Consider the following 55,878-nt stretch of genomic DNA (forward strand, 5'->3'; position numbering starts at 1 on the left):
CGACAAAGCGGACATCGTCAACCGCGAGGTGGATCTGAAGGCGAAGGGATCGGGGCGCAAGCGCCCGGTCGTGCTGACGCGCAAGCCGATTCACAGCGCGGACGGCGAATGGATGGGTTCGCTGCTGACCGTGAAGGAGATGCAGAACGTCCGGCAGCTGATCCACGACATGACGGGGAGCTCGGCGAAATTCGCGTTCCCCGACATTATCGGGGTCAGTCCGGCCATCCAAGCCTGCATCCGCGAGGCGCGTCTCGCCGCTTCGTCGCACGCGACGGTGCTGCTCATGGGCGAAAGCGGGACGGGCAAAGATTTGTTCGCGCAGGCGATCCATAACGAAAGCAGCCGCCGGAAGAAGCCGTTCATCGCCATCAACTGCGGCGCGATTTCGCGCGATCTGCTCGGCAGCGAGCTGTTCGGGTACGTCGAGGGCGCCTTCACGGGAGCGCGCAAAGGCGGGAGCGCCGGCAAGTTCGAAATCGCCGACGGCGGCACGCTGTTCCTCGACGAGATCGGCGAGATGTCGCTCGAGATGCAGGTGCTGCTCCTGCGGGTGCTGCAGGAGAAGGAGATCGTCCGCATCGGCGGACACAAGGTGATCCCCGTGGACGTGCGTATCGTCGCCGCGACGAACAAAGTGCTCGAGGACGAAGTGCGCAAGGGCACCTTCCGGGAAGACTTATATTACCGGTTGAACGTAATGCCGATCCGCATTCCGAGCCTTCGCAATCGGAAGGAAGATATCGAGCGCTTGACCGAAAGCTTCGTGCGTAAGCTGAGCGTCCGGCTTCAAAAACCGATCGCCTCCGTGTCGCCCGAGCTGCTGGATGCGCTGATAGCGTACGATTGGCCCGGCAACGTCCGGCAGCTGCAGAACGTGCTGGAGCGAACGATCATCCGCGCGGCGGGCGCCACGCTGCGACCGGAGGATTTGCCGGAGGAGCTGCAGGCCTACGGCGCGCGCGAGACGGCTCCTGCGAGACGGGAAGTCGGCCGCACCCCGCTGAAGGACGAAATCAAGAAGGAAGCGCTGCTGCATTCGATCCGGCAAAGCAACGGGAACCACAAGCAGGCGGCCAAACTGCTCGGGGTGTCCCGAAGCACGCTGTACCGGCAGTTGGAAAAATACAATATTCGTTAGAAGTACTCATCCCCTAGCGCCGATCGGCGGAGGGGATGTTTTTTTTTCGCTCATCGAAGAAGATGTCCCGTTTTGTTTCAAACGTCCCGCGTCCCGTTCGTCTTCAATGATACACAATGGGACACCTTCCGCCGGAACGCGCGCCCGAAGCGCCCACGAAGAGCGCCGGCGCTATTGGCACGCTTCTTGCTTTTGCTATTTACGAAGAGGGCGCAGACGGTCGGCGCAGGCTGTCTTGGCGACGCTGTCGGGCTCGGTAACCATCCATATAAACTTTTAAAGGAGGAAACGGTATGACGGTTCCCGCGGAGAAGCTGATCTGGATGTACCAGACGATGTACAAGATTCGTTATTACGAGGAAACGATGGTAAGCGCTTACGGGGAAGGGAAGCATCCGGTGTTCAACATCGGCGCCGGACCGGTGCCGGGGGAGATGCATTTGGCGGCGGGCCAGGAGCCGGCGGCCGTAGGCATCTGCGCGCATCTGCACAAGGACGATACGGTCACCGCGCCGCATCGCCCGCACCATAACGCGATCGCCAAAGGCGTAGATCTGAACAAGATGACGGCGGAAATGTTCGGGAAAGCGACGGGGCTCGGCAAAGGGAAAGGCGGCCATATGCACCTGTTCGACCCTGCGGTGAAGTTTTCCTGCGGCGGCATCGTGGCGGCCGGGCTGCCCCATGCGGTCGGCGCGGCGCTGGCGGCGAAGATGAACAAGAAGGATTGGGTCGCGGTCGGCTTCATCGGCGAAGGGGCCGCGAACGCCGGGGCGTTCCACGAATCCGTCAATATGGCCGCGCTGTGGCGGCTGCCCGTCATTTTCGTCATCGAGGATAATTCGTACGGCATTTCGGTGCCGAAGCGCTCGTCCACCAGCGTCCGGTCGAACGACATGCGGGGCGTCGCTTACAACATTCCCGGCGTGCTCGTGAAAGACAACGATCCGCTCGAGATGTACCGCGTGTCGGAAGCGGCGGTGCGGCGGGCGCGGGCGGGCGAGGGGCCGACGATCATCGAAATCGAGACGTATCGGTATTTGGGACACTTCCAAGGCGACCCGGAAGCGTACCGCGACAAGGACGAGGTGCCGGAGCTGCGCGGGAGGGATCCGCTCGTGCGGCTGAAGGGCGTGCTGCTGCAGGACGGCGTCGCCACCGAGGAGCAGGTCGCGGCGCTGGAGGCGGTCGCGAAGCGGGACGTGGATGAAGCCTACGCGTTCGCGCGTTCCAGCGCATATCCGGAACCGGCGGCGGCGCTCGAAGATTTGTACGCGGAATAATCGGAAACAAGAATCGGGAGGAGCATGCGACAATGACGACGCAAAAGAAACGGATGTTGACCGGGAACAAGGCGATGGCGGAGGCGATCGCGCAGGAAATGGAGCGGGATCCGCGGGTCTTCGTCATGGGCGAGGACGTGGGCGTCTACGGAGGCATTTTCGGTTCGACGGAAGGCTTGTTCAAAAAATTCGGGCCGGAACGCGTCATCGATACGCCGATATCCGAGACGGCTTTCATCGGCGCGGCGATCGGCGCCGCGGCGGAGGGCATGCGGCCGATCGCGGAGCTCATGTTCGTCGATTTCTTCGGGGTTTGCTTGGACCAAATTTACAACCACATGGCGAAAATCCCGTACATGTCCGGCGGCAGCGTCCGGCTTCCGATGGTGCTGATGACGGCGGTCGGCGGAGGCTACAACGACGCCGCGCAGCATTCGCAGACGCTGTACGCCTCGTTCGGGCATCTTCCGGGAATGAAGGTGGTCGCGCCGTCGACGCCATACGACCTGAAGGGGATGATGACGTCCGCGATCCGCGACGACAATCCCGTCGTGTTCATGTTCCATAAATCGCTGCAAGGTCTCGGGTGGATGGATCAAATCGACGCGTCGATCGGCCACGTGCCCGAGGAGCCGTACACCGTCCCGCTCGGGAAAGCGAACGTCGTCCGGGAAGGGGAAGATGTAACGATCGTAGCCATTCAAATGATGACGCACCATGCGCTCGAAGCCGCGAAACGGTTGGAGGACGCAGGCATCAGCGCCGAGGTGATCGATCTCCGGTCGATCGTGCCGATCGACAAGGAGACGATTCTCCGATCCGTGCGCAAGACGCACCGGCTGGTCGTCGTCGACGAAGATTATTTGTCGTACGGCATGACGGCGGAAATCGCGGCGATCGCGGCGGAGGAGGCGTTGTACGATTTGGAGGCCCCGGTCGTGCGGCTCGCGGTGCCGGACGTGCCGATTCCGTACAGCCGCCCGCTGGAGCAGTTCGTGCTGCCGGGTCCGGCGAACATTTACGATGCCGTCGTCGACCTCATGAAGAAATAGAGAAATGAAGGAATGAAGGGTAGGGAGGAGAAGGACGGATGAGCGGCAAATGCGAAGTGAGGCTGCCGGAAACATCGCCCGGCATCGAGGAGAGCTTGGTCGTGTTCTGGCACGCGAGCGTCGGGGACCGGGTGGAGCGGGGGCAGGCGCTCCTCGAGGTGCAGACGGAGAAAGCGGTGTTCGAAATCGAAGCCCCGGCGGCGGGAGTCGTCAGCGACATCGTCGTGCCTCGCGGAGGGGTGGCGAAGGTCGGCGACGTCGTGGCGGTTTTGGCGACGGAGACGACCGAAGGGCTCGCCGGCGCGGCGCTTGAGGAGGCGCAGGAGGCCGCGGGAGCTCCGCCGGCCGCGGAGGAACGCGCGGGAAGCGGGGGCGTCCAGGTCGCTCCGAGACTGCGGCGGCTCGCCAAGGAGCTGGGCGTCGACCTCGCCCGCGTCGAAGGGACGGGGGCAGGCGGGAAAATCACGGAGGACGACGTGCGGCGGGCGGCGGACCGCGCCGCCGTGCCGGCCGCAGACCCGCAGTCCGCCGGCAGCGTCGTGCCGCACACGCCGATCCGGCGGACGATCGCGCGGCGCATGATGCAAAGTCTGCAGCAGTCGGCGCAGCTGACGCTGACGGCTTGGGCGGACGTGACCGAGCTCTCGGAACAGCGGAAGCGGCTGGCGCCCGGGGTCACTTGGAACGCCTGGGCGCTGCGCGCGGCCGTCCTGGCGCTGCGGGAGCACCCCGAGATCAATGCAGCTTGGGAAGAAGACGGGATCCGCCGGTTCGAAGACGTCCATTTGGGCGTCGCGGTCGACACCGAGGACGGCTTGCTGGTGCCGGTCGTCCGGGAGGCGCATCGACTGCCGCTGACGGAGCTGAACGCGGTCGTCGGACAGCTCGCCAAGAAAGCGAGGGAAGGGAGGCTGTCCGGCGCGGAGCTGTCGGGCGGTACGTTCACAGTGACCAATTTGGGCTCGCTCGGCGTCGAGTTTTTCACGCCGGTGCTGAACCCGCCGGAGAGCGCGATTTTGGGCGTAGGGAAGCTGGACAAAAGGCTGACGCTGCAGGACGGCCAAGCCGCGGAGCAAAGCCGCCTCCCGCTGAGCCTCACGTTCGATCACCGGGTCGTCGACGGGGCGCCGGCGGCGAAATTTTTGCAGTCTGTCGCGCATTTTTTAGGGCAGCCGGAGCGTTTGCTGTAAATAGCGGGCGGCAGCGTACGCAAGCGAAAACCTCGGATTCAGGCAGAGAGAGCATCGCCTCTCCCCGGACCCGAGGTTTTTTATTGCTGACTCGGAACGAGTAAATTGTATAGAAAACTTCCGCTTCACCGCGGTCGCTCATCCTTGGATGTACTTCGTTAGAAGTTTTTCTTATATAGGACGGTCTATTTTTGTAATTTTACATAAAGTTGCGTCATAAATAATAATTAAAATGAACTATTGATTTAAATGTGACTCATTATTATAATTATGACATACTAAATGTTCGATACTGATGTGCGTCGATGTAGTCGATAAGTCGGAGAGTCGGTAAGTCGGTTTGGCGCCCGCGGCGCCGGATTGGGACGGTCCGCGGGAACGATACGCATGGGAGGAGAACGGAACCATGGGGATTCACGGGGAGACGACGACGGTTGCGGAGAAACGGGGACAGCTCGGTACGGTCATCTGCGCGCGGTGCGGCGAGGTGATCGACACGCTGCCGACGAACGGGGTCAAAACGATGTACGGATTTTGCGGTCAGCCGGAGTGCCGGGCACGGAAAGACGCCGACGAGGGGGACGCGCGGTGACGGTGAAGTTGGTGTACGCCTTCGCGGAAGGCAGCGCGCAGATGAGCGCGCTGCTCGGCGGCAAAGGGGCGAATTTGGCGGAAATGGCTCGTGCGGGATTGCCGGTCCCGCCCGGATTTACGATTACGACGGACGCTTGCAAAGCGTTCTTCCGCGCGGGCAACCGGCTGTCTGACGATCTGCGGAAGCAGATCGTTGAGGCGCTGAAGCGGCTAGAGCAGGAGAGGGGGCAGCGGTTCGGCGATCCGGATGCGCCGCTGCTCGTCTCCGTCCGATCGGGCTCCGTTACGTCCATGCCGGGCATGATGGATACGATTTTGAATTTAGGCCTGAACGACGAGACGGTCCGGGGGCTGGCCGCTTCGACGAACGACGAGCGATTCGCGTACGATTGTTACCGGCGGCTCATCCAGATGTTCGGCAACGTCGTGATCGGCATCGAGGCGCACCGATTCGAGCGGCTTCTGCTCGCGGTGAAGCGCAGCTTCGGCGTCGCGCAGGATCAGGACATGCCCGCCGAAGGCTGGAAGCGTCTCGCGGCCGAATACAAGGAATGCATTCGCGAGGCCGCCGGGACCGAGTTTCCGCAGCAGGTGTATGATCAGCTGTCCATGGCGGTGGAAGCCGTCTTTCGCTCGTGGAACAATCAACGGGCGAAGGTGTATCGGCAAATTCACCGCATTCCGGACGATCAAGGGACCGCCGTGAACGTACAGTGCATGGTGTTCGGCAACAAGGGCGAAGACAGCGGCACCGGCGTCGTGTTTACCCGCAATCCGTCCACCGGGGACAACGTCCTCTACGGCGAATATTTGATCAACGCGCAGGGCGAGGACGTCGTAGCGGGCGTCCGCACGCCGATGAAAATCGATGCGCTTCGCGCCGATCTGCCGGCGGCGTACGAGGAGCTCGTGCAGGCGTGCCGCCGCCTGGAGCGCCATTACAAGGACATGCAGGACATCGAATTCACGGTGGAAAACGGGAAGCTGTACTTGCTGCAGACGCGAAACGGAAAGCGCAACGCGCAGGCCGCGCTCAAAATCGCGGTCGACTTGGTGAACGAAGGCGTTCTCAGCCGGGAGGAAGCGCTGCTGCGCATCGAGGCGTCCCATCTGGATCATCTGCTCCACCGCGGCATCGACGAAGACGCCGTGACGGAGGTGATCGCCGTCGGCTTGCCGGCGTCGCCGGGCGCGGCGGTCGGAAGGGCGGCGTTCGACGCGGATACGGCCGCCGCTTGGAAGAAGGCCGGCAAGCAAGTCGTGCTCGTCCGGTCCGAGACGACGCCGGAGGACATTCACGGCGTCCTGGCCGCGGAAGGCGTGCTGACGAGCCGGGGCGGCATGACGAGCCACGCGGCCGTCGTCGCGCGAGGCATGGGCAAGCCGTGCGTCTGCGGGTGCGAGGACGTGCGCATCGACATGGACGCGCGGCGGATGAGCGCGGGCGGCCGCATCGTGGAAGAGGGCGATTGGATTACGCTCGACGGCGCCACCGGCAGGGTCATCGCCGGAGCGGTGCCGCTCAAGGAAGCGACGGGGACGGAGGAGCTTCGCGTCGTGCTCGGCTGGGCGGACGACATACGCCGGCTCCGCGTGTACGCCAACGCCGACAATCCGGCGGACGCCGCCGCCGCGCGCGCCTTCGGCGCCGAAGGCATCGGCTTGTGCCGGACGGAGCATATGTTTTTCGATCCGTCGCGCCTTGCGGTCATGCAGCGGATGATCATGGCCGATTCGCCGGAGGAGCGGCAGGACGCGTTGAACCGGCTGCTTCCGGCGCAGCAGTCCGACTTCGAAGGCATGTTCCGAGCGATGGACGGACTTCCGGTGACGATTCGGCTGCTCGATCCGCCGCTGCACGAATTTTTGCCGCAGTCGGAGGAGTTGCAGCACAAGCTGAACAGCGCCGCCACTCCTGAAGAACGAGACAACTGCCGGCGGCTGCTCCGGAAGGCGGAGGAGCTGCGCGAAGCGAACCCGATGCTCGGGCAGCGGGGCTGCCGCCTCGGCATCGTCTATCCGGAAATTTACGATATGCAGATCGAAGCCATATTCAAAGCGGCGGCGGCCTGCATGGACCAAGGGATCGACGTGCGTCCGCAGATCATGATCCCGCTCGTCGGGGACGCGAGCGAGCTGAAGCTGCTGCGCGAGCTGGTCGATCGGGTGGCGGAGCAGGTGCTCGGCGCAGACAAGCGGAGGGACTGCCGCTACAAGGTGGGCACGATGATCGAGGTGCCCCGAGCGGCGTTGACGGCCGACCGGATCGCCGCCCACGCGGACTTCTTCTCGTTCGGCACGAACGATTTGACGCAGATGACGTTCGGGTACAGCCGGGACGACGCGGAGGGCAAATTCCTGACGCATTACTTGAACCGGAAGCTGCTGCCGCATAACCCGTTCCAGGTGCTGGACACCGAAGGCGTCGGCCAATTGATCGAGCTGGCGGTCGCGCGGGGCCGGGCGCGGAAGTCGTCGCTCAAGACGGGCATTTGCGGCGAGCACGGCGGGGACAAGGCGTCGATCCGGTTCTGTCACGAGATCGGCCTCGATTCCGTCAGCTGTTCGCCGTATCGGATTCCGATGGCGCGCATCGCGGCCGCGCAAGCGGCGATCGAGCTGCGCGAGTCGGAAGAGGAGGCGGAGGCGGAGGTCCGTTCGGCGGAAGCTTGCGCGGGATGAAGGAACGTTCGTCGGCGCCAGGACGGACGCAAAAACGCTGCCCGGATGCGAATCCGGGCAGCGTTTTTGTCATTCAGGCCGCGGGCGGCTGCGGCGTCGGCGTCGCCGGACCGACGTCCTTGTATTTCGCGTCGATCGCCTCCCGGATATCCTGCAGCGAAGCGCCGTCCTTCTTCATCGCCGCCGCTTCGACGGCGATCTGGAGGCATACGCCGCAGCGCGTGCCATGATCGTCCCACTCGACGGAGCCGTCGTCCCGAATTTCGGAGATAAAGCAGTTTTTGTTGCTCAAATGGCCGGCGCTCTCGCCGCAGCCGCAGTAGCAAGGGATAAAATCAAGCGTATCCGCGCTCATGGCGGCTATAAGATACGCATTGCGCACCGCCTCGGGCTGCTCGTCGAGGAACGACGGCAGAGCGGTCAGCGACGCGGTCGTCTCGCGCAAATCGCCGTTCGCCGTATGGTGAGCGTCGGCATGTTCGCCGGCATGACCGGCGCCGCCGTCTCCGGCCGCGCCGCATCCGGCAACCGCCAGCAGCGACGCGAACAAAATCGCGTGTCGGCCGAACGTTTTCATTATAGAAACCCTCCCAACCCTTCGAAAACTTTGTCCCTCATTGTATCACACGCGCCTCGAAGAACCTATGAACGGAAAACGACAGTTCTCGCCCGTTGGAGCTGCTCGGCAACATTTCCGCGCGAACGACCCGAGCGGCGCAAATTTTCCTCGGCGCGCTGCCGATTTTGATCGTGTACCCGTTCTTGCAGTGGTTCTTCATGAAAGGGATCGTGCTTGGAAGCGTGAAGGAGTAATCAACAGGAGACCGGCAAAGCGGCATTCGCTTACGCCGGTTTTTCCTTTTCGGGAAAATTTCGCTTGCATAAACTAATGCTATTAGTTATTATGTGAATAACAATAGTGAATACGGGAGGGCCGGCGATGAAGATCGAACGGTATGGAAACGTGTATCAAGTGACGTTTATGCCGAGGATGTTTCCGGTTAACTGCTATCTGGTTGAAGAAGAGGACTCGCTCACGCTGATCGACGCGGCGCTGCCGTATTCGGCGGGCGCGATCCTGGACGCGGCGGCGGCGATCGGCAAATCCATCGCGAACATCGCGCTGACGCACGCGCACGAGGACCATATCGGCGCGCTGGCGGAGCTGAAACGGCGGCTGCCGGAGGCGATCGTCGCCGTCTCGGAGCGGGACGCGCGGCTGCTCGCCGGCGACCGGTCGCTGCTGCCGGGCGAGCCGCAGACGCCGATCCGCGGCGGCGTGCCGAAGAAGCGGCAGCCGGCGCCGGACCGGCTGCTGCGCGAGGGCGACCGGATCGGGTCGCTCGAGGCGGTCGCCGCGCCGGGGCATACGCCGGGTTCGATGGCGTTCTTGGACGCGCGCAGCGGCGCGCTGATCGCCGGCGACGCGTTCCAGACGCGCGGGGGAACGGCGGTGTCGGGGACGCCGGTGCCGTGGTTCCCGTTCCCGGCGTGGGCGACGTGGCACGCCGATACGGCGCTGGAGAGCGCCAGGAAGCTGGCGGCGCTCGAGCCGAGCTTGCTGGCGGTCGGCCACGGGCCGGCGCTGCGGGAGCCGCTCGGCGCCATGAACGACGCGATCGCCGAAGCCGAAGCGCGGCTTCGCGACAAGCGATAGGAGGGGCTTCGAAATGTCGCCAAGAGCGGGATTGGATATGCAAACGATCGTGAAGACGGCGGCCGATGTGGCCGACGAGCAAGGCTGGGAACAAGTCTCCCTCGGGGAGCTGGCCAAACGGCTGAACGTGCGCACCCCGTCGCTGTATAACCATATCGAAGGGCTGCCCGCGCTGCGGCAGCGGCTGGCGATTCACGGACTCGGCCGGCTGCTCGAACGGATGACCGCGGCCGCGGTCGGGCGCTCCGGCGACGAGGCGGTCATGGCGATGAGCGAGGCGTACCTCGCCTTCGCGCGGGCGCATCCAGGACTGTACGAAGCGACGTTCCGGGCGCCGAAGCCGGACGATCCGGAGTTCGGCCGGGCGCAGAGCGCCGTCGTCGAGCTGGTGCTGCAGGTGCTGCGGCCGTACGGCTTAAGCGATGCGGCGACGCTGCATACGATCCGAGGGCTGCGGAGCATCCTGCACGGCTTCGCGTCGATCGAGCGCTCGGGCGGCTTCGGGATGCCGCTCGATACGGACGAGAGCTTCCGGCTGCTGCTCGGCACGTTCCTCGCCGGCGTGCACGCCGCGGCGAAGAAGGAGCAGCCATGACGGCGGCGTGGCTGGAAGGCGCGAAGGCGCTCAATCTCGCCGCGCGCTTCGGCCTCGAGCTGTGCGCGCTGGCGGCGGTCGGCTACTGGGGCTTCCGGGCCGGGGGCGGCGGGCTGCGAGGCGCTGCGTTCGCCGTCGCCGCCGTCGCCGCGCTCGCCGCGTTCTGGGGGCTGCTCGGCTCGCCGAACGCGCCGGTCGCGCTGCCGCCGGCCGCGCATGCGCTCGTCGAGCTGACCGCGTTCGGTCTCCCGGCGGCGCTGCTGTTCGCCGCCGGGAAGCCCGGTCTCGCCGCTGCGTACGCGGCGGCCGCGATCGTCAACCGGCTGCTGATGGCGGTCTGGAACCAGTAAAGCCGCCTGGACGGCGGCTCGGCTTCTTTTTCCCCGGCGGGGCTCATATATTGACAAGGACAGAACCGTTTCGTCGACGCGAAAGGGGGAACGGCCTTGCCAAGACGCCGATTTCGGAGCCATGCACGAAAGCCGTTCAGCAAAAAATCGATCTTCGCCTTGACGATGCTCATCAGCTTCGTGCTAACGCTTCAATCGTTCCTATTTCTCGAGCACAACCTGAAGGAGCCGCTCATGAGCGTCGCCCGCATCCGCGTCAAGCAGGTCGCCGCGGACGCGATCAACCAGGCGATCGCGAAGGAAGTGGCGAACAACACCGACGTAGGGCGGCTCGTCGAGCGGTGGACCGATTTGAGAGGCGATTTGACCGGGCTGCAGCTTAACTATTCGGAGCATATCCGCATCTCGTCGAAGGTCGTCAACGTCGTCAATCAAGCGCTCGCGGAGAAGGTGCACCTCGAGGAGCGCATCCCGATCGGGCAGGCGTTCGACAGCGCCATCCTGTCGTCGTTCGGGCCGTCGATTCCGCTGCGATTCGAATCGGCGGGCGCGCCGCAGGTCGAGATCGGGACGCGGCGGGAGGACGCCGGCATCAACATGCTGCTGATTACCGTCTTCGTCCGCATTACGGCCGAGGTCATGATCTATATTCCGTTCGATACGGAGCCGGAAATCGTGACGACCGAAATGCCGATTTCGTACATTTTGGTCAAAGGCGACGTGCCGATGTATTATTTCGACGCGAACGGCAATCCGCTGAACGGCTCGTCCGGCGCGGGGGCGCTGCCGCCGGCCGTCGCGCTGCCGTCGCTGCTGCCTTCCGCCGAAGAGCCTGCCGAGGAGGGCGCTCAAGCGGCCGCGACGGAGGCGCCGTAGCGCGCGGCTTATTTCTTCGCGCGCCGCTTGCGCTCCTCGCGCTCCCATTTCCGCAAGTGCGGATACGGATCGAACGACCACTCCGTCAGACCGTTGTCCCGATACAGCCCGTAATGCAGGTGCGGCGGAAACTTGCCCTGCGTTCCGGGCTTGCCGTATCCGGAGCTGCCGACCCAGCCGATGACGTCGCCGGGCTTTACGATGTCGCCTTCCTTGAATTTCTTATTGAATCCCGACAAATGCGCGTAGTAATGGTAGACGTTGTTCAAATCGCGAATGCCGACCCGCCAGCCGCCATACCGGTTCCAGCCCATCACTTCGACGATGCCGTAGGCCGCGCTTCGGACCGGCACGCCGTGGTGGGCGAACAAATCCGTCCCCTCGTGGATGCGGTAGCCGCCGTAGCTGCGCGCAGCTCCCCACGTGCTGCGATACGAATAATCGGAGCCGAGCGGCAGGATGAACGAATGGCGATGCAAATCGAGGGTGCCGAAGGCGGCGTAAATTTTCGCGAACTGTCTGATCCGCTTGACGCTGCGGTCGTTCTGGTAGTACGCCCACACGGCGATGTCGAAGTCGGCCGCGGACGTGCCGTGCTGGAGCAGGAACTCCGCCATGCTGTAGAGCACGTCCGCATCGCTGCGGCGATCGGCGCGTCCGTCGCCGTCCCCGTCGCGTCCGATGCCGTTGAACAGCCGAATCGATGCGAGATTCGTGTCCTCCGGATTCGGATTGAGAAATCCCACCCACTGATATTCCGTGAAATGGATCGCGATCAATCCGTCCCGAAGCGGTCTCGTTTTCGGGTGGGCGATGCTTAACGTGCGCTCGTACTGGTCGACGGCCGCCAAATGATGCCAAGGGATGCCGGTGACGGCGCTGATGCTGTCGTACAGCGCTTTGCGCTCCGTGAACGTGTCGAGCATCGATTGACGCGCTTCTCTGGCCTTTTCGGCGGGCGTGATGATCGCCGCGGTCTTCGCCGGCGCGGCGGCCGCCGGCTGCGCCGATGCGAGGACGACGGCCGCGGCCACCGCCCAGGAGATGGATTTGATGAGCATGGACCTCGCGAACCTCCAATGTACGTTGCCATTTTCCGCGTTTGCGGTATCATTTTTAATGTGTGCAAGTTTTGAAAAAATTTTCGGTTTTTGCTGAAAAAAGGGGCGGACGGCATTGTTCGAAGAGGCGCATGCCCACGAGCACGTGGACGAAGATATGGTGTTGCTGCAAGCGAATTTGGACGACATGAATCCGGAGTGGACGACCTATGTGGCCGAGCTGCTGTTCGAGGCCGGGGCGAACGACGTGTATTGGATCCCGATCGTGATGAAGCGGGGGAGGCCGGGCGTCATGCTGAACGTGCTGACGGCGAAAGAGGCGGTGCCGGCGATGGAGCGCATCGTCTTCCGAGAGACGACGACGCTCGGCGTCCGCCGCATCGCCGCCGCCGTGCACCGGCTCGGCCGGCGCATCGTGCGCGTCGACACGCGGTGGGGGCCGGTCGCGGTGAAGATCGGTTACGCGGACGGCGAGGAAGTGCAGTACGCGCCGGAATATCGGGAATGCGCCGACATCGCGGCGCGGGAGAACGTGCCGCTGAAGGCGGTATACGACGAAGTGCGACGCGCATATGCGGACAGGAAAACAACCGACCGGGCTTGACGGTCGGTTGTTTTCCGTTAAGGCGGTTGGCGGCGAAGAGCCTAAAGTCAGCGCATCAGCGCCAAGGTGTCTTTCACCATCGTCACGAATTGGAGCTCCCGCTCGTCTCGAGCGGACGCTTCCGCGAGCTCGAGGACGTCGTCCATCGAGCCGTCCTTCGCCCAGTAGCTGCCGCGCAGCAGCTCGGCGTATTCGGCGACGGCGGCGAGGAACCGGAGCTCGTCGCTCAGCTCTCCGCTCGTGCGCAGCGGTGCGGACCATTCCTCCACTCGGTTCGTATCCGCATCGACGTACCGGAGCCGCGCGGTGCCGAGGCGGTCGCGGGCGTCATCCCCGGTCAGCTTCACCTCGTACAGCGCCGTCACCGCATGGCCCGCGCCGACTTCGCCGGCGTCCGCGCCGTCGTCGCGGAACTGCTCGTCGCGCAAATCCCGGTTTTCGTAGCCGAGCAGCCGGTACCGCTCGACCGCTTCGGGATCGAACTCCACTTGGATTTTCGCCTCCGTCGCGATCGTCTGCAGCGTGCCTGCGAGGTTTTCGACGAACAGGCGGCGCGCCTCCGTGAACGAGTCGACGTACGCATAGACGCCGTCCCCTTGGTTCGCGAGCTGCTCCATCAGCGTGTCGTTGTAGTTGCCCATGCCGAAGCCGACCGTCGTGAGCGTAATGTTCTGGTCGCCGGCGTACTCCCGAATCGTGTCCAGGATGCCTTCCGCGCTCGTTTCGCCGACGTTGGCGACGCCGTCGGAGCAGAGGATGACGCGGTTGATCGCATCCCGGCTCCACTGGCGCTCGGCGACTTGGTAGCCGAGACTCAGTCCCTCTTCGGCGTTCGTCGAACCGCTCGGAGCGAGGGCGTCGATCGCGGCTTCGATCGCCGATTTGTCCTCGAGCGAGGTCGGCTCGAGCGCGACGCGCGCGTCGCTGCCATAGGTGACGATGGCGACTTGGTCGCTGGGCTCAAGACTGTCGACGAGCAGGTGCAAGCTTTGCTTTACGAGGCCGAGCCGGTTGTCGCGGTCCATCGAGCCGGAGACGTCGATGACGAACGTGAGGTTGGCGGGGGGCCGGTCGGCTGCTTCGATTTCTTTGCCTTTGATGCCGATGCGGAGCAGCTCGTAGCCTTCCCCGAACGGCGAAGAGCCGCCGTCGGCGTGGATCGCGAACGTCTGGTCTTTCGGCGCCGGGTAACCGGGCTCGAAATAATTGACGAATTCTTCGACGCGCACGGCGTCCTCGGGCGGAAGGGCGCCGCCTTCGATGTAATTGCGGACGATCGCGTACGAGCCCGTGTCGACGTCGACGGCGAACGTGGACAGCGGGTCTTCCTCCGTCGCAATGAACGGATTCGTTCCGGCATGGTCGAAGTACATGTCGTCGTACGCCTCTCCGTTCGGGGGCGCCGGCATCGATTTGCCGTACGCGGGCGGAGCCGGCTCGGACGAGGCGACGTCGGCCGCGGCGGTGCTTCCGGCAGCCTCCGACTTTTTGGCCGGCCGCTCCGCGGCTTCGTTCCGGGCGGCAGGGGCGCTGTCTACTCCGGTCGACTCCTGCGCGTTCGTGCCGCTCGATCCGCTGCACCCGGCGAGCGCGGAGCAAGCGATGGCGGCGGCGAGTCCGGCGGCGGCTAACGGTTTCCCTTTCATTGGCATACATCCCCCTAAGCGTCTATTTTTTGACAGTCGATTGCATCATCATAGACGTCGACCGCGGAAGCAAGGTTGCCGGGGGGCATAAAAAAAACGGCGCGAATCGTTCGCGCCGCAGACAGCTTCTGTTCGTTACAAAGACCAGTCTTCGATAAAAGCGGCGAACGCTCGCTCGAGGAACGCGCGGGCCGCTTCGGAGGCGTCGCCCGCCTTGGCGCCCGCCAAATGCTTCTCGGCGTCCTGCAGATGCTTCGCCGCCTGCTCCATGCGCCCGTCATCCCGATGATGCAGCGCTTGCGACACCGCGTTGCGCAGCTGCATCGCCGTCTCATGGGCGAGCTCCCCGGCCGCCGCGTATTCGTCGATGCGTTCGAGCAGCCCGCTCGGGGTCACTTTGACCGTATAGCTGAGCGACACGTCGTCGTAATACGCCGTCGTCATCCAGGATCTAGAGCAGAAGAGGATGACGGCTGCCGATGCGGCGCCGGGCGGGGCGACCTTCTTCATCTCGAGCGTTTGCCAAGCGCCGTGTCCCGTTTGGATTTGCAGCGACGTTTCGTCGATTTGCTTGCCGGCCGCGTCGTAAAACCGGAGGACCGCCAGCGTCCTCCCGCTTTCCAAATACAACTTCAGATTCGCCGCGTATTCGACGCCGCCGACGACCGGAACGGACTGCGACATCATAGCGACCGTCTCGTTTATCGACGCGTCGGTCAGCTTGAGGCTGGCGGGGGCGGACGCGTACCGTTCGGTGCTGACGCCGTAGGATACATTAGGCGTTATTGTGAATATCGACCGCCAGCCGGGAATGGAGCCGTCCGCGGTCAACGGTTCGTCGAAGTTTCCATTCGGGACAGGGAGGTCGACCAGCACGGGAAGCTCGCCGGTGCCCGGACCGACTTCGATTTTCTTCAGCTGCGTGCCTTCGGCGTAGTAAATATGTCCGTCGTCGCCGAGCGTCATGAGCGGCGTCGTGCCGAGCGTGACGGCGTCAAGATCGCGCGGGTCGATGACGGTGAGCTTGCCGGCCAGCGTCGTGTACATGAGCCCGTCTTGACCCCAGCGAATGTAAGCGGGGCGCCAGCGTCCGTAGTTCGCGACCGTCGGATAAATGTTTCTGCTCTTCACGACCTCGAGCGTGTCGGGGTGGACGGCGAAAATCGTGCCGTCCGTTGCGCCCCACAGCAGGCCGTCCGGGCCGAAGCTCAAGGCTCCGATCATTCGCGGCTGCACGGTGACGCCCGGGATGTTCGGGACGAATTCCGCGATTTTCTCGCCCGCCGCGATGTCCCATACGAACAGCTTGGCGGCGGGCTCCGTCGGATCGATGCCGAGGCCGCCGTGCACCGTGGTGGAGCCGTACAGCTTGCCGCCGCGCACCGCCAACCCGACGATGGACTGGTTCGGAACGACGTTCTTATACACGGTCGGTTCGGCGCCCGAACGAGGATCGTACACCGTCAGCGCGCCGCCGAGCACGCCGTAGTCCGGAATCGTGCCGACGAACAGCTTTTCTTCTCCCGACACCATCGCGAACGGGCGGTCTTCCTCCGGAATGTCGTAGAGCAGCTTCGGATTGACGTGTTCGACGAGCGGCTGCGTCACGTCCAGCTCGTAAAGCACAGCGCCCGAGTACACGCCTAGGTACAGCTTATTGCCGAGCGAACCCATCCCTTCGGCTTGCCCAAGCGGGAACATCGTCATCGCATTCGCGGCAGGGTCATACACGGCGCCGCGGCCGCCCGGGTAGCCGCTCATATAGAGCTTGCCGTCCGGACCTTTTTCCAGCGTTTGGATCGGAATCGGGTTGCCCGACACGGGATATGTGAATGATTTCGCCGTTTTCGTCTCCAGGTTGAGATACGCGACCGCGCCGCCGAACGTCACCGTCGCGAGCGAGAGGCCCGGCAGATCGGGATCGTTCGGCACGGCGATCCACGCCGTGTTGCGGAGGAACGTGCCGTACGTCACGCCGGTGTCCGTCGCTTCCAGCGTCGAGAGATCGATTTCCATAAGGCGGTTGTTTTGCACGAAATAGGCGGTGTTCGTCCCCGGCAAACCTTGCGACAGCTGAATCCCTTTGTTATCGAGGAAATAGCGGTCCGCCCACGTCTGCGTTTCCGTATCGTAAAACAGCAGCGCCCGGTTGCCGCCGCCGAGACCGGCGACTACATATTTGCCGGCCGCGTCGAGCTGGTACACGTCCGCCGTTTGGACGGCGCCGTCGTACGTCGGCAGAGAGATCGTTTCTTTAACGCCGGTTTCGACGTCGATTTTGACAAGGCTGCCTTGGATGCCGATGCCGGCGTACAAATAGCCGTTCAGATACGCTGTATCCCGGACGTAGCTTTGACCCGGCGCCGCGGTTCCGAGGTCTTCGAGAACGCCCGTCGCAGGATCGTACCGGCCGACCTTCGCGTTCGGGTACGTGCCGAAGTAGACGCGCCCTCGCTCGTCGTGGGACAGCCCGTACGCGACGGATTCCCCGATGCTGCCGATCGTCGTCACCTGCTTCGCCGCGGGGGAGTAAGCGTACAAGCTGCCTCCGCCTCCGCTGCCGCCGATGTACACGGTGCCGTCGGGCATCGTCAGGTGCGTCCATACGGCGTCGGAGCCGGGCAGCGGGTATTTGCCCAGCACTTCTTTGCTGATCAGGTCGACGACGTGGAACATCGCGGGCTTCCCCGACGTCGTCGTGTACATGACGTCCCGGCCGTTCTCTTTCCCGAAGGAGGCGTTGTAAATCGCGACGCTTTCGATCGGGGCGCCGAGATCGATCGGGGCGCCGAACGATTTGTCGACCCGCGCGGCTGCGGGTTCGGGCGCGGACGCCCAAGAGGCGGCGGTTAGCGCGGCGGCGAGGCAGAGCGACGACAGCTTCTTGACCAAGGAGGAGCGAGTGGACCAGTTCATGATATACCCTCTTTCGTCGGTTGATTTTGGCGCCCTAACTATACGGAAAGCAGGAGCGCAGGGGCAACCGCGTTTTTTCGCCGGTTTTGCCTGGAGGAGGCGGCGGCTTCGGCGGAGGGGGACGAGGCGCGGCGGGGCGCGGCCGGGGCGATGCGGAAAACGGCAGGGTGGTAGAAAAATCGAAGAGAGGGGTTCGGCGCAGCAAAAAAGCCATCCTCGATGATGAGGATGGCTTGGGGCCGCGCATCGGCCGAACCGGCCGCGTGCCGGGTTATTGTCCGCTGTGATGACGCTCGTGGTCGTGGTGGCGATGGCCGCCGACCGCGTCCGCCGATTGGGGCAGCGGCCACACGTGCAGCCGCTTCTCCGCGAAGCCGAGCACCGTGCGAAGCACGTTCGGCTGGTTCGGCAGGTCGCGCGTGCCGGCGCCGTAGCCGACCGCCTCGACGATCATCGGCGGCAGCCCCGGGCTGAACTCATCCACGAGCGCGGCGACGATGCCGGCTCCGGTCGGCGTCGTCAGTTCGACGCGGTGGGGCGACGGCACGATCGGCAGGCCGCGCATCATTTCGAGCGTCGCCGGCGCCGGCACCGGATACAGCCCGTGATCGATGCGAATCGTGCCCGCGCCGAGCGGCACCGGCGCCGACATGATGCGGTCCGGATTCAAGCTGTCGATCGCGAGCGCGACGCCGACGATGTCGACGATCGAGTCGACCGCGCCGACTTCGTGGAAGTGGACCGTATCCATCGGAATGCCGTGAATTTTCGCTTCGGCCGCGCCGATTTTCGCGAATATGGCTTTGCTGAGCGATGTCGCCCGCTCGCTGAGCCCCGCGTCCTCGATGATCTTCACGATGTCGGCATAGCCGCGGTGGTGATGGCCGTGACCGTGATGATGATCGTGCCCGTGCGCATGGTCGTGATGATGATGTCCGTGATCATGGTCATGATGGTGATGCCCGTGCCCGTGATCATGATCGTGGCCATGATCGTGATCATGGTGATCGTGATCATGGTGGTGGTGATGGTGCGTATGGCCGTGATCGTGGTCATGGGCATGGGAATGCCCGTGATCATGATCGTGCGTGTGGCCGCCGGAAGGCTGCACGACGCGCAGCTCCCGCTGCACCTTCGGCGCGGCCGGCTCCGGCGGCGCGAGCAGCACGTCCGCTTTCAGCGCGGAGATGCCGCTCTTCACGACCCGGCGCCACGACAGCGTGTAGCCGTCCACGTTCAGCTTCTTCAGCTCCCGCTCGATGTAATCGCGGTCCGCGCCCGCGTCGACCAAGGCGGCGAGCGTCATGTCGCCGGACATGCCGGAGAAGCAATCGAAATATAAGATTCGCATATGCGTTCCCTACCTCTTCGCGATGTGTGAGTGAATGATGCCGGCGTTGTAGCCAGCGCCGAAGCCGTTGTCGATGTTGACGACGGAGACGCCGGGCGCGCACGAGTTCAGCATCGTGAGCAGCGCCGACAAGCCGCCGAAATTGGCCCCGTAGCCGACGCTCGTCGGCACGGCGATGATGGGCTTGTCGACGAGGCCGCCGACGACGCTCGCGAGCGCGCCTTCCATGCCCGCGACGACGACGATGACCGAGGCGCCCCGAATCGTATCGAGCCGCGCGAACAACCGGTGAATGCCCGCGACGCCGACGTCGTACACGCGCTCGACGTGCGAGCCCATGCATTCGAGCGTCACCGCCGCCTCTTCGGCGACGGGCAAATCGGACGTGCCGGCGCAGACGACGGCGACGTAGCCGTCCCGCACCTTCAGGATCGGTTTGCGGAACCACGTCAGCGCCCGGGCCGTCTCGTGGTACGTGACGCCTGGCAGCGCCGCCGAAGCGGCGGCCGCCTTCTCGGGCGCCACGCGCGTCGCGAGCACCCGGTCCGACGTTTCGGCGAGCTTCTTCATGATGGCGGCGATTTGCTCGGCCGTCTTGCCTTCGCCGAAGACGACTTCGGGAAAGCCGGTGCGCTTCTCGCGCTGGGTGTCGAGCGTGGCGAAACCGAGCTCGGCGACGGACGCGCCGAGGGCGGCGCCGGCGATCGCTTTCTCGGCGTCGGCCGGCGCGAGCGAGCCGTTCGCCACCCGTTCTAGGATGTTCTGCAAGCGTTCGTTCATCGCGCGGTTGCCTTCTTCCGGACGTCGTCGCTGAGCGTTTCGTTCATGCTGCCCGTGCGGTAGCCGGCCAAGTCCATCGTAACGTACTTAAAGCCGATCGACGTCATTTTTTCGTGAATCGCCGCGCTGTGTTCCACGACTTTCGCCATCTCGTGCGGCATCACCTCGATGCGGGCGATCTGGTCGTGATGGCGGACGCGCACCTGCCACAGGCCGAGCTGCATCAGGAAGTTTTCCGCTTCGTCGAGCTGATCGATTTTGTGCTTCTCGATGCGAGTGCCGTACGGGATGCGGGACGACAGGCAGGCGAAGGACGGCTTGTTCCAGGTCGGCAGGCCGAGCCGCTTCGACAGCTCCCGAATATCGTCTTTGGTGAGACCTGCCTCTTGCAGCGGACTGCGGACGCCTTGCTCCTTTTTCGCTTGCAGCCCCGGGCGGTAGTCGCCCAGGTCGTCCATATTGGAACCGTCTACAATATAGTCGTAGCCCTGTTCGGCGGTAATGCGCCGCAGATGCGAGTACAGACCCGTTTTGCAATGATAGCAGCGGTCCGGATTGTTCGCGACGAAATCGGCGTTATCGAGCTCCGATACCTCGGTTTTGATCAACTGGACGCCGATTTGTTCCGCGAGCGCCACGGCGGCGTCGAACTCCCTCGACGGGAACGTTTCCGACGCGGCGGTCACGGCCACGCAGCGATCGCCGAGCTCCTGGTGCGCGCGCTTGAGCACGAACGTGCTGTCCACGCCGCCGGAGAACGCTACCAAAATGCGGCCCATGCCGCGCAAGATGTCCCCTAACAAACGATCCTTCTGTTCCAAAGTCATGCTGTTGTCCATCGGTATTCCCCCCGTTTTCCGAAGCTGCAACTGTAACCCATCATATCACAAAATGAACGCGGAAGTGGAATGCCGATCAGTTCATGGTATAATGAAAAGAAGCTTGCGGCGAAATGATCCCGCGCACGCGCGCAGCGCCCGCAAGGCCGCGCGGCGCCGAAAGGATGAGACAGCATGGCCAGAACGATCGAACGAAAGCCCGAATGGCTGAAAATAGACCTCGTTTCCGGGGAAAAATTTGCGAATTTCAAAGAAATCAAAAGCATGATGCGCTCCAAAACGCTGCACACCGTGTGCGAAGAGGCGAAATGCCCGAACATTCACGAATGTTGGGCGAATCGGACGGCGACGTTCATGATTCTGGGCGACATTTGCACGAGGGCGTGCCGGTTTTGCGCGGTGAAGACGGGGCTTCCGACGGAGCTCGATCTCGCCGAGCCGGAGCGGGTCGCCGAAGCGGCGGAGCAGATGGGGCTGCGCCACTGCGTCGTGACGAGCGTGGCGCGCGACGACCTCGCGGACGGCGGCGCGTCGATTTTCGCGGGCACGATCCGCGCGATTCGGGAGCGCCTTCCGATGTGCGGCGTCGAAGTGCTCATTCCGGACTTCTTGGGCCGGGCCGAGTCGCTGTACACGGTGCTCGACGCGAAGCCGGACATTCTGAACCACAACGTGGAGACGGTGGAGCGGCTCAGCGACCGGGTGCGATCCAAGGCGAAATACCGCCGCTCGCTCGAGCTGCTGCAGCGCTCCAAGGAATACGCGCCGAACATTCGGACGAAGTCGTCGATCATGATCGGCGTCGGGGAGACGGTAGAAGAAATTTTGGCGACGATGGACGATCTTCGGGCCGTCGGATGCGATATTTTGACGATCGGACAATATTTGCAGCCTACGAAACAGCATTTGTACGTCGAAAAATATTACACGCCCGAAGAGTTCGCGATGTTGAAGGAAGAAGGCAAATCACGCGGCTTTGCGCACGTCGAGTCGGGACCGCTCGTCCGAAGCTCGTACCATGCGCACGAGCAGGTGGAGTCGGCGAGGGGGACGTAAGGTGATTTGGGTCGGCGGCAGAGCGTTCGAGTTGATTCAAGAGCATAAAGACGCATGGAAGCCGGAGGCGTTCAAGGAACGCTACAGCGAGGTCCTCGACCGCTACGATTATATCGTCGGCGATTGGGGTTACAACCAGCTGCGCCTCAAGGGGTTCTTCAAAGAGGGCAACAGCAAGGCGACGAAAGACAGCGTCATCGCGTCGCTGCAGGATTACCTGCAGGAGTACTGCAATTTCGGCTGCGCGTACTTCGTGTTAGAACGCCAGCCGGCGAAGGGACTCCCGCCGGAAGGGGCGGGACCGGAGGAACCGGCCGCTCCGGCGGAAGCCGAAGCGGCGCCGCCGAGCGAGGAAGCGGACGAGGCGGGCGCGAAGCGCATCGCGGGCGTCGCCGGGGGCATGGCGTTCAGCGACCGGAGACCGTATTCGTGGCGCGAGCATCAGTCGCCCGCTCGCTCGAGCCGCGCCGCGGAACGAGCCGCGGCCGCGGCCGAGCGGGAAGCCGAGCAAGCCGCACGCGCGGAAGCGCCGGGCGGCGGCCAGCGGCGGGACGGCGGCCCGGACCGCCGGGACGGACGGCCGTACGGCGGGCGTCCGCATGAGGGCAAAGCCCGCATCCACGGGGAGCGGCACGAGGACGGCCGCGGCGGCCCGCGCGGCGACCGCAAGCCGTACGGCGGCGCGTCCGAACAGCAGCGGGACCGCGGCGGCCACCGGCCGCAGCAAGGCGGCGGACCGGGCGGCGGCCGCAAATTCCCGAAAGGGCCGCGCCCGGAAGGCCAGAGCGGCGGACCGCCGCAGCACAAGGGCGGCCACCGCGGCGGGAAGCCGGAAGGCGGCGCGCCGCGGGAACAGCACGCGGGCGGCGGGCGCGGCGGGCAAGGCGGCCACGGGGGACATGGCGGCCCGCGCGATCGTCAGCCGCAGCATCACCACAGTCAACAGCGGCATCAGCCGAAACCGGCGCAGCCGTAAGCCGCGTCGGTTCAGCCGAAGCCATACAGAAAGCCCGGACCCTATGCGCCAGTCGGCGCGGAAGGGGACGGGCTTTTCGCGTCGGTCCGATTTTCCAGTAACGGAGGAGCGAACTTTCTCGATGCGCGTTCGTCTAATCAGTAGCCGAATTTGCCGGGATGCCTTGAGGGCTGCCTTGGACAAGAGCCGGCCTCGCGCCGGATCGCTGCTATTCGGTCGACGATAGACGAGATAGGAAGGTGTGCGAACGATGAACAACTGGATGCGCGCGGCGCTGGCGCTGACGCTGCTCGCCGCGGCGGGATGCGGAGGCGCGTACGGCGACGGATGGGGCGAGCCCAACGCGGAGCCGATCGATCGGCAGGAGGTGCGGCTCGACTTCGCGCCGGCGCCTGCGGATCGCGAGCCGGTGCGCGCCGGCGAACGGCTGGACGAAGACGCCGACATCGTCAAGGAACAGCCGGCTGCGGGCGGAACAGTGCAGTTTTACGTCAAAGCGGACGAAGCCGAGCATGTCTACGCCGCCTTCCGAACGCCGCAAGGTTTCTTCGATTTGGGGGCGATCGGCGGCCGGCAGCCCCTCTGGGACGACGAAACGCTCTTCGCGGCGGAAGTCGAGGCGGGCGGAACGAAGCTGCTGCGGACGAAAGGCGTGTACGGCGCGAACGCGCCGGTGCAGCGCTATTTCGCCGTCGCGGACGGGACCGTCGTTTCGGCGCTCCGCATCGACGTCGGCCACGCCGACGAGGTGGATCTGGACGGCGACGGCGCGGCGGAAATCGTCGCCTCGCACGGCGCCCCGATATCTACGTATATTTACAAACGCGAGAACGGGAGCTTCCTCGTCGCAAACCTTAACGATGCGCTGCGGGCGGAATCCGTTCGATACGTCGGCGGCGGGACGTTCGAGGCGTCGGTCGCGGGCGATCCGAAGGCGGCGCGGTACGTATACGCTGGGGGCGCGCTGCGGCCGGCGGAATGACGCGGCGGTGCGCGCCGGCCCCGCCCCGCGAAACGAACCCCTTCCGTGACGGAAGGGGTTCGTTTCGTGCGTATACATTGCCGCGCCGGCTTGTCCGCTACGGCTGGCCGCCGTCCTGGATGAACGCCTCCCGCACGCGGTTCCAAAACGGGAACGGGCGGTAGCGGGCGAACGTCACCTTCTGTTCGGACACGGAGCCGCGCACCGAGACGACGGATTCGTACGGAATCGCCAGGTGGTCCACCGTAATGAGCAGCTTCTGCTTTTTGACCGGAAAAATGTCGCAGTGATGATGCTTCGGGAGTACGAGCGAAGAGCCGAGCGTCCGGTAAACGCGGTTGTTGATCGACGCGATTTCGGCGATTTGCAGCGCCTCCAGCGAAGGGTGCAGCAGCGCTCCGTTCAAGCTCTTGTTGTACGCGGTGCTCCCGGAAGGAGTAGAAATGCAGATGCCGTCGCCGCGGAACGTCTCGAACGGCATGTCGTTGATGTTCAGCTGGGCGACCAGCGTCGCGTCCGCCCCCTTCAACGTAAATTCGTTGAGAGCCAGATACGATTCGGAACCGGCGTCCGAGACGATTTCGATTTTCAGCAGCGGATATTTCACGACGCGGTCCTTCAGACCGCCGCCGTCCGCCATGAGCCGAACGAGCTCGGACACTTCGTTCGGTTTCCAATCCGCGTAAAATCCCAAATGGCCCGTATGGATGCCGACGAACGCGATCCGGTCGAGCCTCTCCCGGTACCGGTGAAACGCGTGAAGCATCGTGCCGTCGCCGCCGATCGACAGGACGACGTCCGGCCGTTCGTCGTCGCGGACGAGGCCCCGCTCCTTCGCGAGCTGCTCGAAAGTTTCGGCCAATTCGCGGGACACCTGGTCGCCGCGATCCAACAAGGAATAATTCAAGGCGCACCTCCAACGTGACGCGAGAAAGACGTGCCCGCGCGCGGCGGGCCGAGTTGTATCTCCATCATATCGGAAGCGGCGGCGGAACTCAACGGATGCGAAACTGAACGGATGCGAAACTCAACGGATGCGGAACGCGAAGCGGAGCGCGAGCCAGACGGCGTACGCGGCCGGCAGCAAGACGAGCACGGCGGCGAACAGCAGGGCGGCCGACGGCAGGTACGTCTGCGCCGCGGTCCAGCCGCCCGGCTCGGCTGCAGCGGCCCAAGCGGGCGCGGCGCCGCCGCGGGGACCGAGCGCGGGCCAGGCGAAGTACGCGATCGCGGCGGAGAGGACGCCCTGCGCCGCTTTCGCCGCGGCGTACGGCGCGTACCGGACGGGCATGTGCGAGACGAGGCTCATAATTTGCGCATGGACGGACAACCCGGCCCAAGACAAGCCGAACGCGGCGACGACGACTTGGGCGTGCAGCGGCACGCCGGACGACGGCTGACCGGCCGCCTTCGCGCCGAGCGTCACCTCGAACAGGCCGTTCACGACGGCGGCGGACAGCGGCGCGGGAATCGAGAACAAGCCGAGCAGCGCCGATGCGGCGTGCTGCAGCGCGGTGACGACGCGGGCTTCGGCGAGCACTTCGATGACGACCGAGAAAAAGACGACGAGGCCGCCGACGACGATGACGAGCCGCAGCGCGGAGCGGACGCCGTCCAGCAGCAAATGGCCGAACGCGCGTCCGTCGGCGAGCCTCGCGCGGTGCATCGCCGCGAACGCGCGGACGAGCAGCGGGCGAGCGTCCGCCGTCTTCGCCGGCCGTTCCGGGGCGTCGTCCCCGCCGCGCAGCCGCAGCCGCAGCAGCAGCCCGAGCAGCACCGCGCCGCCGTAATGCGACAGCGCCAAGATCGGGGCGAGGCGCACGTCGTGGAAAAAGCCGACGGCGACGGCGCCGATCAGAAAAATCGGGTCGGCCGTCGTCGTGAACGCCACGAGGCGCTCGCTTTCGCTGCGGTTCACGAGGCCGGAGTCCCACAGCTGGGCGGTCAGCCGCGCGCCGACGGGATAGCCCGAGGCGAAGCCCATCGCCATGACGAAGCCGCCCGGACCCGGCAGGCGGAACAGCGGCCGCATCATCGGGTCGAGCAGCGTGCCGAAGAAATGGACGATGCCGAAGCCGAGCATCAGCTCCGAGACGACGAGGAACGGAAACAGCGACGGGAACAGGACGTCCCACCAGATGGCGACGCCCTTCAGCCCCGCGCGGAAGCTCTCTTGCGGGAACGCGGCGATCAACGCCAGCACGACGGCGGCCGCCGCCGCCGGGAACAGCATCGAACGAAGCACCGCGGCGTCGGAACGCGACGACGATTCGGTGCGGGAGCGGATCGAATTCATGCGCAAACGGCTCACCTCCGTACCACCAATATATGCGGACAACCGTTCGCCGATGCCCTGCGCAAAATGCGGCCGCAGGCGAAATATGCCGTGATTTCCGGGGCGCTCCATGGTATAATGGACCTAGAAAATTCGCCATGATGGGGAGTGGTTCGCATGACCGCTGTCGTAGCCGGCATGATCGCTTGCCTTTTCATCTGGGTTATCAGGGAAGCGCTGAAGGAACCATCCGAAGACGAATACAAACATGAATGGCAGAGCAGAAGCTGACCGAACGGAGGTTGTCGATTGGACCCGCTGTACCAAACCGGAGTGGTCTGCGTGCACTGCAAGGCGGAGTTTCGCACCTCCCGCGTCAGACCGAGCTTTAAGAAGGCGATAAAGACCGACACGGATTTTTGCTTGTACTTCCGGGAGGACAGCGAGAACCCTGAGTTTTACGTCGTTCGCGTATGCCCGTATTGCGGCTTCGCTTCGACGGAAAACTTCGCGCAATCGCTGAACGACAAGCAGCGGCTGGCGTTCAAGGAGAAAGTGGCCTCTACGTGGACGATGAAGGATTTCGGCGGCAAGCGGACGCTCGCCGACGCGATGCACGTCTACAAGCTGGCGCTCCTCACGGCGCAAATTATCGGGGAGCGCCCGCGCGTCTTGTCGGGCATTCTCCATCACATCGCATGGCTGTACAGGTATCAAGGCGACGAAGAAGGGGAACGGCGGTTTCTGGAATACGCGCTTGCGGAATACGTCAGAGTGTACGAAACCGAAGGCGCGGAGGCGAACGGAGCGCGGCTCATGTTCTTGATCGGGGAGCTGCACCGGCGGTTGAAGCGGTATTCGGACGCGGTGAAGTGGTTTTCCCGCGTCATCAACGACAAGCGGATCATGGACGCGGGAATGATTCGGGCGTGCCGGGACGGTTGGGCGAGCGTCCGCGAGGAGATGGCGGCCGCCAAGCTGGACGTTCCGGAAGAATGGAGTCAGAGCGCAGGGAAGTAATTACTCTTCCTTGCGCTCTTCTTTCGTTTCTTCGGCGGTTCCGCCGGCTTCTTCCTTGGCGAGCTCGGCGAGCTTCGCGAGCAAAATATGCTGCGGCATATGCATCAGATGTTCCAAGGGCACTTTCAGCTTAGCCGCGAGCTTAACGGCCGTTTCGGGGGAAATTTGCAGCGGACGCAATCGTACCATTCCTTTCCCAGGCATGATATAGTTAGCATTAGCTTACTATTTGACCGCTGTATTTTCAATTCATCTTAAGGAGCAGGGTCTTTCATGACGACACCGAACCGACGTCCCGATACGTGGGACATGGATGCGATTTTTCGGGGAGGCAGCGAATCCGAAGCGTTCGCGGCGTTCCTCGCGGAGCTGGAGCGGGACATCGCCCGCTTCGGCGACGCGCTGGCGGAAGCGGCCGGCGCCGGAGCCGGCGCGGAGACGCTGGAGCGGAACGTCGAGGAACTGCAGTCGCTGCAGGCGCGGCTGATCGAGGCGGAGGCGTTCGCCAGCTGTCTCGCTTCGGCGGACCAGAAGGATAAGAAGGCGGTGTCGCTCGGCTCGAGCATCCGTTCGCTCGCCGCCGCGTTCGAATCGCACCTGACGCGGTTCGACCGCGCGCTCGCCGAGGTGCCGGACGCGCAGTGGGACGAGTGGCTCCGGCGCCCCGCGCTCGCGCCGGTCGCGTTCCCGCTCGACGAGCGGCGCCGGCTGGCAGCCGAGAAGCTGAGCCCGGAGATGGAGTCGCTGCTGAACGATCTCGCCGTCGACGGCTACCACGGCTGGTCGGAGCTGTACGATACGACGGTCGGGCTCGTCGAAGTGCCTTACGAGGAAGACGGCCGCACGACGATGCTGTCCGCGGGCCAAGCGTTCAACAAGCTGCATCACCCGAGCAAAGCGGTGCGCGACGCTACGTTCGGCGCTTGGGAGAACGCGTGGGAGAAGCATGCGGATTACTGCGCGCAAGCGCTGAACCATCTGGGCGGCTTCCGCCTCCAAACGTATAAGCACCGCGGCTGGGATTCCGTGCTCAAGGAGCCGCTCGACATGAACCGGATGTCCCCGGAGACGCTCGAGAGCATGTGGAGCGCGATCGAACGCAACCGGTCGTTCCTGCTCGATTATTTCAAGAAGAAGGCGGAGCTGCTCGGCGTCGAAAAGCTCGGCTGGACCGACCTCGACGCGCCGATCGGGAGCGCCGTCGCCAAGGTGAGCTACGATGACGGGGCCGACCTGATTATCGACCAGTTCCGCAAATTCGGCCCGAAGCTCGCGGCGTTTGCCGAGAAAGCGTTCGCGGACCGCTGGATCGAGGCGGAAGACCGCGGCAACAAGCGACCGGGCGGCTTCTGCACCTCGTTCCCGCTGACGAAGCAGTCGCGTATATTCATGACGTACGAAGGGACGATGGGCAACGTGTCGACGCTCGCGCACGAGCTCGGCCACGGCTTCCATACGCAGGTGATGTTCGATCAGCCGCAGCTGACGCAAAATTACGCGATGGGCGTCGCGGAGACGGCGTCGACGTTCGCGGAGATGATCGTGTCGGACGCGATCATCCGGGAAGCGAGCGACCGCGAAACGAAGCTCGCCCTGCTGGACGACAAAATCCAGCGGACGGTCGCCTTCCTCATGAACATTCACGCCCGGTTTTTGTTCGAGACCGCCTTTTACGAGGAACGGAAACGGGGACCCGTCGCCGCGGAGCGCCTCAACGCGCTCATGCTCGACGCGCAGCGCCGCGCGCATCACGACGCGCTCGCGTCCTACCATCCGCATTTCTGGGCGTCGAAGCTGCATTTTTACATTACCGAGGTTCCGTTCTACAATTTCCCGTACACGTTCGGGTATTTGTTCAGCGCGGGCATTTACGCGACGGCGGCGGCCGAGGGCGCCGGGTTCGAGGACCGGTACATTTCCTTGCTGCAGGATACGGGACGCATGAGCGTCGAGGCGCTTGCGTCGAAGCATCTCGGCGTCGATTTGACGAAGCCCGAGTTTTGGGAGCGGTCCGTCGCGCTGACGAAGAAGGACGTCGACGCGTTCTTAGCTTTGTAAGAAAAGCAGGCGTTTGCCGGAGGTGAACGGGATGGAGCTGCAAAATTGTTCTCGCTGCGGAACGTTGTTTTTACGGCGGAAATCGCCGTACTGCGCGGAGTGCATGAAATGGTTCGCCGAAACGTACGGGGCCATCCGAGACTATTTGCGAACTCATCCGAACCGTACGCTGTGGGATGTGCACGTCGATTTGGATTTGCCGCTGCCGACCGTGCAGCAGGTGATCAAACAGATGGAGGAACAAGAAAAAAAGTGACTATGGTTTCATAGTCACTTTCTTCCGTAAGTATTGAGCAGAGTGGTCGGTCGGGCAAGCGCCGATTAGCGGCGGAATTGGCCCGCGAGCGACTGTTCAGCGATTTGAACGAGTCGACGGGTGATGTGTCCCCCGATCGCACCGGTGTCACGAGTAGCCATGTAGCCGTAGTAGCCGTCTTCAGGAATCTTGATGCCGAGTTCCTGAGCGACTTCGTACTTCAGTTGCTCCAGGGCTTGGGAAGCTTGAGGCACGACCAAGTCGTTCGAGTTGTTGGAACCTGTACCCATGAGTGATCACCTCCTCTTGGTAGTGTAGTATGAACAAAAACAAGTAATATACGCATGAAAAAGATTGGTAATTTTTAGACGGAAGGGAGAAAGCGCATCGTGTTCGAGATTCGGTACGAAGGGCTGTCGCTGAACGCGGAGCTGCAGATCGTGCAGGCGGACGTGACGGTCGTCGCCGAAGGCGAATCGATCGTCGAGGAGCCGCTGTGCATCGACGTCGGGCTGCCCTCTCTTCTTAGGAGCGGCCTCGAGGACGTCGCGCCCGACCGGTTCGCCGACGCGGCGGTCGAATGGGCGCGCATGCCGTTCTTCGTGTGCGGCTGCGGCGATCCGGAATGCCGCGCCGTGTCGATCGCGGTGCGGCGCGAAGGGGACGACGTCGTTTGGACGGAGCTCGAGCAATCGTCGTCCGGCGAGCGGAAGGTGGGCGAATATCGCATTCCTTCGGAATCGTACCGGCGCGCGCTCCTTCGGCTCGGCGAGCAGTTTCTCGCGTTCGTCGAGCCGCTCGACTACCGGCCGCTCCAGCCGGAGACGGTGCCTCTCGTGCGGGAGTGGACGGCGAAGCTGCGCGGCTCGCTGGCGGAAAAGTAAAGCCGGGCGCCCCTTGTGCGGGCGGCGAGGTTTCTGTATAATATGGAAAAATTGTTGATCGATGACGGGAACAAGTACCATGGCGCCGCTCAGGCGCAGAGAGCCGGCGGGAAGCTGCGAAGCCGGACCTGGGACGCGATGGGAATGGATCCCCGAGAACGAAACCGAACGCCGCGCCTGACGCAGGACGCGAGCGCTAGGGGACGCGGCCGGCTCCCGATATCGAGCTTGGAAGGCTGAACGGCGCCCGTTCGTTACTTAAGGGGCAGTCCGCTTCGGCGAAAAAGGGTGGCACCACGGCTCTCGTCCCTTGCGGACGGGGGCCTTTTTGCGTGTCCGCCGACATCGCGCGAATTACCGACATTTCGAGGAGGACGAAAACAATGACGAAACAAAAACGCGTATTATCCGGAATTCAGCCGAGCGGCTTGATGACGATCGGCAATTACATCGGCGCGATCCGGCAGTTCGTCGCCATGCAGCACGATTACGACAGCTATTTCATGATCGTCGACATGCACGCGATCACGGTCCCGCAAGATCCCGAGAAGCTTCGCGAGCAGACGGAATCGCTCGCCGCGGTGTATCTCGCTTGCGGCATCGACCCGGAGAAGGCGACGCTGTTCCTGCAGTCGCAGGTGCGGGCGCACGCGATGCTCGGCTGGATGATGACGACGCTCACGTACATGGGCGAGCTGGAGCGCATGACCCAATTCAAAGACAAGTCGGCCGGCAAAGAATCGATCGGCACGGGCTTGTTCGTATACCCGTCCTTGATGGCCGCCGACATTTTGCTCTACGATTCGGATTTAGTTCCGGTAGGGGACGATCAGACGCAGCATCTCGAGCTGACGCGCGATCTCGCGCACCGGTTCAATCAGCGCTACGGCGACACGTTCGTCGTGCCGGAGGGGCATTTCACGGAAGTGGGCGCGCGCATCATGTCGCTCGTCGACGGCACGAAAAAGATGAGCAAAAGCGATCCGAACCCGAACGCGTTCATTTCGCTGCTCGACGAGCCGGACGTCATTCGGAAAAAGGTGAGCCGCGCGACGACGGATTCCGGGCGGGAAATCGTGTTCGACCGCGAGAACAAGCCGGAAGTGAGCAATTTGCTCGAAATTTTGTCGGCGTTCTCGGGCCAGTCGATCAAGGCGCTGGAGGCGCAATACGAGGGGCAAGGCTACGGGGCGTTCAAGAAGGACGTCGCGGAAGCGATCGTGGCGACGCTTGCGCCGATTCAAGAGCGGTACCGCGACATTCGCGCTTCCGGCGAGCTGCACGACGTCTTGAAGCGCGGGGCGGAGAAGGCGTCCGTCGTCGCCGAAGCGACGCTCCGGCGGGCGATGGAACGGATGGGCTTCGTGCAGCCGTAACGTCCTTGCGGCCTACTTGCGCGTAAGGCGCCGCTTGAGCGCCATGCCGCAGCCGGTGACGGCGAAGCTCGCCAGCACGAAAAACAGCGCCCAGCCGGGCCGGAAATAACTGAGCGACGCTCCGGCCGCGATCAGGCATAGAAGGCTCGCCAAAGCGAAGGCGAGCGAAAGCGGTTTGTTCACGGGACATCACCTGCCTGCTGCCGACGGCAGCGAATGTGGGGGAGCGCCCTGCAGCTTGCGTTCGAGCTTCTCTTCGCTGATCCAGCCGACGTAGCTGAACACGGGCTCCTTATTAGCATTGTACTTCACTACGGCTAGGAATGGGTACTGTTTTCGGTGCTGGTACCGCGCGTCGACCCAGCGGACGATCGTGTAGGAGCCGCGCTTTTCCTCTTGCGGACACGGGTGGGAGCTGAACGACAGGAACGCCGCGACGGCGGGATGCCGTCTGGACGCTTCGATCAAGGGGGACGTTTCGCAGACATACTTGTCCGTCCACTGCAGCGCGCCTCGCCGAAGCGTGCCGATCGCGTAATCGCCTTCGCGGTTTTTCCGCACGATGTTCCATACGCTCCAGTTCACCGTAGGAATGGCGGTGTACGCGTCGCCTTCCCGGTGAGACGGATCGAGCGCCGGCAGCGAACGCTCCGCCTTCCAATGGACGTACGAGCGCCAGCCGTAATAGACGGCGAGGAGCGCATACAAGCCGGGGAACAACGCGGCGGGCGGAACCGCGCCCAGCGCCCACAGCGCGAACGCGATCGCGTGCGAGCCGAGGATGAACGGATCGAAGATGTGGATGATGTGCCAGGCGATCCATTTCCGCGTCACCGGGCGGAACGCTTGCGTGCCGTACGTATTGAAGATGTCCGTTCCGACGTGCAGGACGACGGCGACGAACACCCACAGGACCAGCGTGCCGAGCGGAACGGCCGAGAAGGCGAGCTTGAGCGCGCCGGCGATGAGCGCCGTCCAGACGAACCATGCGGGAATTGAATGGGACATGCCGCGGTGATGGCGAACGTACAGTTCGTTGCCGCGAAAGCGAATCAGCGTGTCGGCGTCTGGCGCCTGCGATCCGGCGACCGTGCCGATCATGACGGCCAGGGCGGTCGTTGAGTCCGAGGCGACGGCGGGATCGACGAAGGACAGCCCCGCGAGGCCGAAGCCGAACGCGAAATGTGTAGCGGTGTCCATAAACGGCTACCTCCCTTGGATGTTCGACGGACCGGGTCCGTGCGCGGACTATAGTTTCAACCAAAAGGAGCCTCCCCATGCGGGAAGGCTCCTTCCATATCAGCGCCCCGTGCCGGCGGCCGCGCCGGGCGTGAATCCCGGATACTCGTAGTTGAGCTCTTCGTCGAACGTGACGTAATCGAGATTCACCATCAGCAGCAGGTAGCGCATGCCGGTCGCAAGGTCGCTGATAATGATATGATCCCGTCCGGCCGCTTCAAGCCGCCCGCGGAACACTTTGGCGTTCCATTCACGGTTGTTTTCGAACGTCATGTACACGGTGGCCGTCTTGCCGAGGTTCAGGCGCAAAATGTTCTCGATATACGACTCTTCGAAAACGGGCTGCGCGCCCCCCGCCGGCGTCGCGCCCGGAATCGGGCCGCCGATCGGCATTTGCGCGCTCGGGAACGCTGCTCCGGGAGCGCCTGCGCCGGGCTGCGCGGCCGGGAAAGCGGGCGCAGGCTGAGCGGGCGAGAAAGAAGGCGCAGGCTGCGCGGCCGGGAACGACGGAGCCTGCTGCGCGCCGGGAAACGACGGAGCGGCGCCTTGCATGCCGGGATAAAGCTGACGGTACATCATTAGATAATACACGTTCCTTTCGTAATAAAATTCGAATTAGTACGTTCCGTACACGCGCGGGCAGTTCGCGCCGGTCGGAGCGAAGAAGCAGTGGGCTTTGTAGCGCCCGGTGTTCGGTTGGTTGTACCATTGCCCGGGGCAGGCGCCTGCGGGCTTGAAAAACCAGAGGGAATTCGACGCGGGATGCTGCCGTTCCCCGTTGATGACTCTCCGGGCGAGGCGAATATCCTTTTCCCGGGCACGCTGATAAAAGTATCCTTTGATCGTCGCCTCGAAGCCGCCGGGCCGCTGGAACACCATGTCGCGGACGCTCCGGATTTGTTTGAAATCCAGGCAATCGCCCCGCACGCGGTTAACGCCGACGTTGCCGACCATGAGCATGCCGAGCTCGCCTTCGCCCTCGGCTTCCGCGCGCATCAGTCTAGCGAGCAGCTTGACGTCCTCGGTCGACGTTTTGATGACTGGCATCGTTCGATTCTCACATCCTTCGGGGGTCGGTTCGGTTGGCAGCGGAAACTACCGGTTTATACTATTAGGCCGGCGCCCTGCGCGTGCGTGTCTCTTCCGCCGCAAAAACCGACAAATTCATGAACGGGAGCGCGAATCGTTGCGAAAGCGAGGAGGCTCCGGTATGATAAAAAATGATTCGATTCAAGGAGGATGGCCTAGACGTGGATAAACCGCTACCATACGATGCTTCGGCCTCCCGCACGGAGGAGACCGCCGGATCGGCTTCCCGCGCCTCCTGGAGAGATTTTTTCGTTCTAGCCAAACCTCGGATGATCGCAACCAATCTGATCACCGCGTTCGGCGGCTTCTGGGTCGCTTCGAAGTGGAGCATCGATTGGTTTCTGCTGTTCATGATGCTGGTCGGCTCGGCGCTTATTATGGGCTCGGGCTGCGTGTTGAACAACGTGCTGGACCGCGAACGCGACCGGTTGATGGAGCGGACGCAGAAGCGCGCCATTCCGACGGGAACGATCTCGACCCGGGCCGCGGTTCTATACGCTGCCGTGCTTGGACTCTTCGGGCTGGCGGTATTGTATTTCTTCGTAAATCCGTTGACGGCATTGCTCGGCGTCATCGGCCATATCGCGTACGTCGTCATCTACACGTATTGGCTGAAGCCGACGTCGACATGGAGCACGTCCGTCGGCGGCATCGCCGGCGCCGTGCCTCCGGTCATCGGATATTGCGCCGTGTCGGAGACGGTGGACATGGGCGCGATTTTGCTGTTCGGCTTGCTGTTCTTCTGGCAGCCGCCGCATTTCTGGGCGCTCGGCATCCGCAAGCGCGAGGAGTACCGCAAGGCGGGCTACCCGCTGCTGCCCGTCGTGAAGGGCGTGCTCCGCACGAAGTGGCAGATGGTGCCGTATTTGATCGCGCTGTATCCGACGACCGTGCTTCTGTACACGATGGAATACGTGGGCATCGTGTTTTTGATCGGCGCCCTGCTGCTGCTCACGGCTTGGACGTGGCAGTGCGTGTCCGGGCTGTTTACGAAGGACGATAACGCTTGGGCGCTGCGCGCATTCAAGTATTCGCTCTATTATTTGACGTTCGTGTTCGTGCTCATGATCGCGGATACGGCGCGCCTCGCGGCGTAAGAGGAGGTCGGACGGTGGAAGCGCTGAAGAAAAATTGGTACAAGGTTACGATGATGGCGGTGTCGGTCGTGCTGCTGGCTGCGATCGCGTACGTATACTTCGGGAACAAGGACGAAGGGCCGCCGTTCCAAAACTTAGGCCCGGCATCGCCGTTCACGCTGACGGATACGACCGGGGAACAGGTCATGATGGAGGCGTCGTACGGCAAAGTGAAGCTGCTGTACTTCTTCTTCGCCAACTGCCCGGACGTCTGCCCGCCGACGAGCCATATGCTGTCGCGCGTGCAGGACCGGCTGAAAGAGGAAGGCGTGTTCGGCACCGACGCGTTCATCTACCAAGTGACGATCGATCCGGAGCGGGACACGGCCGAAAACCTCGCGAAGTACGCGTCGAACATGAACGCCGATGCCGCGGGCTGGAAATTCCTCAGGGGTTCGGTCGAGGAGACGAAAGAGATCGCCGGCGACTACGGCATTATGTACCAAGAGGACGAGCAGACCGGATTTTTCATTCATTCGAACACGGTGATTTTGATCGATGAAGATAATCAAATCCGCAAGCGGTACAACGCGGACGATTTGGACGACGAATTGATCGCGAAGGACGTCAAGCGTCTGCTCAAGAGCTAACTTACGGTCTAGCGCATTACGCAAAAGGGTCGGGTTCGGGATACACGATGTATTCCTCGAGCCCGGCCTTTTCCAATTGTCGGATCAAGTGCTCGTCGGGCGTCCCTTCGACGCCGGCGTAGCCCGCTTTCGTGTATAGCTGCTCCGCGTCGGGAAACAGCTCGGACAGCATGGCGCGAATTCGTTTGCCCGAAGCGTCGTTGTCCGTGTAAATGTAAACGGCCCGGTCGCCGACCTTTTTGACGATTTGCTGCAGCTGTTTCGTCCCGGGCGTTCCGAACGTGCACAAGATCGGCACGTCGCTCGAGAGCAGCCGGGCGAGCCGGCTGCGGTCGTTCTTGCCTTCTACGATTATCACGAAATCCATGGCAGCCTCCGATGCTTCGACATGAGTTTCCACAGGGATTCTTGTTTTCATTGTAACCATTCCCCGGGAAATGTCGAATCGGCGGCCGTTTTATTTGGCTTCGGCGATCGTCCGGTTGCGGAACGGGGTCGGCAGAAGCGCTAAGGCGAACATCAAGACGACGAAGGCGATATAGAACGGCGAAATCAGCTCCCGCGTTTGGCCGGCGACGATCGGGCCGAAAAACGCGCCGAGCGAGAACGCGATCGACAGCACCGAGAAGACGCGTCCGTACCGGCCTTCGTCGGTAACGGAGGCGAGCAGCGCGGCGAGCGCCGGGAAGACGACGCCTTTGCACATGCCGACGAGCAGCAGCGAGACCGCCAGCGGCAGCGGCCAGTCCACGGCGAGGCCGAAGAAGACGAGCGACAGCGCGAGCGTCCCGAACGCCGTGCGCAGCAGCGGCGATACGTGATTCAGAAACACCATGGCGAGCGTAATGAGGGCGCCGACGCTGACGACGGAAAACAGCATGCCGGTGTGCATCACCGACGTTTGCGCTTCGGAGTGCAGCGGCAGTTCGAAAAACAAAATGCCCTGCGAGCAGGACAGCGCGAGCGGCACGCCGTAGACGAGCCAGGGGAGCTTGCCCGCTCCGTTCGGCGCCGAAGGCGCCTTCTCGGATGCCGTCTCGGTCTGGGCGGCCGCGGCGTCCGTTTCGCCGGACTTCGCTTCCTTCACGCCCCAAATCGCGAGGATGCCGGTAACAATGAGGCCCCAGCCGAGGGCGGCGAAGGCGGCGGTGAAGCCGAACTTCGCGACGAGCAGCGCGCCCGCCGCCGGGGAAACGACCGAAGCGAGCGTATGTACGAGGCCGTTGCCGGACATGAGCTTGCTCTGATGCACGCGGTCTCGGGCCAGCTTCGCGAGCAGGGCGAGGCAGGCGGGCGACAAGAACGCGAGCGCGAAGCCGCTGACGGAGCGGACGGCGAGCAGCTGCCAAGGGTCGGTGACGCGGGATTGCAGCAGCAGCAGGACGCCGGCGGCGACGAGGCTGAGGACGATGAACGGCTTGCTGCCGTACCGGTCGACGCTGTATCCGGCGAGCACGTTGCCCGGCAAATGCGTGAGCGAATAGATGCCCATGATAAAACCGATGAACGACGGCGCCGCGCCGAGCGAGATCGCGAACGGCGTCAGCATCGGGTATTGCGCATGCAAATCGAAAAACGCTACGAAAATAAATAAGTACAGCCACATGACCGTTTTCATTGCGAGACCCTCCCTATCTTGCCGGCCGGCGGGCGACGACGCGCGCCGGAGGTTGTCTTTCTCCTACTTCTATGGATTGGCGGGGCAACCTAGACCAAAATGATGTATAATGGCGTTAGACATTCATCATGGCGCAAGGCACGCAGATGGAGGTATCGATAGTGACCGAGCAATGGATAGCGTTCGTTCAGGAGAAGTGGTGGATCGTGCTGGCCGCGGTCGTCGCGCTCGCGGTCGTCGTCAGCGTCGTCAAGACGGTCATCAAATGGGTGCTGATCGCCGCCATCGTGGGCGCCGTCGTCCTGTACGGAGCGAACTACAAGGAAGAGCTGACGGCCGTCGGCGACCAGCTGCTCGTCGGCGCGAAGGAGCAGGCGATTGAAGCGTTCGTTGCGCAGACGCTCAACGCCGATTACGAAGCGAAGAGCGACGGAACGTTCGTCGTATCGACCGAGTCCGTTCGCGTCGAGGGCAAAGAAGGCTCCGACGAAGTGACGCTGTATTGGAACGGCGTGAAGGTCGGCACGTTCCAAATCGACGCCACGATCCAAGCGGCGCTGGAGCAAGCGAAGAACAGCAAGTAAATGAAATGTGCCGCGGAAGGATCCAAGCAAGCAAGACGCTGGAAAGGAGAGCGAAATGAATCGACTGCACCAAGACGGCGACGCGCAGAAGAACGAGCTGCAGCGACGGCGTCAGTTTACGTTTCGGATTAACGTCTTTTTCTTTCTCGTATTTTTTCTGTTTTCCGTCCTGATCGTGAAGCTGGCCGTCGTTCAATTCGTCGAAGGCAAGACGCTGTCCATGCAGGAGTCTAGCCAAACGACGCGAACGATTCACATTCCGCCGATCCGGGGCAATATTTACGACCGGAACGGGTATCCGATCGCGTATTCGACGTCGACGCAGTCGGCGTATTACCGGATGGAGCCCGGGCAGACGCTGGAGCATCACAAGGAGCTCGCCGGCAAATTGGCGGACTTGTTCGCCAAATACGGCGATTACGGGAATGAACCGCCGCCGACGGTCGAAGAAGTGTTCGAGGCGATGGACGTCGGCTACGAGTGGAACGGCGAAACGAAAACGATGATGAACTACCGTTACGAGCCGCGGCGCGTGAAGATGGGGCTGACGCAGGAAGAGATCGCCTTCTTGATGGCGCACCCCGATCAGTTCCCCGGCATCGAGGTGACGGAGGAAAGCGTCCGCCATTACGACGCCAACACGATCGCGGTCCATCTCGTCGGCTACCTGAAGTCGTTCAGCAGCACGACAAACCTCAAGGCGCAATATTTAAACTTCTACAAAGACGAGCAGAACACGGACGGCTATTTGCGCACGGAGCTCGTCGGCTTCGACGGCCTAGAGTTCCTGTACCAAAGCACGCTCCGAGGCAAAAGCGGGGAGCGACGTTACCCGGTCAACAGCCGGGACCAGATCGTCGGTCCCGTCACGACGATCCCGCCGACCAAAGGGAACAATCTCGTGCTGACGCTGGACAAAGACGTGCAGCTGACGGCGGAGCAGGCGATCATGGATCAGCTCGCTTACATGAAGTCGGCCACCGGGAAATATCCCGCGATGGGCAAAAACGCGCTCGCGGGGTACGCCGTCGCGATGGAGGTCGATACGGGCAACGTCGTCGCCATGGCGTCGATGCCGGATTACGATCCTAACGTCTGGGCCGGTTCGGTAATGCCTGAATCAGTGTTCAAACGAATCGAACCGTTCTACCAGAACGGGACGATCAAGACGGTATACCCGGACGTGCCGGAAGGCGAAAACCGTGCGAAATATCCTTCCTCGATCGTACCGCTCGGCTCGACGTTGAAGCCGCTCACCGTGTTGATCGGGTTGAACGAAGGCTTCTACGGCCCGAACGACCGGTATCGGGATACAGGAAGGTTCTATTACGGCCGGAACGATTCCGCGTCGATCGGCAACTCCGAAGGCCACGCGTACGGCAATATTACGCCGGCGGATTCGATTCGGGTGTCTTCCAACACGTTCATGGCGGCGATGGTCGGCGAGAAGCTGTACGAAAAGTACGGCGGCGAAAACGGCGGGCCGATCGACGTATGGGACGAATACATGAAGAAATTCGGTCTCGGGGTATCGACGGAGAGCGGCCTGCCTTCGGAAATCGCGGGCGTGCTCGACTACAACAGCAAAGAGACGCGGGGCAGCGTTCAGAATGCGATGGTCATGGCGTCGTTCGGGCAGCAAGCCCGCTACACGACGCTGCAGCTCGCGCAATATACCGCGATGCTGGCGAACCGCGGGAAGCGGCTCAAGCCGAATTTCGTCGAGCGGATTACCGACTTCGAAGGCCGCACGGTCGAGAAGATCGGTCCGGTCGTGCTCAACGAAGAGACGTACGCCGACGAGCATTGGGACGTCGTGCACAGCGGCATGCGGCAAGTCACGAAAAACAGCGTGCTTAGCCAATGGTTCGGCCATCTGCCGTTCGAAGTCGCATCCAAAACGGGTACCTCGCAGCAGGACACGGCAGCGGGCAAGATCGAGAACTCCGTATTCGTCGCGTTCGCTCCTGCCGACAACCCGAAGCTCGCCGTCGCGGTCGTCGTGCCGTGGGGCGGTTACGGCGCATGGGGCGCCGCGCCGATCGCGGCGAAAATTTTCGAAGCGTATTTCGATTACGTAGGCTTCGACGGCAAGCCGGCGCGGACCGTCTCCGGAACGCCGGCGGACCCGGAAGCTCAGCCGGCTGCGGCAGACGCGCAGGCCGAGGCGGCAGCGGAAACGGAATCGGAAACGACTGCACAATAAGCAAGCCCGACAACCGAATGCAATAACGCGGATTCCCCGTTCCTTTTGCCGAAAGCGGCGAAAGGAGCGGGTTTTTTCTTGTTTCAAATGTTGCACTAGTGCAAAACATTTGTATAATATAAAGAAAGAGTAATTAGTACAACACTTATAACCATATAAAACAATTAGGCGGAAAAACAACATTAGTGGCATGAGCCACAAAGCGAGGAGCGGATCGGAAATGAACATGGGGAAAACCGAAAGATCGCGCGCGGCGACGTGGAGGAAGTCGATGCTCGCGGCGGGGATCGCTCTGCTGGCCGCAGCTGGCATCGCCGGCTGCGGAGCGGAACGAACGGCAGGCGATGCGGACGGCAAAGTGCGGGTCACGACGACGATCGGGCAAATTACCGACTTGGTCGAACGAATCGGCGGGGAGCATGTCGAGGTGGCGGGCATTATGCCTTCCGGCGTCGATCCGCATTTGTATAAAGCGACGCAGGGCGATATCGCGAAATTCGAGCGGGCGGACATTATTTTCTACAACGGACTTCATCTCGAAGGCAAAATGACGGAAGTGTTCGAGGAGATGGCGGAGCTGAAGCCGACGATTCCCGTCGCCGAGGCGGTCGACCCGGCCATGCTCATCCCGGTGTCGGAGAACGGCGCGCAGGGTTACGATCCGCACATTTGGTTCGACGTCAAGCTGTGGATGCAGGCTGCGGAGCAGGTGCGGGACGAACTCGCGAAGCTGGATCCGGAACGCGCCGCGAGCTACGAGGCGAACGCGGAGGCATATTTGAAGGAGCTCGAAGCGCTGGACGCGTACGTGCGGGAGCAAGTCGCAACGATTCCCGAGCGGCAGCGGGTGCTCGTCACGGCGCACGACGCGTTCGGGTATTTCGGCAAGGCGTACGGCATCGAGGTGCGCGGGCTCCAAGGCATCAGCACCGCGGCGGAGGCGGGCAGCAAGGACGTGACCGATTTGCGGGATTATTTGATCGAACGCGGGATTAAGGCGGTGTTCGTCGAATCGAGCGTGTCGTCGCGGGCGATCACGGCCGTCATCGAAGGGGCGAAGAAGCTCGGCCACGACATTCGGGAAGGCGGCATGCTGTATTCCGACGCGATGGGCGAAGCGGGCACCGAAGAAGGGACGTACGTCGGCATGGTGCGGCACAACGTCGATACGATCGTAGCCGCGTTAAAATGAGGAGGGGACGGACATGAGCGGAAAAACGGCGGTCCCGTTGACCGTGCAGGACCTTACGGTAGCATATCAGAAGAAGCCCGTGCTGGAGCAGGCGACGTTCGAGGTGCCGGAAGGGAAGCTGATCGGCATCGTCGGTCCGAACGGGGCGGGCAAGTCGACGCTGATCAAGGCGATCCTCGGGCTCGTGCCGAGCGTCTCCGGCGAGGTGCGCATGTACGGCAAGCCGTACCGGGAGCAGCGGAAGCTCGTCGGCTACGTGCCGCAGCGCGAGTCGGTCGATTGGGATTTCCCGACGGACGCGCTCGACGTCGTGACGATGGGCACGTACGGGCGGCTCGGCTGGTTCCAGCGTCCGGGCGCGCGGGAGAAAGCGGCGGCGATGGACGCGCTCGCCAAGGTCGGCATGGCGGAGTACGCCGGCCGCCAAATTAGCCAGCTGTCCGGCGGGCAGCAGCAGCGGGTGTTCCTCGCGCGGGCGCTTGCGCAGGACGCGAAGCTGTACTTTATGGATGAACCGTTCGTCGGCGTGGACGCCGCGACCGAGAAAGCGATCGTGACGCTGCTCGGGGAGCTGAAGCGGGAAGGCAAGACGGTATTGGTCGTGCATCACGATTTGTCGACGGTCGCGGAGTATTTCGACTGGGTGCTTCTGTTGAACCGTACCGTCATCGATATCGGGCCGACGGCGGACGTATTTACGGCGGAGAAGCTGCAGCGCGTTTACGGCGGGAAGCTGGCGACGATAAGCTCGGACCGATCCGTCCTGATCGGAACGAGGTGAGCGGCATGGGGATCGCGGAATTGCTGCTCGATCCGAACATGCAGTGGATTTTGCTCGCCACGATGCTGCTCGGCATGAGCAGCGGGGTGCTCGGCAGCTTCGCTTATCTGCGCAAACAGTCGCTCATGGGCGACGCGCTTAGCCATGCGGCGCTCCCAGGCGTCTGCATCGCGTTCCTGCTGACGGGTACGAAGTCGCTCTGGCTGTTCATGCTCGGCGCCGCCGCGGCGGGCGCCGTCGCGACGTTCGGCATCGGCTTCATCACGAGGCACAGCCGGATCAAAACCGACGCGGCGCTCGCGATCGTGCTGTCGGCCTTCTTCGGCCTCGGCATCATGCTGCTGACTCGCATCCAGCAGTCCGGCAGCGGCAGCCAGGCAGGGCTCGACAAATTTTTGTTCGGGCAGGCGGCCTCGATGATTCAATCCGACGTGTACACGATGGCGGGGCTCGCCGCGTTCTTGATCGCGGTTTGCGCGCTGTTCTTCAAGCAGTTCAAGCTGATCAGCTTCGACGCCGAATTCGCGCGGATGATCGGCTACAAGACGGCGGCGCTGGAACAATTTTTGATGCTGCTGCTCGTCATCGCCGTCGTCGTCGGCATTCAAGCGGTCGGCGTCGTGCTGATGGCGTCGATGCTCATCACGCCCGCCGTAGCCGCGCGCTATTGGACCGACCGGCTCGGCGTCATGGTCGTCTTGGCGGGCGCCTTCGGGGCGCTCGGCGGGGCGATCGGCACGCTGTTCAGCGCGGCGGCGAACCGGCTGCCGACCGGTCCGCTCGCCGTGCTCGCGGTGACGGGAGTGTTCGTCGTTTCGGTGCTGTTCGCGCCGAAGCGCGGCCTTGTCGCGAAGCGGCTGCTGCGGGCGCGGGTGAAGCGCGACCTCGAGCGAGAGCAAAGCGCGCGGATCGGCTCGGCGAAGAAGGAGGTGTCCGCGTCGTGAGCACGAACGAAATCGTTATTTTGGCGACCGGCCTGCTCGCTTCCACCGCCTGCGCGCTCGTCGGCTGCTTCCTGCTGCTGCGGAACATGGCGATGATCGGGGACGCCATTTCGCACGCGGTGCTGCCCGGCATCGTCATTGCGTTCCTGATGACCGGCTCCCGCGATTCGCTCTGGATGCTGGCGGCGGCGTCGGTCGTCGGCTTGCTCGCGGTGTTTCTGATCCAATGGTTTCACCGGCAAGGCGTGCAGTCGGACGCGTCGATCGGCGTCATTTTCACCGCGATGTTTTCCGTCGGCGTCGTCCTCGTCAGCCTGTACGCCGACCGGGTCGACCTCGATCTCGACTGCGTCCTGTTCGGCGAAATCAACTATGCGCCCTGGACGAAGCTGGAGCTGTTCGGCGCGGACATCGGCCCGAAGTCGCTCTGGGCGCTCGGCCTCGCGCTGCTTCTGAGCGCCGGCGTCATCGGCGCGTTCTACAAACAGTTCAAGCTGTGCGCGTTCGACCCGGCGATGGCGGCCGCCGTCGGCATCCCCGCGGCGCTGTTCCATTACGCGCTGATGGGGCTCGTCAGCGTCACGACGGTTGCCTCCTTCGAAAGCGTCGGCGCCATCCTCGTGCTCGGCATGCTCGTCATCCCGCCGGCCAGCGCGTACTTGATGACGGAACGGCTGTCCGTCATGATCGCGTACAGCATCGGCTACGGCGCCGTCAGCGTGCTGCTCGGCTACGCGGCGGCCGCCTGGCTGGAGTCGTCCATCACGGGCGCGACGGTCGCCGTATCGGGCGTCCTATTCGCGATTACGCTGCTGTTCTCGCCGCGCCACGGCGTCGTCCGCCGGGCGCTGCGGCTCCGAGGCGGCGCGCGGACGTCCGAATAACGCCGCATCAATAAAAACCGCCCGTCGGCGTTTGCGAATCGGGACCCGGAAGAGGTCGCCGTTCGCAAGCCGAGCGGGCGGTTTTGCGTTCGTCTATGCGGTTACGAGGAGATCGACGGGAGGCGAAGCGGCAGGCGGACGCGGAAGGAAAGGACGTGGTCCGGCTCGGATTCGACGTCCAGCTCGCCTTGGTAAAACCCGACGCGTTCCTTGACGATCGAGAGGCCGATCCCCGAGTGTTTGCCGTCCGTTTTCGTCGTGTAGCCGGGCGTGAACATGTTGACCTTTTGCTCCTCCGTCACCGAATACGCAGGGTTCGAAACGGTCAGGTAAAAGTTTTCGTCGTCCGTCCAGCCCTCGATTTCGACCCATCGGTCTTCCGGCGGGCATCGCAGCACCTCGTCCAGCGCGTTGTCGAGCAAGTTGCCGGCGATTTTCACGTAATCGACGGAAGCGATGCCGCGGCCGATCCTCTCCATCCCTTCGAACGAATATCGCAGGCTGATTTTCCGATCCAGCGCGTACACGAGCTTCGATTTGATCAGCGCCGCCAGCGCCGGGTGACCGATTTGGATCAAATCGTTGATTTCCACGATTTCGCCGACGAGCTCGGAGACGTACCGTTCGAGCTCCTCCGTTTTGCCTTTGCGGACGAACGCTTGAATGACCTGCACATGGTTGAGGAAGTCGTGCCGCTGACCGCGAATCGTCGTGAACAGATTGTTGATTTCTTCGATGTACGTCTCTTGCGTCGTCAGAATCGCTTGGTTTTTCACGAGCGAAATCGAGCGAATCGTGAAAAATAAAATCAAAATGCTGATGAACGACATCAAGACGAGCGCGAGTCCCGCGGCGAGCGGATTGCTGTCAAGGACGTAATAGACGAGCGTCGTCGAGAATACGACGTTCGCCACGAAGAGCGCCGCCAGTCCGGTCAGCAGCCGGTTCTGCTTCAGGCTCAGGAACTGATGGATGGAGCGTCCCGGCGAAACGCGGACATACCGCATGCTCGAGGCGGCCGCCGCGAGAATCGCGTTGTAAAACAGCAAGTAAGGGACGACGCTGCGCGGATCCGCCGCCAGCCCTTCCATCTCCGCGGTGCCGACCCAAATGGCCGTGACCGCGGCGGTAATTTCGATGATGTGATACAGCACCACCAGCGTTGCCAAGATCGTCAGGCGTTCCCGCCAGCTGCGATCCCGCAGCACGATCGCGACGAGCAGAAAATGGCTGACGAAGCTAAGCGGCCGGAGCGATTCCGGCAGCATCATCAGACCGGCGAAGGATACCGCGGTAAGCAGGGAGAACGTCGTCAACCGGCGAAAGAGGCCGGGAACGCGGTAGCCCCAGAACGTCAACGTAAAAAAGAGACAGGCGAAAGCCTGGGGGATTGTGGATATCAAGGCCATTTCTAAGGCAATGGTTAATTTATCGTACATGCTAAGCACCTACATGAGAAATATGTCGCAAAATGTCGAAACAAGTCCTATATTAACTTTAACTTGTTTTGAGGCGTTTGCCTACCCTTTTTTTTGGAATCTCGACAAACTTCATATAAAATAAATCGGGGTGACCTAGATCGGAAGGAGCGGGATGGATGGGGAAGCCGTATAAGTTGTTGGCGTTAGATATGGACGGCACATTGCTGAACGAGAAAAGCGAAATATCCGCGGAAAACGAGCGGTGGATCCGCGCCGCGATCGACGCCGGCGTCACGGTTTGCTTCGCCACGGGGCGGGGCTATGCCAGCGCGCTGCCGTACGCGGAGCAGCTCGGATTAACGTCGCCGATGGTGCTCGTGAACGGCGGCGAAGTGTGGACGTCGCCGGCGGAGCTGCGGACGCGCAGGACGATGAAGGCGTCCGACGTCGCCGCGCTGCGGGAGCTGGCGCTGCGCTACGATACGTGGTATTGGGCGTACAGCGTCGAGCGAGTGTACAATAAAACCGACTGGATCGAAGACGTCCACTCGACGGAATGGCTGAAATTCGGTTATTACTCCGAGGACGAAGCCGCGCGGGCGGGCGTAACGGAGGGCATTCGCGCCATCGGCGCGTTCGAGACGACGAACTCCCACCCGTACAACCTGGAACTGAACCCGCCCGGCGTGTCGAAGGCGTCCGGCCTTCGGGAGGTGTGCGCGCTGCTCGGCATCGGCATGGACGAGATCGTCGCTTGCGGGGATAGCTTGAACGACGCGGCGATGATCGTCGAAGCGGGGCTCGGCGTCGCGATGGGGAACGCGCAGGAGGAAGTGAAGCGGATCGCCGACGCGGTGACGCTCACGAACGAAGAAGACGGGGTCGCGCACGTCATACGCACGTATTTGCTGTAAGCGAGGGGGAGAAGCATGGACATCCTCGGTTGGACGCTCGTCGTCGCTTTGTTCGCGGTCGGGATGGCCGGCGCGGTGTACCCGGTCCTTCCGGGGGCGCTGGCCGTTTACGCCGGGTTTTTCGTCTACGGATTTTTCTTCGGCTGGGACGCGTTCGGGCTTTGGTTTTGGACGGTGCAGACGTTGATCGTGGCGGCGCTGTTCGCGGCCGATTACGCCGTCGGCGCGCTCGGGGTCAAGAAATTCGGCGGCAGCCGGGCCTCCGTGATCGGGAGCACGATCGGGCTGATCGTCGGACCGTTCGTCATTCCGGCGTTCGGGCTCTTGATCGGCCCGTTCGTCGGCGCGGCGCTCGGGGAGCTCGCGGTCGGCGCGAAGCCGATGCCGGCGCTCAAAGTCGGGCTCGGCGCGCTGGTCGGCTTGTTTTCGAGCATGGTCGTCAAGGTCGCGCTGCAGCTCGTGATGATCGTCATCTTCGTGCTTTGGATCGTGTAATCATCTTTACTTTCATTGGGGATTTTGCGGAAATGAGGCGTTTTTTCTGAGCGGCAAAACGTTACTGAAGGGTACATTGATTTTGGCCGGGGCGGCGCTCGTCGCGAGGGTGCTCGGCGTCGTGCAGCGCATCCCGCTGCAGCGGCTGCTGGACGACGCGGGGATGGCGACGTACGTCACCTCTTACAACGTATACATGTGGCTGCTGGTGCTCGCGACGGCCGGCTTCCCGAGCGCGATCGCGAAGCTCGTATCCGAGAAATACGCGATCGGGCGCCCCGACGAAGGAGAGGCGATCCGGCGCGCCGCGCTGCGCTATTCGCTCGCCGCCGGCGTCTGCGCGACGGCGCTCGTGTACGCGCTGGCGCCGGCGCTCGCCGCGCTCAACGAGGACCCGAACGCGACGCTGGCGATTCGCGCGCTCGCGCCTGCGCTGCTGCTGTTCCCGTGGATCGCGGTCGAACGCGGCTACTTCCACGGGCGCCAGCGGATGGGCGCGAACGGGCTGTCGCAGGTGTGGGAGCAAATGTTCCGCGTCGTCACTTCGATCGTCTTCGCGTACGCGCTGCTCGAGCTCGGCTTCGGGCTCGCGTGGGCGGCGGCCGGCGCGTCGTTCGGCGGCGTGCTCGGCGCCGTCGCGGCGGCGGTCGTCATGCTCGTCTACGGCGCGAAGCTGCGCCGCGAGGAAGCCGCGCCCGCGCGGGCGGCGGCGGCCGGCGGCGGCTCGGACGCCGTCGCCGTGCCGATGACGGCGACGCTGACGCCGGAAGGCGGCGTATCTGCGAACGCGGCCGCCACGGCGGACGTGTCGTCGTTCCGCGCGATTTTCCGCGCGATCCTGAAGCTGTCGATCCCGGTGTCGGTGACGGCGCTCGCGGTGCCGACCGTCTACCTGATCGACTCGCTGGTGACGAAGCCGATGCTGACGCCCGCGTTCGGCGCGGACCTCGCCCAAGAGATGCAGGGCTGGCTGACGGGGCGGGCGCAAGCGCTGGCTGGCATCCCGGTCATTTTCGCCATCGCGCTCAGCCAGTCGATTTTGCCGATCATTTCGAGCGCGTTCATTCGAGGGGAGCGGGAGGAGGTCGAGCGGCAGACGGGGCTGGCGCTCCGGATGACGCTGCTGTCCGGCGTGCCGGTCGCGTGCGTGCTGGCGGTGTCGTCCTTCTCGCTGAACACGTTCGTCTTCAAAGACGCGGAAGGCTCGTGGGTCATCGCGGCGATGGTCGCGACCGTCCTGTTCCAGGTCGTCATGATGACGTCCGGCTCGATCCTGCTCGGCCTCGGCAAACCCGCGCTGCCGATGCGCCATATCGCGCTCGGCGTCGCGCTGAAGCTCGTCCTGTCCCTCGCGCTGGCGCCGCTGTTCGGCATCTACGGCATCGTCGCGGGAACGGCGGCCTGCTTCGCGCTCACGATGGCGCTTAATTTGCGCGCGCTGCGGGGGCTGGTCGCCTACTCCGTGTTCGGCGGCCGGGTGGCGCCGTTCGCCGTCACCGCGGCCGCTCAGGCCGCCGTCGGCGCGGCGATCGGCTGGGCGTCGTACGAATACGTTCACCCGTTCGGTGTAACGTTCTGGGACGCGTTCGTCCAGACGGCGTTGACGGCGGGCGCCGCGGCGGCGCTGTACCCGGCGCTGCTGCTGCGCACGGGCGCGTTCAAGGCGGAGGACGCCGCCGCGCTGCCTCCGAAGGCGCGCCGCTTGTGGGAGCGCGCCGAGCCGACGCTGCGGCGGCTGCGCCTCGTCCGCTAGCCGAGCGCCGTCTTCGCGACGACGGCCAGCTCCACCTTATTGAGCCCGTAGCACGCTTCGGCGCTCATCTCATACGGATGCCCCGCGCGGGCATCCGACAAATACGCGCACGCCTCATCAAGGTCGCGCAGCCAATCGTACCGCTCCGGCTCCCGGAGCGGTCTGTTTTTCCACGCGGCGGTGAGCCGCGGGCTGTACAGGCGCGGCGCGCCGGGCAGCAGCGTCTCGCCTTCGAGCCGCGGCCGGTACGGCGCGCCGGCCGGGGCGTCGCGCACCGCCGCGAACAGCTCCGGCCAGTAGTCGGCGCGCGAGCCGGTATGCGGCGTCGCCGCGGCGAACGCTTCGGCGCCCCGGGCGACGTCCGGCAGCGCGAACAGCGTCGCGTACAGCCGCTTGCCGACTTCGATCCGCTCCTTGAGGTTTCCGAAATCCTCGACGATGAGCCCGGCGAGCCGCTGCCGGCCCGCCGCGTTCCGGCCGCCGAACGGGAACACGACCTGATTCAGCTGCAGGGCCGACTGCGCTTGGAACGGCAGCGTCGCAAGCACGTGCTCCTGCACGTCCGGACGCCGCACGACGCGCCCTTCGATGAAGTGCTGCTCGTTGACGATCAGCGCGACCGTGAGCAGCGCCGAATCGCCCGTCTCCCAGAACCGCTCCCAGACCGGGCGCATAAATCGGGAGACGCCAAACGCCGGCAGCAGCGAGAACAGCGGGCGCCCGGCCCGCCGGCTCTCCTCGTACAGCAGCAGCTGCGGATACGCGTCGCCGAAGATGAAGCTGTTCGCGTCCTCCAGCATGTCGAACAGCCGCCGCCGCATGCCGGCGTCGAGCAGCCGCGGCAGCAGCTCGCCTTCGAGATCGGTCATGCTCCACCCGCCGTTGCGCGACACCATGTGGGCGAGGAACGCCCAATGCACTTCAGGGCGCCGCGCGTAAAACTCGCGGTACGCCTTCGTGCGCGTCACGTTGTTCCGATTCCGCTCCGCCGTCTCCGCGCGAATCCGGTCGACGAGCGCCCGACCGGCCGCATCGAGCGCCGCGCCCGGCGCCTCCGCCGCGCCCGTCCGGCGAAGCTGCGAGAGCAGCCGCCGCCGCTCCCGCGCGTCGATCGCGATGCGTCCTTCGCCGTCCGTTCCGTCCCCGCCCCCGAGCCCGGCGCCGCCGCCGAACCACTGGGCAATCCACGCGCCCGGCCGGCGGAACAGCCGATTCCACAACGATCGTTCCCCGCGTTTCGCGGACATCCCGCATCCCTCCCCGCGTCTTGATTCAGTGTATCCAGGGCGCGCGTCCCGCATGAACCATTTTCAAATCTTAGAAAAAATTCCATGCACTCCGGCTCGGAAGAGGCTATAATCGGTGGAGAAGGTTTTTGGGAGAAACCGATCTGATCCATGGGGAGGAACGAGAGTTGAAACGTATGGGGAAACGGGGCCTGCTGTCGCTGATGGCGGCCGGGTCGATGTTGACGGCGATCGGCTGCGAAGCGGTCGGCGGCGTGGATGTCAATCAAGCGGTCGTCGCCATGTACGACGTGAAATCGATGGAGAGCTCGGCGACGGTGGAATGGGAATTTAAGGGGAATCCGTCCGGCGGCGCGGAAGCCGCGAAAGTGGCGGCGGCGCTCGGCGCGGGGCGCATCGTCATCGACGAGCTGCTGCAGGAAGATACGCAGACGATGTCGGCGATCGGTGCGATTGAACTATCGAAAGGCGACATTCCGTTCGCGCTGTACATAGAGGGCCAAACGATGGTGCTGGACATCGAAGGAACGAAGCAGCCGTTCGAGCTCGATTTCGCGGCGCTCGCCGGCGCGAACGCGTCCGCGGGCATGCCGTTCGACAGCTCGATGCTGTCCGATACGCTCGCGCAGGAGGCAGGGCAGCAGCTGCTGAAGGATATCGTTTCGTATTTCCTCGGCCATATGACGAATCCGGAAGATACGACCGTCGGCACGGTGTCGGAAACGATCGACGGCGCGTCGAAGACGCTCACGAAGGTGTCGGCGAAAGCGGACTTCGAAGAGCTCGTCGTCTTGGCGAGCGGCGCGCTCGCGAGCATCGCGGCGGACGAGGAAGGCCTCAAGGCGCTGATCTCTTCGTTGTATGAGACGCTCAAGCCCATCATCGCCGAGTCGATGGGCGGCGCGGAAGACCCGGTTCTGAAGAACATGCTGAATAACAAGACGCTCATGGTCGAACTGATTTATTCGCAAATCGCGCCGCTTCTCCAAACGGCGTCGGAAGATTTGAACGCGATGACCGCGGAAGAGATGCCGTTCTCGGCGAACAGCGGCGTCACGGCGGAGCTGCTGCTCGACGGCGTCCAGCCGGCGGGCCTCAACCTTGAGCTGTACGCCGAGCCGACGGAAGGCGAAGGCGACGGGCTCGAATCGGTGCGCCTCGCGTTCGAGACGCGCTGGTGGAACGTGAACGGAGACGTCGATGCGAAGTCGTACGACGGCGCGACGGCGCCGTTCCCGATCGACGCGAAGCCCCGGCAGCGTCTCGCGAACATCGAGCCGCAGTCGCTGCTGTACGACATTCTGAAGAACGACTTGAAGGTAACCCGCCATTCGTTCGATATGTATATGGGCGCGAACGCGAGCGTACCGGACGGCATTTCGCCGTATATTAAAGGAGCGGGCACGACGATGGTGCCGGTCCGCTACGTGAGCGAGCAGCTGGACGCGACGGTCGATTGGAACGGCGCGGCGCAGTCGATCACGATCAAGGACGCGGAGGCCGGCATCGAGATCGTCATGAAGATCGGCGACCGCAAGGCGACCGTGAACGGCGCGGCGCAGACGCTGCCGGAAGCGCCGGAGCTCGTCGAAGGCGCCACGTTCGTGCCGATCGCGTTCATCACGAAAGCGCTCGGGGGCGCCGCTTCCTGGAACGGCGAACTCGGGATCGTAACGATCGAGAAGGAGTTTTGATGCGAGCATGATGACCCCTATTCAAAGCGTCGAGCAATTCGACGAAGCGATCGCGGCGTCTAAGCCGACGGTGGCGCTGTTCAAAGCGGATTGGTGCAAGGATTGCCATTACATCGATCCGTTCATGCCGGACGTCGCGGCGAAATACGCGGACCGCATTACGTTCGTCGTCGTCGACCGCGACGCGTTCCCCGAGCTGGGGGAGCGGTACAACGTCCTCGGCATCCCGAGCTTCATCGCGTTCCGCGAAGGCCGGGAGACGATGTCGTTCATCAGCAAGCTCCGCAAAACGCGCGAGGAAATCGAAGGCTTCCTCGACCGCGTCGTGCAGGTGTCCGACGAGCTCGCCAAGGCGAGCCGCGAATAACGAAGAGAGTTGGCAGCGCCGCGAAGGCCGTCTATTCGGGTCCCCCCGATAGGCGGCCTTCGACGTTCGTTCAAGGAATGTTCAGAGGCGGAAAATAGCGTTTCGTCCGCCGAATCGATATAATGGGCAATGAAACGGTTCGACGCGCGGACGCGGTCGGACAGGCCTTATGAATAAACGGATCGGGAGTTAACGACATGCGAAACGAAAAATGGGTAAAAGCGCTGGCGCTCGCGGCGTGCATCGGCATGTTCCTCGTGCTGCTCATGGGCGCTACGGTGACGCAGACGGAGTCGGGCCGCGGCTGCGGCGACGATTGGCCGCTCTGCAACGGCAAATTTGTTCCGGATTATACGATAACGTCGATGATCGAATACAGCCATCGACTCGTCAGCGGCATCGTCGGCCTGCTCGTGCTCGGCGCGACGATTGCGACGTTCGCGGCCGTCCGGCGGACGGGCCCGCGGGTGTACGCCTCGGGCGCGCTGTTCTTTACGGTGCTCCAGGCGGGGCTCGGCGCCGCGCAGGTGATGAATCCGCAATCGGACGCCATTCTCGCGCTGCACTTCGGCTTCTCGCTGCTGGCGTTCACGTGCACGCTGCTGACCGTGACGTCGGTGCGCGCGTATTACCGAGGCGAACGGCATGCGGAGGCGCAGGCGCCGATCGCGGGTCGGTACCGCGCCGCCGTGTGGCTTACGACGCTGTACGCCTACATCGTCGTTTACACAGGCGCTTATACGAGCCACACCGACTCGGGCGGCGGCTGCGCCGGCTTCCCGCTGTGCAACGGGCAGCTCGTGCCGGACGCGCTCGAAGGCGCGACGGCGGTCGCGTTCACGCACCGCACAGCGGCGTACGTGCTGTTCGCGGTCGTGCTGCTGCTTGCGCTGTACACCCGGCGGGCGTACGCCTCGTACCGGGACATATACGGCGGCGCGCGGTGGGCGCTCGTGCTCGTCGCTGCGCAGGTGATGAGCGGCGCGCTGCTCATGGCGCTGATGGGGACCGGCAGCTACGTGATCGCCACGCTGCTGCACACGATGATCATTTCGGTGCTGTTCGCAGTGCTCAGTTATTTAAGCATCACGGTATGGGGAGCGGGACGGGCTTCTCGCCGTTAAGCCGGATAGAGAAGGGGGTGCGTTCGCTTGCTGCGAACGCTGTTTCAAGAACCGCCGCGTAAGGACGAGGGACCGCTGAGCGACATTCTGACGCTGGCGGACGAGCTGGCCGCGAAGAACGCCGTGACCGGCGGGGCGCAGCCGCAGCGGCTGCAAGCATGGCTTCGCAGCATCGCTACGACGTACGACGAGCTCGAGCAGAGCGTCTATTGCGCCGAACGATTCGCGGCGGGCGTCAGGCGCGAATACGTCGAGGAGATGGGGCCGGAAGAGAGGGCCGAGTACCGGAGACATTTGTATTTTTACAAAAACGGGTTCATCCGCGTCTTCTCGGTGCTCGATAAGCTCGGTTCGTTCTTGAACGAACGGTTCGAACTGCGGGCGGAACTCGTCAAGGAGCGGTATTCGTACTTTACGGTGCTTCGCTGCCTGCGGGAATCACGCCGGCATCCGGAGTTGTCGCGACGCTTGCACGACATCAAGAACCGGTTCCGCGATCCGGTGCACGAGCTGCGCCTCATGCGCAACCACGAAGTTCACGCGATGAACACGGAGCTGCTCGACGACGAAGGGCGGCTGCGCATCCGGCCGCGGGACGGGAAGGTGCAGGTGGAGGATTTGCCGCAAAACCTGGAGACGCTGCGAAGCGGGTACGAGATGGCGACCGAATCGCTGCTCGCCGTCTTGACGTATTGCTCGAAGGCGTAGATCGACGGCGGGAGGGAACAAGCGAATGGAACGTCAACGGACGCTGGCGGGCAAGACGGCGCTCGTCACCGGGAGCGCCCGCGGCCTCGGGCGCATGACGGCGCTGCAATTGGCCGCGTTAGGCTGCAATGTGGCGGTGAATTACGTTCGGAGCGAGCGCGACGCGCTCGAGCTCGTCGATCGGCTGCGGGCTTTCGGCGTGCGCGCGGCGGCGGTGCGGGCGGACGTCGGGGACCCGGCTTCGGCGCGGCGGCTCGTCGACGAGACGGAGCGGCTGCTGGATTCGGGCATCGACATTCTCGTCAACAACGCCGGCCCGTTCGTCCGCGAGCGCCGCAGCTTCGCCGACGCGCCGGAGGACGAACTGGAGATGCTGGTGCAGGGCAACCTGCTCGGGCCGATGCGGCTCGATCGTCTCGTCATCCCCGGCATGCGGGAGCGGGGCTTCGGGCGCATCGTCCATTTCGGCTTCGGGCGCTCCGCCGAAGCGCGCGGCTGGCCGCATCGCGGGGCGTACGCGGCCGCCAAGGTGGCGCTCGTCTCGCTTACGAAAACGCTCGCCGTCGAAGAAGCCGGTTCCGGCATTACGGTCAACATGGTTTGCCCGGGAGATATTCGCGGTAACAACAAAGAGAAGCGCATCGACGAGGTGCGCGGCGAGGCCGATCCGGAAGCGTCGGGCCGACCCGGTTCCGGAGAAGACGTCGCCCGCGTCATCGCCTTCCTGTGCGACCCCGCGTCGGATTACGTCACCGGCAACATCGTCGACGTGACGGGCGGCTTCGACCCGATTCGGTATCGGTTCGCGTGAACGACAAAAAACCTGACGGACCGGATACGGTCGTCAGGTTTTTCATAACATAATGGCATTAGAATACCTGCATAACTTCCTTAACGCCGTCGATTTCCTCCATCAGGGCGCGCTCGATGCCGGCTTTCAGCGTAATCGTCGAGCTTGGGCAGCTGCCGCATGCACCCATCAAGCGGAGCTTCACGATGCCGTCCTCGATATCTACGAGTTCGACGTCGCCGCCGTCGCGCTGCAGGAACGGACGCAATTTATCCAAAACTTCGACCACATCGTCATACATCTTCTCATCGGTGTTCGTCGTCATTGCAATCATCTCCTTTCCTCTTATATTATATTACAAAATCTCAAAAAGTTAAACGGGAGGCGGCGTCATGAACCGACTGGTCGAATTTTGCACCAACAATATGCATCACGGGACGGACGAGATCATGCGCCGGCTCGAAGAGCGGCCCGATGTCGAGACGATCGAATACGGCTGCCTCGGCAATTGCGGACAATGCTATTTGGAGCCGTACGCTCTTGTCGACGGCGAAGTCGTCGCGGCCGAGGATGCGGAAACGCTATACGAAAAAATCGTCGAAAAACTAAACGAAGCGGAGGTCGACCCGTTCGCCGACCTGCCGCTCGATTAAGTTACCCCAAATGCGTTTTGGACATCCAAAGCACGCCGCTCTTCAAGAGCCGCGGCACGCGGCCCATCAGCGTCCTGCGTCCCATGACGCCGAAGCCGGCTTTCTTGCCGAGCGAGCCGAGGACGCCTTTCAGCTTGATTTGGCGGAGGCGCACCGATTCGCCGCGCATCCGCGCGCGAATGACTTCGGCCACCTGCTTGCCCTGCGCTTCCGCCGCTTGGCCGCTCGGGGCGAACGGGAGGGCGGCGCAATCGCCGACGACGTAAATTGCGTCGTCGTGCGGCAGATGATACGTGTCGGTCAAGAACAGGCGGCCCATGCCGTCCTTCTCGCCGGGCAGCGCCTGCACGATCGGGCTCGCCTGGATGCCGGCCGTCCATACGGTGACGTCGGTTTCGATAATCTGGTCGCGGTCGTACAGGACGCCGCGCTCCAGGCGCGACAAGGCGACGTGGCCGCGCATTTCCACATCGTGCTCCAGGAACCACGAGCGAACATAATCCTGCGCTTTGCCCGGGAACGCGGATAAGACGCTCGGGCCGCGGTCGAGGATGCGGATGTTCAAATCCGGGCGGCTTTCCCGCAGCTCCGCCGCGACTTCGACGCCGCTGAGGCCCCCGCCGACGATCGTCACTTGACCGTAAGGTTTGACGTCGTTCACCTGCTGATACGTCGCGCGGCTCGAGGAGAACGTCTGGATGCTGCAGGCGAACTCCGGTGCGCCCGGAATGCCGTGGTACTTGTCGACGCAGCCGAGCGCGATGACGAGAATGTCGTACGGAATCGGATCCGCGTTCTCCATGAGAATAAGCTTGCGCTCCGCATCGACCGCTTGCACCTCGCCGTATTTCATGAGCAAGCGAGGGTCGACGGGGAACGCCACGCGCAAATCGATGTCGGCCACGGTCCCCGCAGCCAAAGCATAATATTCGGTCTTTAATCCTTGGAA

General features: G+C 63.4%; 58 protein-coding genes and 1 pseudogene (2 of these 59 running past the window's edge). 38 read left to right on the forward strand and 21 right to left on the reverse strand.

Annotation, left to right across the window (positions count from 1 at the left end; genetic code table 11):
- The 6 genes from VE009_RS06630 to ppdK all read left to right on the forward strand — a co-directional run.
- A protein-coding gene (locus VE009_RS06630; protein WP_325006595.1) for a sigma-54-dependent Fis family transcriptional regulator crosses the window boundary here: on the forward strand, positions 1–1,141 show its 3' portion. Its footprint begins 824 nt before the window's first position; 1,141 of the gene's 1,965 nt are visible here — the last part of the coding sequence; its start codon lies off the left edge, out of view; the stop codon is at positions 1,139–1,141.
- A gap of 293 nt (positions 1,142–1,434) precedes the next feature.
- Positions 1,435–2,424 (forward strand): thiamine pyrophosphate-dependent dehydrogenase E1 component subunit alpha, encoded by a 990-nt coding sequence (locus VE009_RS06635; protein ID WP_325006596.1) that lies wholly within the window; start codon positions 1,435–1,437, stop codon positions 2,422–2,424.
- 32 nt (positions 2,425–2,456) lie between these two features.
- Positions 2,457–3,476, forward strand: a complete 1,020-nt coding sequence (locus VE009_RS06640; protein WP_325006597.1) for an alpha-ketoacid dehydrogenase subunit beta — start codon at positions 2,457–2,459, stop codon at positions 3,474–3,476.
- Between the two features lie 38 nt (positions 3,477–3,514).
- Positions 3,515–4,666 (forward strand): dihydrolipoamide acetyltransferase family protein, encoded by a 1,152-nt coding sequence (locus VE009_RS06645; protein ID WP_325006598.1) that lies wholly within the window; start codon positions 3,515–3,517, stop codon positions 4,664–4,666.
- Between the two features lie 406 nt (positions 4,667–5,072).
- A complete protein-coding gene (locus VE009_RS06650) occupies positions 5,073–5,258 on the forward strand; it encodes a GapA-binding peptide SR1P (protein ID WP_325006599.1) in 186 nt (61 codons plus the stop codon).
- Entirely contained in the window at positions 5,255–7,942 is a 2,688-nt protein-coding gene (gene ppdK, locus VE009_RS06655) for a pyruvate, phosphate dikinase (RefSeq protein ID WP_325006600.1), read from the forward strand. Before VE009_RS06650 ends, ppdK begins: the two co-directional genes overlap by 4 nt.
- Positions 7,943–8,015: 73 nt before the next feature.
- Here the strand turns inward: ppdK and VE009_RS06660 are convergent, their stop codons facing one another.
- Positions 8,016–8,519, reverse strand: coding sequence for a PCYCGC motif-containing (lipo)protein (locus VE009_RS06660; protein WP_325006601.1), 504 nt, complete (start codon positions 8,517–8,519; stop codon positions 8,016–8,018).
- Positions 8,520–8,623: 104 nt separating this feature from the next.
- Here VE009_RS06660 and VE009_RS06665 point away from each other — a divergent pair.
- The 5 genes and pseudogenes from VE009_RS06665 to yunB form a co-directional block, all read left to right on the forward strand.
- Positions 8,624–8,755, forward strand: a pseudogene (locus VE009_RS06665) (carbohydrate ABC transporter permease); the annotation flags it as partial.
- A 127-nt stretch (positions 8,756–8,882) separates the two neighbouring features.
- Positions 8,883–9,599, forward strand: coding sequence for an MBL fold metallo-hydrolase (locus VE009_RS06670; RefSeq protein WP_325006602.1), 717 nt, complete (start codon positions 8,883–8,885; stop codon positions 9,597–9,599).
- A gap of 13 nt (positions 9,600–9,612) precedes the next feature.
- On the forward strand, positions 9,613–10,194 hold the full coding sequence (locus tag VE009_RS06675) for a TetR/AcrR family transcriptional regulator (RefSeq protein ID WP_325006603.1): 582 nt from the start codon (positions 9,613–9,615) through the stop codon (positions 10,192–10,194).
- Positions 10,191–10,544, forward strand: coding sequence for a YrdB family protein (locus VE009_RS06680; RefSeq protein WP_325006604.1), 354 nt, complete (start codon positions 10,191–10,193; stop codon positions 10,542–10,544). Before VE009_RS06675 ends, VE009_RS06680 begins: the two co-directional genes overlap by 4 nt.
- Positions 10,545–10,640: 96 nt before the next feature.
- A complete protein-coding gene (gene yunB / locus VE009_RS06685; protein ID WP_325006605.1) occupies positions 10,641–11,420 on the forward strand; it encodes a sporulation protein YunB in 780 nt (259 codons plus the stop codon).
- Between the two features lie 8 nt (positions 11,421–11,428).
- Here the strand turns inward: yunB and VE009_RS06690 are convergent, their stop codons facing one another.
- A complete protein-coding gene (locus VE009_RS06690) occupies positions 11,429–12,481 on the reverse strand; it encodes a M23 family metallopeptidase (protein ID WP_325006606.1) in 1,053 nt (350 codons plus the stop codon).
- A 115-nt stretch (positions 12,482–12,596) separates the two neighbouring features.
- Here VE009_RS06690 and larC point away from each other — a divergent pair, with 115 nt between their 5' ends.
- Positions 12,597–13,085 (forward strand): nickel insertion protein, encoded by a 489-nt coding sequence (gene larC / locus VE009_RS06695; RefSeq protein ID WP_325006607.1) that lies wholly within the window; start codon positions 12,597–12,599, stop codon positions 13,083–13,085.
- A gap of 47 nt (positions 13,086–13,132) precedes the next feature.
- Here the strand turns inward: larC and VE009_RS06700 are convergent, their stop codons facing one another.
- From VE009_RS06700 to larE, 5 genes are all read right to left on the reverse strand, one after another.
- On the reverse strand, positions 13,133–14,731 hold the full coding sequence (locus VE009_RS06700) for a vWA domain-containing protein (RefSeq protein WP_325006608.1): 1,599 nt from the start codon (positions 14,729–14,731) through the stop codon (positions 13,133–13,135).
- A 135-nt stretch (positions 14,732–14,866) separates the two neighbouring features.
- On the reverse strand, positions 14,867–17,647 hold the full coding sequence (locus VE009_RS06705; protein ID WP_325006609.1) for an FIMAH domain-containing protein: 2,781 nt from the start codon (positions 17,645–17,647) through the stop codon (positions 14,867–14,869).
- 271 nt (positions 17,648–17,918) lie between these two features.
- Entirely contained in the window at positions 17,919–18,998 is a 1,080-nt protein-coding gene (locus VE009_RS06710; protein ID WP_325006610.1) for a LarC family nickel insertion protein, read from the reverse strand.
- Positions 18,999–19,007: 9 nt separating this feature from the next.
- Entirely contained in the window at positions 19,008–19,778 is a 771-nt protein-coding gene (larB, locus tag VE009_RS06715) for a nickel pincer cofactor biosynthesis protein LarB (RefSeq protein ID WP_325006611.1), read from the reverse strand.
- Positions 19,775–20,617, reverse strand: a complete 843-nt coding sequence (larE, locus tag VE009_RS06720) for an ATP-dependent sacrificial sulfur transferase LarE (protein WP_325006612.1) — start codon at positions 20,615–20,617, stop codon at positions 19,775–19,777. Before larE ends, larB begins: the two co-directional genes overlap by 4 nt.
- A 174-nt stretch (positions 20,618–20,791) precedes the next feature.
- Here larE and lipA point away from each other — a divergent pair, with 174 nt between their 5' ends.
- The 3 genes from lipA to VE009_RS06735 all read left to right on the forward strand — a co-directional run bounded on the left by lipA (position 20,792) and on the right by VE009_RS06735 (position 23,631).
- Positions 20,792–21,673, forward strand: a complete 882-nt coding sequence (gene lipA / locus VE009_RS06725; RefSeq protein WP_325006613.1) for a lipoyl synthase — start codon at positions 20,792–20,794, stop codon at positions 21,671–21,673.
- Position 21,674: 1 nt separating this feature from the next.
- Positions 21,675–22,649 carry a YutD family protein gene (locus VE009_RS06730; protein WP_325006614.1) on the forward strand — a complete coding sequence of 325 codons (975 nt, stop codon included), beginning with the start codon at positions 21,675–21,677 and terminating at the stop codon, positions 22,647–22,649.
- Positions 22,650–22,899: 250 nt separating this feature from the next.
- Complete coding sequence (locus tag VE009_RS06735) at positions 22,900–23,631, forward strand: hypothetical protein (RefSeq protein ID WP_325006615.1); 732 nt, start codon at positions 22,900–22,902, stop codon at positions 23,629–23,631.
- Between the two features lie 97 nt (positions 23,632–23,728).
- On the opposite strand, the gene VE009_RS06740 is transcribed toward VE009_RS06735, so the two are convergent.
- Positions 23,729–24,538 (reverse strand): NAD kinase, encoded by an 810-nt coding sequence (locus VE009_RS06740; RefSeq protein ID WP_325006616.1) that lies wholly within the window; start codon positions 24,536–24,538, stop codon positions 23,729–23,731.
- 120 nt (positions 24,539–24,658) lie between these two features.
- Positions 24,659–25,927 (reverse strand): nucleoside recognition domain-containing protein, encoded by a 1,269-nt coding sequence (locus tag VE009_RS06745; RefSeq protein ID WP_325006687.1) that lies wholly within the window; start codon positions 25,925–25,927, stop codon positions 24,659–24,661.
- A 288-nt stretch (positions 25,928–26,215) separates the two neighbouring features.
- On the opposite strand from VE009_RS06745, the gene VE009_RS06750 reads away from it, so the two are divergent.
- Positions 26,216–26,926, forward strand: coding sequence for a DUF2225 domain-containing protein (locus VE009_RS06750; protein WP_325006617.1), 711 nt, complete (start codon positions 26,216–26,218; stop codon positions 26,924–26,926).
- Here VE009_RS06750 and VE009_RS06755 read toward each other — a convergent pair whose 3' ends face one another.
- Positions 26,927–27,106, reverse strand: coding sequence for a YycC family protein (locus tag VE009_RS06755; protein WP_325006688.1), 180 nt, complete (start codon positions 27,104–27,106; stop codon positions 26,927–26,929).
- A gap of 93 nt (positions 27,107–27,199) precedes the next feature.
- On the opposite strand from VE009_RS06755, the gene VE009_RS06760 reads away from it, so the two are divergent.
- On the forward strand, positions 27,200–28,984 hold the full coding sequence (locus VE009_RS06760) for a M3 family oligoendopeptidase (protein WP_325006618.1): 1,785 nt from the start codon (positions 27,200–27,202) through the stop codon (positions 28,982–28,984).
- Positions 28,985–29,015: 31 nt separating this feature from the next.
- Positions 29,016–29,240: a hypothetical protein gene (locus tag VE009_RS06765; protein WP_325006619.1), complete on the forward strand. Its 225-nt coding sequence runs from the start codon at positions 29,016–29,018 to the stop codon at positions 29,238–29,240.
- Positions 29,241–29,305: 65 nt separating this feature from the next.
- Here VE009_RS06765 and VE009_RS06770 read toward each other — a convergent pair whose 3' ends face one another.
- Entirely contained in the window at positions 29,306–29,530 is a 225-nt protein-coding gene (locus VE009_RS06770; protein WP_325006620.1) for an alpha/beta-type small acid-soluble spore protein, read from the reverse strand.
- Positions 29,531–29,629: 99 nt separating this feature from the next.
- On the opposite strand from VE009_RS06770, the gene VE009_RS06775 reads away from it, so the two are divergent.
- From VE009_RS06775 to trpS, 3 genes are all read left to right on the forward strand, one after another.
- Positions 29,630–30,124, forward strand: a complete 495-nt coding sequence (locus tag VE009_RS06775) for a hypothetical protein (protein WP_325006621.1) — start codon at positions 29,630–29,632, stop codon at positions 30,122–30,124.
- 42 nt (positions 30,125–30,166) lie between these two features.
- Positions 30,167–30,364, forward strand: a complete 198-nt coding sequence (locus VE009_RS06780) for a hypothetical protein (protein ID WP_325006622.1) — start codon at positions 30,167–30,169, stop codon at positions 30,362–30,364.
- 143 nt (positions 30,365–30,507) lie between these two features.
- Complete coding sequence (gene trpS, locus VE009_RS06785; RefSeq protein ID WP_325006623.1) at positions 30,508–31,500, forward strand: tryptophan--tRNA ligase; 993 nt, start codon at positions 30,508–30,510, stop codon at positions 31,498–31,500.
- A gap of 12 nt (positions 31,501–31,512) precedes the next feature.
- Here the strand turns inward: trpS and VE009_RS06790 are convergent, their stop codons facing one another.
- The 4 genes from VE009_RS06790 to VE009_RS06805 form a co-directional block, all read right to left on the reverse strand.
- Positions 31,513–31,683 carry a hypothetical protein gene (locus tag VE009_RS06790; protein WP_325006624.1) on the reverse strand — a complete coding sequence of 57 codons (171 nt, stop codon included), beginning with the start codon at positions 31,681–31,683 and terminating at the stop codon, positions 31,513–31,515.
- 6 nt (positions 31,684–31,689) lie between these two features.
- Entirely contained in the window at positions 31,690–32,700 is a 1,011-nt protein-coding gene (locus VE009_RS06795; protein ID WP_325006625.1) for a metal-dependent hydrolase, read from the reverse strand.
- 99 nt (positions 32,701–32,799) lie between these two features.
- Positions 32,800–33,315, reverse strand: a complete 516-nt coding sequence (gene gerQ, locus VE009_RS06800) for a spore coat protein GerQ (protein ID WP_325006689.1) — start codon at positions 33,313–33,315, stop codon at positions 32,800–32,802.
- Positions 33,316–33,354: 39 nt separating this feature from the next.
- Complete coding sequence (locus VE009_RS06805; protein WP_325006626.1) at positions 33,355–33,786, reverse strand: cell wall hydrolase; 432 nt, start codon at positions 33,784–33,786, stop codon at positions 33,355–33,357.
- 203 nt (positions 33,787–33,989) lie between these two features.
- Here VE009_RS06805 and cyoE point away from each other — a divergent pair, with 203 nt between their 5' ends.
- The gene (gene cyoE / locus VE009_RS06810) at positions 33,990–34,925 is read left to right on the forward strand and encodes a heme o synthase (protein WP_325006627.1); all 936 of its coding nucleotides are present in this window, start codon (positions 33,990–33,992) and stop codon (positions 34,923–34,925) included.
- A 14-nt stretch (positions 34,926–34,939) separates the two neighbouring features.
- A complete protein-coding gene (locus tag VE009_RS06815) occupies positions 34,940–35,554 on the forward strand; it encodes an SCO family protein (protein WP_325006628.1) in 615 nt (204 codons plus the stop codon).
- A gap of 16 nt (positions 35,555–35,570) precedes the next feature.
- Here VE009_RS06815 and VE009_RS06820 read toward each other — a convergent pair whose 3' ends face one another.
- On the reverse strand, positions 35,571–35,921 hold the full coding sequence (locus VE009_RS06820; RefSeq protein WP_325006629.1) for a toprim domain-containing protein: 351 nt from the start codon (positions 35,919–35,921) through the stop codon (positions 35,571–35,573).
- 90 nt (positions 35,922–36,011) lie between these two features.
- Positions 36,012–37,172: an MFS transporter gene (locus VE009_RS06825; RefSeq protein WP_325006630.1), complete on the reverse strand. Its 1,161-nt coding sequence runs from the start codon at positions 37,170–37,172 to the stop codon at positions 36,012–36,014.
- A gap of 161 nt (positions 37,173–37,333) precedes the next feature.
- Between VE009_RS06825 and VE009_RS06830 the strand changes: the two genes are divergently transcribed.
- The 6 genes from VE009_RS06830 (at position 37,334) to VE009_RS06855 (ending at position 43,763) form a co-directional block, all read left to right on the forward strand.
- A complete protein-coding gene (locus VE009_RS06830; protein WP_325006631.1) occupies positions 37,334–37,756 on the forward strand; it encodes a hypothetical protein in 423 nt (140 codons plus the stop codon).
- A gap of 55 nt (positions 37,757–37,811) precedes the next feature.
- Positions 37,812–39,962 (forward strand): peptidoglycan D,D-transpeptidase FtsI family protein, encoded by a 2,151-nt coding sequence (locus tag VE009_RS06835; RefSeq protein WP_325006632.1) that lies wholly within the window; start codon positions 37,812–37,814, stop codon positions 39,960–39,962.
- 226 nt (positions 39,963–40,188) lie between these two features.
- Positions 40,189–41,154, forward strand: a complete 966-nt coding sequence (locus VE009_RS06840) for a metal ABC transporter solute-binding protein, Zn/Mn family (RefSeq protein ID WP_414694791.1) — start codon at positions 40,189–40,191, stop codon at positions 41,152–41,154.
- Positions 41,155–41,167: 13 nt separating this feature from the next.
- Positions 41,168–41,935 carry a metal ABC transporter ATP-binding protein gene (locus VE009_RS06845; RefSeq protein ID WP_325006633.1) on the forward strand — a complete coding sequence of 256 codons (768 nt, stop codon included), beginning with the start codon at positions 41,168–41,170 and terminating at the stop codon, positions 41,933–41,935.
- A 5-nt stretch (positions 41,936–41,940) separates the two neighbouring features.
- Entirely contained in the window at positions 41,941–42,879 is a 939-nt protein-coding gene (locus tag VE009_RS06850) for a metal ABC transporter permease (protein WP_325006634.1), read from the forward strand.
- Complete coding sequence (locus VE009_RS06855; protein ID WP_325006635.1) at positions 42,876–43,763, forward strand: metal ABC transporter permease; 888 nt, start codon at positions 42,876–42,878, stop codon at positions 43,761–43,763. Before VE009_RS06850 ends, VE009_RS06855 begins: the two co-directional genes overlap by 4 nt.
- A 101-nt stretch (positions 43,764–43,864) precedes the next feature.
- Here VE009_RS06855 and VE009_RS06860 read toward each other — a convergent pair whose 3' ends face one another.
- Positions 43,865–45,202 (reverse strand): sensor histidine kinase, encoded by a 1,338-nt coding sequence (locus tag VE009_RS06860; RefSeq protein ID WP_325006636.1) that lies wholly within the window; start codon positions 45,200–45,202, stop codon positions 43,865–43,867.
- 158 nt (positions 45,203–45,360) lie between these two features.
- Between VE009_RS06860 and VE009_RS06865 the strand changes: the two genes are divergently transcribed.
- The 3 genes from VE009_RS06865 (at position 45,361) to VE009_RS06875 (ending at position 48,346) form a co-directional block, all read left to right on the forward strand.
- Positions 45,361–46,098, forward strand: a complete 738-nt coding sequence (locus tag VE009_RS06865; protein WP_325006637.1) for a Cof-type HAD-IIB family hydrolase — start codon at positions 45,361–45,363, stop codon at positions 46,096–46,098.
- Positions 46,099–46,113: 15 nt separating this feature from the next.
- Positions 46,114–46,593 carry a DUF456 domain-containing protein gene (locus VE009_RS06870; protein ID WP_325006638.1) on the forward strand — a complete coding sequence of 160 codons (480 nt, stop codon included), beginning with the start codon at positions 46,114–46,116 and terminating at the stop codon, positions 46,591–46,593.
- A gap of 64 nt (positions 46,594–46,657) precedes the next feature.
- Positions 46,658–48,346, forward strand: a complete 1,689-nt coding sequence (locus tag VE009_RS06875) for a polysaccharide biosynthesis protein (RefSeq protein WP_325006691.1) — start codon at positions 46,658–46,660, stop codon at positions 48,344–48,346.
- Here the strand turns inward: VE009_RS06875 and VE009_RS06880 are convergent.
- Positions 48,343–49,593, reverse strand: coding sequence for a DUF2515 family protein (locus VE009_RS06880; RefSeq protein WP_325006639.1), 1,251 nt, complete (start codon positions 49,591–49,593; stop codon positions 48,343–48,345). The genes VE009_RS06875 and VE009_RS06880 overlap by 4 nt on opposite strands.
- Before the next feature lie 176 nt (positions 49,594–49,769).
- On the opposite strand from VE009_RS06880, the gene VE009_RS06885 reads away from it, so the two are divergent.
- The 5 genes from VE009_RS06885 (at position 49,770) to VE009_RS06905 (ending at position 54,297) form a co-directional block, all read left to right on the forward strand.
- Entirely contained in the window at positions 49,770–51,287 is a 1,518-nt protein-coding gene (locus VE009_RS06885; protein WP_325006692.1) for a copper amine oxidase N-terminal domain-containing protein, read from the forward strand.
- Between the two features lie 10 nt (positions 51,288–51,297).
- Positions 51,298–51,654, forward strand: a complete 357-nt coding sequence (locus tag VE009_RS06890) for a thioredoxin family protein (RefSeq protein ID WP_325006693.1) — start codon at positions 51,298–51,300, stop codon at positions 51,652–51,654.
- Positions 51,655–51,851: 197 nt separating this feature from the next.
- Entirely contained in the window at positions 51,852–52,778 is a 927-nt protein-coding gene (locus VE009_RS06895; protein WP_325006640.1) for a COX15/CtaA family protein, read from the forward strand.
- A gap of 27 nt (positions 52,779–52,805) precedes the next feature.
- A complete protein-coding gene (locus tag VE009_RS06900) occupies positions 52,806–53,486 on the forward strand; it encodes a Cthe_2314 family HEPN domain-containing protein (protein WP_325006641.1) in 681 nt (226 codons plus the stop codon).
- A gap of 25 nt (positions 53,487–53,511) precedes the next feature.
- On the forward strand, positions 53,512–54,297 hold the full coding sequence (locus VE009_RS06905; RefSeq protein WP_325006642.1) for an SDR family oxidoreductase: 786 nt from the start codon (positions 53,512–53,514) through the stop codon (positions 54,295–54,297).
- 58 nt (positions 54,298–54,355) lie between these two features.
- On the opposite strand, the gene VE009_RS06910 is transcribed toward VE009_RS06905, so the two are convergent.
- Positions 54,356–54,601 carry a NifU family protein gene (locus VE009_RS06910; RefSeq protein WP_325006643.1) on the reverse strand — a complete coding sequence of 82 codons (246 nt, stop codon included), beginning with the start codon at positions 54,599–54,601 and terminating at the stop codon, positions 54,356–54,358.
- Between the two features lie 67 nt (positions 54,602–54,668).
- On the opposite strand from VE009_RS06910, the gene VE009_RS06915 reads away from it, so the two are divergent.
- Positions 54,669–54,929, forward strand: a complete 261-nt coding sequence (locus VE009_RS06915; RefSeq protein ID WP_325006644.1) for a YuzB family protein — start codon at positions 54,669–54,671, stop codon at positions 54,927–54,929.
- A 1-nt stretch (position 54,930) separates the two neighbouring features.
- Here the strand turns inward: VE009_RS06915 and VE009_RS06920 are convergent, their stop codons facing one another.
- A protein-coding gene (locus tag VE009_RS06920) for an NAD(P)/FAD-dependent oxidoreductase (RefSeq protein WP_325006645.1) crosses the window boundary here: on the reverse strand, positions 54,931–55,878 show its 3' portion. Its footprint extends 114 nt past the window's final position; 948 of the gene's 1,062 nt are visible here — the last part of the coding sequence; its start codon lies off the right edge, out of view; its stop codon occupies positions 54,931–54,933.

It is taken from the genome of Paenibacillus sp. (genome assembly GCF_035645195.1).
Taxonomy (GTDB): domain Bacteria; phylum Bacillota; class Bacilli; order Paenibacillales; family YIM-B00363; genus Paenibacillus_AE.

Bases quoted from the DNA above. Each gene is read 5' to 3' on its own strand.
- VE009_RS06635 (WP_325006596.1), top strand. From the start codon at position 1,435: ATGACGGTTCCCGCGGAGAAGCTGATCTGGATGTACCAGACGATGTAC.
- VE009_RS06640 (WP_325006597.1), top strand. From the start codon at position 2,457: ATGACGACGCAAAAGAAACGGATGTTGACCGGGAACAAGGCGATGGCG.
- VE009_RS06645 (WP_325006598.1), top strand. From the start codon at position 3,515: ATGAGCGGCAAATGCGAAGTGAGGCTGCCGGAAACATCGCCCGGCATC.
- VE009_RS06650 (WP_325006599.1), top strand. From the start codon at position 5,073: ATGGGGATTCACGGGGAGACGACGACGGTTGCGGAGAAACGGGGACAG.
- VE009_RS06660 (WP_325006601.1), bottom strand. From the start codon at position 8,519: ATGAAAACGTTCGGCCGACACGCGATTTTGTTCGCGTCGCTGCTGGCG.
- VE009_RS06670 (WP_325006602.1), top strand. From the start codon at position 8,883: ATGAAGATCGAACGGTATGGAAACGTGTATCAAGTGACGTTTATGCCG.
- VE009_RS06675 (WP_325006603.1), top strand. From the start codon at position 9,613: ATGTCGCCAAGAGCGGGATTGGATATGCAAACGATCGTGAAGACGGCG.
- VE009_RS06680 (WP_325006604.1), top strand. From the start codon at position 10,191: ATGACGGCGGCGTGGCTGGAAGGCGCGAAGGCGCTCAATCTCGCCGCG.
- VE009_RS06690 (WP_325006606.1), bottom strand. From the start codon at position 12,481: ATGCTCATCAAATCCATCTCCTGGGCGGTGGCCGCGGCCGTCGTCCTC.
- VE009_RS06700 (WP_325006608.1), bottom strand. From the start codon at position 14,731: ATGAAAGGGAAACCGTTAGCCGCCGCCGGACTCGCCGCCGCCATCGCT.
- VE009_RS06705 (WP_325006609.1), bottom strand. From the start codon at position 17,647: ATGAACTGGTCCACTCGCTCCTCCTTGGTCAAGAAGCTGTCGTCGCTC.
- VE009_RS06710 (WP_325006610.1), bottom strand. From the start codon at position 18,998: ATGCGAATCTTATATTTCGATTGCTTCTCCGGCATGTCCGGCGACATG.
- larB (WP_325006611.1), bottom strand. From the start codon at position 19,778: ATGAACGAACGCTTGCAGAACATCCTAGAACGGGTGGCGAACGGCTCG.
- larE (WP_325006612.1), bottom strand. From the start codon at position 20,617: ATGGACAACAGCATGACTTTGGAACAGAAGGATCGTTTGTTAGGGGAC.
- lipA (WP_325006613.1), top strand. From the start codon at position 20,792: ATGGCCAGAACGATCGAACGAAAGCCCGAATGGCTGAAAATAGACCTC.
- VE009_RS06735 (WP_325006615.1), top strand. From the start codon at position 22,900: ATGAACAACTGGATGCGCGCGGCGCTGGCGCTGACGCTGCTCGCCGCG.
- VE009_RS06745 (WP_325006687.1), bottom strand. From the start codon at position 25,927: ATGAATTCGATCCGCTCCCGCACCGAATCGTCGTCGCGTTCCGACGCC.
- VE009_RS06760 (WP_325006618.1), top strand. From the start codon at position 27,200: ATGACGACACCGAACCGACGTCCCGATACGTGGGACATGGATGCGATT.
- VE009_RS06765 (WP_325006619.1), top strand. From the start codon at position 29,016: ATGGAGCTGCAAAATTGTTCTCGCTGCGGAACGTTGTTTTTACGGCGG.
- VE009_RS06770 (WP_325006620.1), bottom strand. From the start codon at position 29,530: ATGGGTACAGGTTCCAACAACTCGAACGACTTGGTCGTGCCTCAAGCT.
- VE009_RS06780 (WP_325006622.1), top strand. From the start codon at position 30,167: ATGGAAAAATTGTTGATCGATGACGGGAACAAGTACCATGGCGCCGCT.
- trpS (WP_325006623.1), top strand. From the start codon at position 30,508: ATGACGAAACAAAAACGCGTATTATCCGGAATTCAGCCGAGCGGCTTG.
- VE009_RS06795 (WP_325006625.1), bottom strand. From the start codon at position 32,700: ATGGACACCGCTACACATTTCGCGTTCGGCTTCGGCCTCGCGGGGCTG.
- gerQ (WP_325006689.1), bottom strand. From the start codon at position 33,315: ATGTACCGTCAGCTTTATCCCGGCATGCAAGGCGCCGCTCCGTCGTTT.
- VE009_RS06805 (WP_325006626.1), bottom strand. From the start codon at position 33,786: ATGCCAGTCATCAAAACGTCGACCGAGGACGTCAAGCTGCTCGCTAGA.
- VE009_RS06820 (WP_325006629.1), bottom strand. From the start codon at position 35,921: ATGGATTTCGTGATAATCGTAGAAGGCAAGAACGACCGCAGCCGGCTC.
- VE009_RS06825 (WP_325006630.1), bottom strand. From the start codon at position 37,172: ATGAAAACGGTCATGTGGCTGTACTTATTTATTTTCGTAGCGTTTTTC.
- VE009_RS06835 (WP_325006632.1), top strand. From the start codon at position 37,812: ATGAATCGACTGCACCAAGACGGCGACGCGCAGAAGAACGAGCTGCAG.
- VE009_RS06840 (WP_414694791.1), top strand. From the start codon at position 40,189: ATGGGGAAAACCGAAAGATCGCGCGCGGCGACGTGGAGGAAGTCGATG.
- VE009_RS06845 (WP_325006633.1), top strand. From the start codon at position 41,168: ATGAGCGGAAAAACGGCGGTCCCGTTGACCGTGCAGGACCTTACGGTA.
- VE009_RS06850 (WP_325006634.1), top strand. From the start codon at position 41,941: ATGGGGATCGCGGAATTGCTGCTCGATCCGAACATGCAGTGGATTTTG.
- VE009_RS06860 (WP_325006636.1), bottom strand. From the start codon at position 45,202: ATGTACGATAAATTAACCATTGCCTTAGAAATGGCCTTGATATCCACA.
- VE009_RS06865 (WP_325006637.1), top strand. From the start codon at position 45,361: ATGGGGAAGCCGTATAAGTTGTTGGCGTTAGATATGGACGGCACATTG.
- VE009_RS06870 (WP_325006638.1), top strand. From the start codon at position 46,114: ATGGACATCCTCGGTTGGACGCTCGTCGTCGCTTTGTTCGCGGTCGGG.
- VE009_RS06880 (WP_325006639.1), bottom strand. From the start codon at position 49,593: ATGTCCGCGAAACGCGGGGAACGATCGTTGTGGAATCGGCTGTTCCGC.
- VE009_RS06885 (WP_325006692.1), top strand. From the start codon at position 49,770: ATGGGGAAACGGGGCCTGCTGTCGCTGATGGCGGCCGGGTCGATGTTG.
- VE009_RS06890 (WP_325006693.1), top strand. From the start codon at position 51,298: ATGACCCCTATTCAAAGCGTCGAGCAATTCGACGAAGCGATCGCGGCG.
- VE009_RS06895 (WP_325006640.1), top strand. From the start codon at position 51,852: ATGCGAAACGAAAAATGGGTAAAAGCGCTGGCGCTCGCGGCGTGCATC.
- VE009_RS06905 (WP_325006642.1), top strand. From the start codon at position 53,512: ATGGAACGTCAACGGACGCTGGCGGGCAAGACGGCGCTCGTCACCGGG.
- VE009_RS06910 (WP_325006643.1), bottom strand. From the start codon at position 54,601: ATGACGACGAACACCGATGAGAAGATGTATGACGATGTGGTCGAAGTT.
- VE009_RS06915 (WP_325006644.1), top strand. From the start codon at position 54,669: ATGAACCGACTGGTCGAATTTTGCACCAACAATATGCATCACGGGACG.